Source organism: Acinetobacter sp. CIP-A165, assembly GCF_000367985.1.
Classification (GTDB): Bacteria; Pseudomonadota; Gammaproteobacteria; order Pseudomonadales; family Moraxellaceae; genus Acinetobacter.
Window position 1 is genome coordinate 157,583 of record NZ_KB849202.1, and the last position, 57,671, is coordinate 215,253.

General features: G+C 39.0%; 51 protein-coding genes and 2 pseudogenes (1 of these 53 cut by a window edge). 31 read left to right on the forward strand and 22 right to left on the reverse strand.

What is annotated here, in order from left to right; all coding sequences use genetic code 11:
- The 5 genes from F991_RS06295 to F991_RS06315 form a co-directional block, all read left to right on the forward strand.
- Window positions 1–936: helix-hairpin-helix domain-containing protein (locus F991_RS06295; RefSeq protein ID WP_004669922.1), on the forward strand; the 936-nt coding region annotated here is incomplete at its 5' end.
- 85 nt (window positions 937–1,021) lie between these two features.
- A complete protein-coding gene (locus F991_RS06300; RefSeq protein WP_004669923.1) occupies window positions 1,022–2,581 on the forward strand; it encodes a type I restriction-modification system subunit M in 1,560 nt (519 codons plus the stop codon).
- Window positions 2,578–3,750, forward strand: a complete 1,173-nt coding sequence (locus tag F991_RS06305) for a restriction endonuclease subunit S (protein WP_004669924.1) — start codon at window positions 2,578–2,580, stop codon at window positions 3,748–3,750. Before F991_RS06300 ends, F991_RS06305 begins: the two co-directional genes overlap by 4 nt.
- On the forward strand, window positions 3,750–4,880 hold the full coding sequence (locus F991_RS06310) for an ATP-binding protein (protein ID WP_004669925.1): 1,131 nt from the start codon (window positions 3,750–3,752) through the stop codon (window positions 4,878–4,880). Before F991_RS06305 ends, F991_RS06310 begins: the two co-directional genes overlap by 1 nt.
- Window positions 4,873–7,989, forward strand: a complete 3,117-nt coding sequence (locus tag F991_RS06315; protein ID WP_004669926.1) for an HsdR family type I site-specific deoxyribonuclease — start codon at window positions 4,873–4,875, stop codon at window positions 7,987–7,989. Before F991_RS06310 ends, F991_RS06315 begins: the two co-directional genes overlap by 8 nt.
- Window positions 7,990–8,040: 51 nt before the next feature.
- Here the strand turns inward: F991_RS06315 and F991_RS17820 are convergent, their stop codons facing one another.
- The 3 genes from F991_RS17820 to F991_RS06325 all read right to left on the reverse strand — a co-directional run bounded on the left by F991_RS17820 (window position 8,041) and on the right by F991_RS06325 (window position 8,980).
- Window positions 8,041–8,184: an ATP-binding protein gene (locus F991_RS17820; protein WP_322740044.1), complete on the reverse strand. Its 144-nt coding sequence runs from the start codon at window positions 8,182–8,184 to the stop codon at window positions 8,041–8,043.
- 41 nt (window positions 8,185–8,225) lie between these two features.
- Window positions 8,226–8,420 carry a DNA-binding protein gene (locus F991_RS06320; RefSeq protein ID WP_004669927.1) on the reverse strand — a complete coding sequence of 65 codons (195 nt, stop codon included), beginning with the start codon at window positions 8,418–8,420 and terminating at the stop codon, window positions 8,226–8,228.
- Window positions 8,421–8,536: 116 nt separating this feature from the next.
- A complete protein-coding gene (locus F991_RS06325; protein ID WP_228127769.1) occupies window positions 8,537–8,980 on the reverse strand; it encodes a hypothetical protein in 444 nt (147 codons plus the stop codon).
- Window positions 8,981–9,114: 134 nt separating this feature from the next.
- Here F991_RS06325 and F991_RS06330 point away from each other — a divergent pair, with 134 nt between their 5' ends.
- Window positions 9,115–9,336 carry a helix-turn-helix domain-containing protein gene (locus F991_RS06330; protein WP_004669929.1) on the forward strand — a complete coding sequence of 74 codons (222 nt, stop codon included), beginning with the start codon at window positions 9,115–9,117 and terminating at the stop codon, window positions 9,334–9,336.
- Here the strand turns inward: F991_RS06330 and F991_RS06335 are convergent.
- Complete coding sequence (locus F991_RS06335) at window positions 9,310–9,921, reverse strand: HAD family hydrolase (RefSeq protein ID WP_004669930.1); 612 nt, start codon at window positions 9,919–9,921, stop codon at window positions 9,310–9,312. The two genes, F991_RS06330 and F991_RS06335, sit on opposite strands and share 27 nt — an antisense overlap.
- A 447-nt stretch (window positions 9,922–10,368) precedes the next feature.
- Between F991_RS06335 and F991_RS06340 the strand changes: the two genes are divergently transcribed.
- Window positions 10,369–11,547, forward strand: coding sequence for a hypothetical protein (locus tag F991_RS06340; protein WP_004669931.1), 1,179 nt, complete (start codon window positions 10,369–10,371; stop codon window positions 11,545–11,547).
- Entirely contained in the window at window positions 11,528–12,583 is a 1,056-nt protein-coding gene (locus F991_RS06345; protein WP_004669932.1) for a hypothetical protein, read from the forward strand. Before F991_RS06340 ends, F991_RS06345 begins: the two co-directional genes overlap by 20 nt.
- A gap of 57 nt (window positions 12,584–12,640) precedes the next feature.
- Here the strand turns inward: F991_RS06345 and istB are convergent, their stop codons facing one another.
- Window positions 12,641–13,414 carry an IS21-like element ISAba8 family helper ATPase IstB gene (gene istB / locus F991_RS06350; protein ID WP_001053379.1) on the reverse strand — a complete coding sequence of 258 codons (774 nt, stop codon included), beginning with the start codon at window positions 13,412–13,414 and terminating at the stop codon, window positions 12,641–12,643.
- Window positions 13,414–14,433 carry an IS21-like element ISAba8 family transposase gene (istA, locus tag F991_RS06355; protein ID WP_004669933.1) on the reverse strand — a complete coding sequence of 340 codons (1,020 nt, stop codon included), beginning with the start codon at window positions 14,431–14,433 and terminating at the stop codon, window positions 13,414–13,416. The genes istB and istA overlap by 1 nt, the downstream gene beginning before the upstream one ends.
- A gap of 184 nt (window positions 14,434–14,617) precedes the next feature.
- Here istA and F991_RS17950 point away from each other — a divergent pair.
- From F991_RS17950 to F991_RS17115, 4 genes and pseudogenes are all read left to right on the forward strand, one after another.
- A pseudogene (locus F991_RS17950) lies at window positions 14,618–14,890 on the forward strand (ThiF family adenylyltransferase); the annotation flags it as partial.
- 297 nt (window positions 14,891–15,187) lie between these two features.
- On the forward strand, window positions 15,188–15,739 hold the full coding sequence (locus F991_RS17830; RefSeq protein WP_004669934.1) for a Mov34/MPN/PAD-1 family protein: 552 nt from the start codon (window positions 15,188–15,190) through the stop codon (window positions 15,737–15,739).
- Window positions 15,739–16,671: a patatin-like phospholipase family protein gene (locus F991_RS06365; protein ID WP_004669935.1), complete on the forward strand. Its 933-nt coding sequence runs from the start codon at window positions 15,739–15,741 to the stop codon at window positions 16,669–16,671. The genes F991_RS17830 and F991_RS06365 overlap by 1 nt, the downstream gene beginning before the upstream one ends.
- A gap of 54 nt (window positions 16,672–16,725) precedes the next feature.
- Window positions 16,726–17,870, forward strand: a protein-coding gene (locus F991_RS17115) for an IS3 family transposase (protein ID WP_155757138.1) whose coding sequence is annotated in 2 segments (ribosomal slippage) — window positions 16,726–16,990 and window positions 16,990–17,870 — 1,146 coding nt in all. Because the reading frame shifts where the segments join, the coding sequence is not laid out codon by codon here.
- 307 nt (window positions 17,871–18,177) lie between these two features.
- On the opposite strand, the gene F991_RS06380 is transcribed toward F991_RS17115, so the two are convergent.
- The 4 genes from F991_RS06380 to F991_RS06395 are packed head-to-tail and all read right to left on the reverse strand — an operon-like array spanning window position 18,178 to window position 24,704.
- Window positions 18,178–19,533, reverse strand: a complete 1,356-nt coding sequence (locus F991_RS06380; RefSeq protein WP_004669936.1) for a site-specific integrase — start codon at window positions 19,531–19,533, stop codon at window positions 18,178–18,180.
- A complete protein-coding gene (locus F991_RS06385) occupies window positions 19,533–20,069 on the reverse strand; it encodes a hypothetical protein (RefSeq protein WP_004669939.1) in 537 nt (178 codons plus the stop codon). Before F991_RS06385 ends, F991_RS06380 begins: the two co-directional genes overlap by 1 nt.
- Before the next feature lie 16 nt (window positions 20,070–20,085).
- The gene (locus tag F991_RS06390) at window positions 20,086–22,074 is read right to left on the reverse strand and encodes a site-specific integrase (RefSeq protein ID WP_004669944.1); all 1,989 of its coding nucleotides are present in this window, start codon (window positions 22,072–22,074) and stop codon (window positions 20,086–20,088) included.
- Between the two features lie 11 nt (window positions 22,075–22,085).
- Complete coding sequence (locus F991_RS06395) at window positions 22,086–24,704, reverse strand: hypothetical protein (RefSeq protein ID WP_004669946.1); 2,619 nt, start codon at window positions 24,702–24,704, stop codon at window positions 22,086–22,088.
- A 108-nt stretch (window positions 24,705–24,812) separates the two neighbouring features.
- On the opposite strand from F991_RS06395, the pseudogene F991_RS06400 reads away from it, so the two are divergent.
- A pseudogene (locus tag F991_RS06400) lies at window positions 24,813–25,685 on the forward strand (helix-hairpin-helix domain-containing protein); the annotation flags it as partial.
- A gap of 42 nt (window positions 25,686–25,727) precedes the next feature.
- On the opposite strand, the gene F991_RS06405 reads toward F991_RS06400, so the two are convergent.
- Window positions 25,728–26,783, reverse strand: a complete 1,056-nt coding sequence (locus tag F991_RS06405) for an SDR family oxidoreductase (RefSeq protein WP_004669949.1) — start codon at window positions 26,781–26,783, stop codon at window positions 25,728–25,730.
- A gap of 352 nt (window positions 26,784–27,135) precedes the next feature.
- Here F991_RS06405 and ftn point away from each other — a divergent pair, with 352 nt between their 5' ends.
- Window positions 27,136–27,600, forward strand: a complete 465-nt coding sequence (ftn, locus tag F991_RS06410) for a heteropolymeric bacterioferritin subunit Ftn (protein ID WP_004669950.1) — start codon at window positions 27,136–27,138, stop codon at window positions 27,598–27,600.
- Between the two features lie 51 nt (window positions 27,601–27,651).
- Here ftn and F991_RS06415 read toward each other — a convergent pair whose 3' ends face one another.
- Window positions 27,652–28,227 carry a peroxiredoxin gene (locus F991_RS06415; protein WP_171063455.1) on the reverse strand — a complete coding sequence of 192 codons (576 nt, stop codon included), beginning with the start codon at window positions 28,225–28,227 and terminating at the stop codon, window positions 27,652–27,654.
- A gap of 254 nt (window positions 28,228–28,481) precedes the next feature.
- Between F991_RS06415 and F991_RS06420 the strand changes: the two genes are divergently transcribed.
- From F991_RS06420 to F991_RS06450, 7 genes are all read left to right on the forward strand, one after another.
- Complete coding sequence (locus F991_RS06420; protein WP_034595485.1) at window positions 28,482–29,207, forward strand: alpha/beta hydrolase family protein; 726 nt, start codon at window positions 28,482–28,484, stop codon at window positions 29,205–29,207.
- Between the two features lie 351 nt (window positions 29,208–29,558).
- Window positions 29,559–30,854 (forward strand): adenosylmethionine--8-amino-7-oxononanoate transaminase, encoded by a 1,296-nt coding sequence (bioA, locus tag F991_RS06425; RefSeq protein ID WP_004669960.1) that lies wholly within the window; start codon window positions 29,559–29,561, stop codon window positions 30,852–30,854.
- Window positions 30,841–31,995, forward strand: coding sequence for an 8-amino-7-oxononanoate synthase (locus F991_RS06430; RefSeq protein WP_004669961.1), 1,155 nt, complete (start codon window positions 30,841–30,843; stop codon window positions 31,993–31,995). The genes bioA and F991_RS06430 overlap by 14 nt, the downstream gene beginning before the upstream one ends.
- Window positions 31,992–32,795, forward strand: coding sequence for a malonyl-ACP O-methyltransferase BioC (gene bioC / locus F991_RS06435; protein WP_004669963.1), 804 nt, complete (start codon window positions 31,992–31,994; stop codon window positions 32,793–32,795). Before F991_RS06430 ends, bioC begins: the two co-directional genes overlap by 4 nt.
- Window positions 32,792–33,433, forward strand: a complete 642-nt coding sequence (gene bioD, locus F991_RS06440) for a dethiobiotin synthase (protein WP_004669965.1) — start codon at window positions 32,792–32,794, stop codon at window positions 33,431–33,433. Before bioC ends, bioD begins: the two co-directional genes overlap by 4 nt.
- Before the next feature lies 1 nt (window position 33,434).
- On the forward strand, window positions 33,435–33,932 hold the full coding sequence (locus tag F991_RS06445) for an SMI1/KNR4 family protein (protein WP_004669968.1): 498 nt from the start codon (window positions 33,435–33,437) through the stop codon (window positions 33,930–33,932).
- Between the two features lie 17 nt (window positions 33,933–33,949).
- Window positions 33,950–34,618 carry a hypothetical protein gene (locus tag F991_RS06450; protein ID WP_004669970.1) on the forward strand — a complete coding sequence of 223 codons (669 nt, stop codon included), beginning with the start codon at window positions 33,950–33,952 and terminating at the stop codon, window positions 34,616–34,618.
- 75 nt (window positions 34,619–34,693) lie between these two features.
- Here the strand turns inward: F991_RS06450 and F991_RS06455 are convergent, their stop codons facing one another.
- The 5 genes from F991_RS06455 to F991_RS06475 all read right to left on the reverse strand — a co-directional run bounded on the left by F991_RS06455 (window position 34,694) and on the right by F991_RS06475 (window position 40,035).
- The gene (locus tag F991_RS06455) at window positions 34,694–35,113 is read right to left on the reverse strand and encodes an ExbD/TolR family protein (protein WP_004669972.1); all 420 of its coding nucleotides are present in this window, start codon (window positions 35,111–35,113) and stop codon (window positions 34,694–34,696) included.
- Window positions 35,114–35,134: 21 nt separating this feature from the next.
- Window positions 35,135–35,560 (reverse strand): ExbD/TolR family protein, encoded by a 426-nt coding sequence (locus tag F991_RS06460; RefSeq protein ID WP_004669976.1) that lies wholly within the window; start codon window positions 35,558–35,560, stop codon window positions 35,135–35,137.
- An 11-nt stretch (window positions 35,561–35,571) separates the two neighbouring features.
- Entirely contained in the window at window positions 35,572–36,447 is an 876-nt protein-coding gene (locus tag F991_RS06465) for a MotA/TolQ/ExbB proton channel family protein (protein WP_004669979.1), read from the reverse strand.
- A 40-nt stretch (window positions 36,448–36,487) separates the two neighbouring features.
- The gene (locus F991_RS06470; RefSeq protein ID WP_004669980.1) at window positions 36,488–37,204 is read right to left on the reverse strand and encodes an energy transducer TonB; all 717 of its coding nucleotides are present in this window, start codon (window positions 37,202–37,204) and stop codon (window positions 36,488–36,490) included.
- Window positions 37,205–37,353: 149 nt separating this feature from the next.
- Complete coding sequence (locus F991_RS06475) at window positions 37,354–40,035, reverse strand: TonB-dependent receptor (RefSeq protein ID WP_171063420.1); 2,682 nt, start codon at window positions 40,033–40,035, stop codon at window positions 37,354–37,356.
- Between the two features lie 656 nt (window positions 40,036–40,691).
- Between F991_RS06475 and F991_RS06480 the strand changes: the two genes are divergently transcribed.
- The 7 genes from F991_RS06480 to F991_RS06515 all read left to right on the forward strand — a co-directional run bounded on the left by F991_RS06480 (window position 40,692) and on the right by F991_RS06515 (window position 51,469).
- Entirely contained in the window at window positions 40,692–42,455 is a 1,764-nt protein-coding gene (locus tag F991_RS06480) for an ABC transporter substrate-binding protein (RefSeq protein ID WP_004669984.1), read from the forward strand.
- Window positions 42,456–42,509: 54 nt separating this feature from the next.
- A protein-coding gene (locus F991_RS17120; protein ID WP_155757138.1) for an IS3 family transposase occupies window positions 42,510–43,654 on the forward strand; the annotation gives its coding sequence in 2 pieces (ribosomal slippage) (window positions 42,510–42,774 and window positions 42,774–43,654; 1,146 coding nt in all).
- A gap of 121 nt (window positions 43,655–43,775) precedes the next feature.
- Entirely contained in the window at window positions 43,776–45,587 is a 1,812-nt protein-coding gene (locus F991_RS06495) for an ABC transporter substrate-binding protein (protein WP_004669987.1), read from the forward strand.
- Window positions 45,588–45,608: 21 nt separating this feature from the next.
- Window positions 45,609–47,624, forward strand: coding sequence for a M3 family metallopeptidase (locus F991_RS06500; protein ID WP_004669989.1), 2,016 nt, complete (start codon window positions 45,609–45,611; stop codon window positions 47,622–47,624).
- An 11-nt stretch (window positions 47,625–47,635) separates the two neighbouring features.
- Window positions 47,636–48,574, forward strand: coding sequence for an ABC transporter permease (locus tag F991_RS06505; protein WP_004669991.1), 939 nt, complete (start codon window positions 47,636–47,638; stop codon window positions 48,572–48,574).
- Between the two features lie 7 nt (window positions 48,575–48,581).
- Window positions 48,582–49,724 carry an ABC transporter permease gene (locus F991_RS06510; RefSeq protein WP_004669993.1) on the forward strand — a complete coding sequence of 381 codons (1,143 nt, stop codon included), beginning with the start codon at window positions 48,582–48,584 and terminating at the stop codon, window positions 49,722–49,724.
- A 14-nt stretch (window positions 49,725–49,738) separates the two neighbouring features.
- Entirely contained in the window at window positions 49,739–51,469 is a 1,731-nt protein-coding gene (locus tag F991_RS06515) for an ABC transporter ATP-binding protein (protein WP_004669995.1), read from the forward strand.
- A 53-nt stretch (window positions 51,470–51,522) separates the two neighbouring features.
- Here the strand turns inward: F991_RS06515 and rluB are convergent, their stop codons facing one another.
- From rluB to F991_RS06530, 3 genes are read right to left on the reverse strand one after another with little or no spacing between them, the layout of a single operon-like run.
- Window positions 51,523–52,467, reverse strand: coding sequence for a 23S rRNA pseudouridine(2605) synthase RluB (gene rluB / locus F991_RS06520; protein WP_004669997.1), 945 nt, complete (start codon window positions 52,465–52,467; stop codon window positions 51,523–51,525).
- A gap of 41 nt (window positions 52,468–52,508) precedes the next feature.
- Window positions 52,509–53,108, reverse strand: a complete 600-nt coding sequence (gene scpB, locus F991_RS06525; protein ID WP_004669999.1) for an SMC-Scp complex subunit ScpB — start codon at window positions 53,106–53,108, stop codon at window positions 52,509–52,511.
- Window positions 53,105–53,899 carry a segregation and condensation protein A gene (locus F991_RS06530; protein ID WP_004670001.1) on the reverse strand — a complete coding sequence of 265 codons (795 nt, stop codon included), beginning with the start codon at window positions 53,897–53,899 and terminating at the stop codon, window positions 53,105–53,107. The genes scpB and F991_RS06530 overlap by 4 nt, the downstream gene beginning before the upstream one ends.
- A gap of 244 nt (window positions 53,900–54,143) precedes the next feature.
- Between F991_RS06530 and F991_RS06535 the strand changes: the two genes are divergently transcribed.
- Complete coding sequence (locus F991_RS06535) at window positions 54,144–54,863, forward strand: GNAT family N-acetyltransferase (protein WP_004670002.1); 720 nt, start codon at window positions 54,144–54,146, stop codon at window positions 54,861–54,863.
- A 201-nt stretch (window positions 54,864–55,064) separates the two neighbouring features.
- Window positions 55,065–55,571 carry a hypothetical protein gene (locus tag F991_RS06540; protein WP_004670004.1) on the forward strand — a complete coding sequence of 169 codons (507 nt, stop codon included), beginning with the start codon at window positions 55,065–55,067 and terminating at the stop codon, window positions 55,569–55,571.
- Between the two features lie 102 nt (window positions 55,572–55,673).
- Here F991_RS06540 and F991_RS06545 read toward each other — a convergent pair whose 3' ends face one another.
- Entirely contained in the window at window positions 55,674–56,291 is a 618-nt protein-coding gene (locus F991_RS06545) for an L-threonylcarbamoyladenylate synthase (RefSeq protein WP_004670005.1), read from the reverse strand.
- A gap of 88 nt (window positions 56,292–56,379) precedes the next feature.
- Window positions 56,380–57,042, reverse strand: coding sequence for an elongation factor P hydroxylase (locus F991_RS06550; protein ID WP_004670008.1), 663 nt, complete (start codon window positions 57,040–57,042; stop codon window positions 56,380–56,382).
- 96 nt (window positions 57,043–57,138) lie between these two features.
- Here F991_RS06550 and F991_RS06555 point away from each other — a divergent pair, with 96 nt between their 5' ends.
- Window positions 57,139–57,671 carry the 5' portion of a YceD family protein gene (locus tag F991_RS06555; protein ID WP_004670011.1) on the forward strand. 28 nt of this gene lie beyond the right edge of the window, so 533 of the gene's 561 nt are visible here — the first part of the coding sequence; it begins with the start codon at window positions 57,139–57,141; its stop codon lies off the right edge, out of view.

The following is a 57,671-nucleotide window of genomic DNA, read 5'->3' on the forward strand; positions in this document are numbered from 1 at the left end:
ACTTTAAGCAGGGCAACCGTTCATCACTACAATATGGTGAAGACAAATGGAGTTGGTCCTGGCGCAATCATTAAGCTAGTCAGAAGTGGCTTAGTTATTCCAAAAATTGAAGAAGTTATCAAACGAGCAGAGCCAGAATTACCTGAAAATTGTCCTAGTTGTGGTGCTCACCTTATTTGGGAAGGTGATCATTTAATATGCCCGAATAAGTCAGACTGTCCTGCCCAAACTGAGAATACACTGATTCATTTTTTTAAAACATTGGGTAATGTAGATGGCTTTGGGCCAAAGGTGATTGAAAAAATAACTAATCAAGGTATTAAGCACATCCATGAAATTTATCAGATTCCTAAGCATCAATTTGTCGAGTTTGGATTTGGAGATAAAACGTCACAGAATCTTATCGATCAACTCCAAGCAAGTAGACAGATTGAAATAGAGGATTGGAGGTTTCTTGCTGCATTTGGAGTTACCCGATTAGCTGGCGGAAACTGTGAAAGATTACTTCAGCATCATGCCATTGCTGAAGTTTTTGAAATATCGGTCGAGGACTTGGTTAAAATAGATGGGTTTGCACAATTAAGTGCAGAAGCTATTGTTGAAGGTCTAGCAAATGTGAAAGAAGAGTTTTTTAAAGTATATAACCTAGGTTTCAATTTAAGTATTACGTCCAAGGAGTCTGATAGGGAGCGTTCAGATTCTCCTATAGCTGGATCACTCATTGTATTTACTGGTTCGATGCAACAAGGTTCCCGTAGCGATATGGAAAAGCATGCGAAAGCACTTGGGGCTAACGTGGCTAAATCGGTTACTGGTAAAACTACCTATCTAGTAACTGGCGACAAGGTCGGTGAAACTAAGATTATTGCAGCTCGTGATAAAGGCGTTAAAGTATTGACTGAACAGGAATACCTTAAATTAATTGGGGAACTTTAGAAAGCGGCTCATTGCTAAAAGCCAGTCGCGAATAGGCATACGCTGGTGGACAACCAATAAACGAATTAAAAGCAGGAATTAACAAATGACAAGTTTACAACAACGTGCCGAACTTCAACGCCAAATATGGGCGATTGCCAACGATGTTCGAGGCTCAGTGGATGGCTGGGATTTTAAACAATATGTACTGGGTACGCTGTTCTACCGTTTTATCAGTGAAAACTTTGTCAACTACATCACTGGCGGTGATGAGAGCGTTAATTATGCGGCCATGTCTGACGATGATGAAAACATCAAGTTTGCTAAAGAAGATGCCATTAAAACCAAGGGCTATTTTCTTTACCCTAGCCAGTTGTTTAGCAATGTGGCGGCTAATGCACACAAAAACGAAAATTTAAATACGGATTTGGCCGCTATTTTTGCTGCAATCGAAAACTCAGCCAATGGCTACGATTCAGAAAAAGACATCAAAGGCTTGTTTGCGGATTTTGATACGACCAGTAATCGTCTGGGTAATACGGTTACTGCAAAAAACGATCGTTTAGCAAAGGTATTAAAACGAGTGTCGGAGCTTTCTTTTGGTAATTTTGAAGACAACCAAATTGATTTATTTGGTGATGCTTACGAGTTCCTGATTTCAAACTATGCCGCCAATGCGGGTAAATCCGGTGGCGAATTTTTCACGCCGCAGCACGTTTCAAAATTGATCGCGCAGCTGGCTATGCACGGCCAAACCAGTGTGAATAAAATTTATGACCCTGCGGCGGGTTCAGGCTCGTTGCTGTTACAAGCCAAGAAACACTTCGATGAGCATATTATTGAAGATGGCTTTTTTGGTCAAGAGCTAAATCATACCACCTACAACTTGGCGCGTATGAACATGTTTTTGCATAACATTAACTACGACAAGTTTAATATTCAGTTGGGTGATACCTTAACCGAACCGCACTTTTTGGATGACAAACCCTTTGATGCCATTGTGTCTAACCCGCCTTATTCGGTGAAATGGATTGGTAGCGACGACCCAACCCTAATTAACGATGACCGTTTTGCGCCCGCAGGTGTGCTCGCACCCAAATCAAAAGCCGACTTTGCCTTTGTGCTGCATGCGCTCAGTTACCTATCAAGTAAAGGTCGTGCAGCCATTGTTTGCTTCCCCGGTATTTTTTACCGTGGAGGTGCTGAGCAAAAAATTCGCCAGTACCTAGTAGATAACAACTACGTTGAAACGGTGATTTCACTGGCACCTAACCTGTTCTTTGGCACCACCATTGCGGTGAATATTTTGGTGCTGTCTAAACACAAAACCGACACTACCACCCAGTTTATTGATGCAAGCGGTTTGTTTAAAAAAGAAACCAACAACAACGTACTGACTGAGCAGCACATTGAAGACATCATGGAAGTGTTTGCTAGCAAGGAAAACGTTGAGCATTTTGCTAAATCGGTTGATTTGGATGTTATCGCAAGCAATAGCTACAACCTTTCGGTAAGCAGTTATGTAGAAGCTAAAGACAATCGCGAGCTAGTTGACATTACAGAGCTTAATGCCGAACTTAAAACCACCGTTGCTAAAATTGATGCGCTTCGCAGTGACATTGACGCCATTGTTGCAGAGATTGAAGGTGAGGAGCTTGAGGCATGAGACAGTTGAACTATTTAGAGAAACTATTAGAAGGCGTGGGTACTGAATGGCAAGCTTTAAGTGATTTAGTAACATTACGCCGGGGGAGAGTTATGTCAAAAGGGTTCCTGTCTGAAAATACAGGAATATTCCCTGTTTATAGCTCTCAAACAGCAAATGATGGAATGATTGGCTCAATCGATACTTACGATTTTGATGGTGAATATATTAGTTGGACCACCGATGGAGCTAATGCGGGCACGATATTTTATCGTAAAGGTAAATTTTCAATTACAAATGTTTGTGGTCTCATGAAGATCATAGATGAAAACCTTTTAAACTATAAGTATTTGTATTATTGGTTGACAACTGAAGCTCAAAAGCACGTTTATTCAGGTATGGGTAATCCCAAGCTAATGAGCCATCAGGTTGAAAAAATTGTAGTTCCAATCCCATGCTCAGATAACCCAAAAAAATCGCTGGCAATACAAGCTGAAATAGTGCGCATTCTGGACGCATTTACCGCCATGACCGCAGAGCTGACCGCAGAGCTGACCGCCGAACTTAACATGCGTAAAAAACAATACAACTACTACCGCGACCAGTTGTTGAGTTTTGAAGAGGGTGACGTTGAGTGGAAGACGTTAGGTGACCTTGCAGAAAATCTGGACTCAAAGCGTAAGCCTATAACCAGTGGTCTGAGAGAAGCTGGCGAAATTCCATACTACGGTGCATCTGGTATCGTCGATTATGTCAAGGATTACATATTTGACGGTGATTACTTATTAGTCTCTGAGGATGGCGCAAATCTATTAGCCCGTAATACGCCTATAGCATTTAGTATTAGTGGTAAAACATGGGTAAACAATCATGCTCACGTGCTTAAATTTGAAACTTACGCGGAGAGAAAGTACGTTGAATACTATCTGAATAGTATCGACCTGACTCCTTACATTTCTGGAGCAGCCCAACCAAAGTTGAATAAGAAGAACTTGGAAAGTATAAATATTCCAAATCCAGCCCCTAAAGAAAAAGAACGCATTGTGGCTATCTTAGATAAATTTGATTCTTTGACCTGTTCAATTAAAGAAGGTCTGCCCCGCGAAATAGAACTCCGCCAAAAGCAATACGAGTATTATCGTGATCTGTTGTTGAGCTTCCCGAAATCTCATTCACATGAGGCAGCTTAATGAGTAAAACGCTAACGGAAATAGCAGAGTTGTTGCAAGCGTCCGATAAAAAGGTGCAGTTAATCTATGCCTTTAATGGCACAGGTAAAACACGATTGTCGCGTGAATTTAAACAACTCATTGCACCAAAAGACGATGGGCAGGATAAGCTTATTGATGCGGAGCAAGCGCCACTGTCGCGCCACAAGATTTTGTATTACAACGCGTTCACGGAAGACTTGTTTTACTGGGATAACGATTTAGATGCTGATGCAGAGCCGAAGTTAAAAATCCAACCCAATACGTTTACCGATTGGATATTAAAAGTGCAAGGTCAAGAACCTAATATCACCAGGTTGTTTCAGCGTTATAGCAACGAGAAGCTGACGCCTCATTTTAATGAAGACTTTACTCAAGTAACGTTTTCATTTGAGCGAGGAAATGCGGAAAGAGCACAGCATGTAAAAATATCTAAGGGCGAAGAAAGTAATTTTGTCTGGAGTATTTTTCATGGGCTTCTAGAGCAAGTTGTTAGAGTCATGAATAATCCTGATGAAGAGGATGTTGAGAGCTTCAATCAGCTAGAATATGTGTTCATTGATGACCCCGTCAGCTCATTAGATGAAAACCATTTAATTGAACTTGCAGTTAATTTGGCGGAACTAATCAAGTTAAGCAAATCTGAGAGGCTTAAATTTATCATATCGTCACATAATCCGCTATTTTACAATGTGTTGCACAATGAGCTTAATGCGAAAATCTGTTACTTGTTGCAACGTTTTGAAGACGGAACCTTTGATTTAAAAGAAAAAAAAGGTGGCGCGAATACCAGTTTTTCTTATCACTTGTATATCAAGCAATTGATTGAACAAGCTATCACGAACAATGAAATACAGCGTTTTCACTTCAATTTACTGCGCAACCTTTATGAGAAAGTCGCAGCATTTTTGGGGTACGCAGACTGGACAGCGCTATTACCCGAAAGCCGTGAGCTATACGCCAAACGAGTGATGCACTTTTATAGTCATCGTTCATTATCAAACGAAGAAGTTGCAGAACCTACCGAACCTGAGAAGCAGATTGTTAAATTTCTACTTGAACATCTATTAAATAATTATGGTTTTAAACTGCAAGGAGCACAGAATGACTAGCACAACAAAGCCGATTGCAGAATCAAATAATTTTATTGTCTTAGACAAATACACAAAGCAAACGCAGATAAGTGAAAGTTACCAGAGCGAAGGTGATTTAGAACGTGAGCTGATTCAGGACCTAAGTAACCAGGGCTATGAATATTTACCTGCTCTGACGACACCCGATGCCATGATGGCTAATGTGCGCAAGCAGCTTCAAGCCCTCAATAAGGTCGAGTTTACTGATGGTGAGTGGGCTCGCTTTTGCGAGCAATACCTGAGCACACCCAGCGACAATATTCTCGACAAAACCCGCAAGGTGCACAGTGACTATATCTTCGATTTTGTCTTCGATGATGGCCATATAGAAAATATCTACCTATTCGACAAGAAGACCATTGCTCGTAACAAAGTACAGGTCATTAAGCAGTTTGAACAAACGGGAAGTCATGCTAACCGTTATGATGTGACGATTTTGGTCAATGGTTTGCCTTTGGTGCAAATTGAACTAAAAAAGCGTGGTATGGCTATCCGTGAGGCGTTTAACCAAATACATCGCTACAGCAAAGAAAGTTTTAATGCAGAGAACTCGTTGTACAAGTTCTTGCAGCTGTTTGTGATCTCTAATGGCACCGACACGCGCTATTTTGCCAATACCACGAAGCGAGACAAAAACAGCTTCGATTTCACGATGAACTGGGCGAAGTCAGACAATACGCTGATCAAAGATTTAAAAGACTTTACCGCCACTTTTTTTCAGAAAGAGACGCTACTTGAAGTGATCTTGCGTTACTCGGTGTTTGACGTCAGCAATACTTTGCTGGTAATGCGCCCCTACCAGATTGCCGCTACAGAGCGCATTTTATGGAAGATAAAGAGCGCATTTAACGCTAAGAATTGGAGCAACACCGAGAGCGGCGGTTATATTTGGCACACCACCGGTTCAGGAAAAACACTCACTAGCTTTAAAGCGGCACGTTTGGCCACCGATTTAGACTGTATCGATAAAGTCTTTTTTGTGGTGGACCGAAAAGACCTCGACTATCAGACGATGAAAGAGTATCAACGCTTCTCACCTGATAGTGTGAACGGTTCAGACAGTACTGCAGGGCTTAAGAGTAATCTGGATAAAGACGATAACAAGATTGTCGTCACCACAATCCAAAAGCTCAACAACTTAATTAAAAGCGAAAGCGATTTAGCTATCTACAACAAACAAGTGGTATTTATTTTTGATGAGTGTCATCGAAGCCAGTTCGGTGAAGCGCAGAAAAACCTGAAGAAGAAATTCAAAAAGTACTACCAGTTTGGCTTTACCGGTACGCCAATTTTCCCTGAAAACGCCTTGGGTGCTGAAACCACTGGCAGCGTGTTTGGCCAGCAGTTGCACACTTATGTGATCACTGATGCCATTCGTGATGAAAAAGTACTCAAGTTCAAAGTGGACTATAACGATGTTCGTCCGCAATTTAAGAGCATTGAGACTGAGCAGGATGAAAAGAAGCTTAGTGCCGCAGAGAACAAGAAAGCGTTCTTACATCCAATGCGCATTCGTGAAATCTCGCAGTATATTCTGAGCCATTTTAACCAGAAAACACATCGAGCCTATTCTGGCGCCAAAGGGTTTAACGCCATGTTTGCGGTCAGTAGTGTTGATGCGGCGAAAGCGTACTATGAAACATTTAAAATATTGCAGGCCGAGGCTGAGAATGGACCCACGAGTAAACCTCTACGCATTGCGACTATTTTCTCATTTGCTGCCAATGAAGAGCAGGACGCTATTGGTGATATTTTAGATGAGAGCTTTGAAGTTAGCGCGATGAACAGCAGCGCGAAAGAGTTTTTGAGCGCCGCGATTAGCGATTACAACGCCATGTTTAAATCTAACTATGGCGTGGACAGTAATGGCTTTCAGAACTACTACCGAGACCTTGCCCAGCGAGTGAAGAATCAAGAAGTTGATCTGCTTATCGTGGTCGGTATGTTTTTAACGGGCTTTGATGCGCCTACGCTTAATACCTTGTTTGTTGATAAAAATTTGCGTTATCACGGTTTGATGCAGGCGTTTTCTCGAACTAACCGCATTTATGATGCAACGAAGACCTTTGGCAATATTGTTACCTTCCGGGACTTAGAGCAGGCAACCATTGATGCCATCACCTTGTTTGGTGACAAAAACACCAAAAACGTGGTGTTGGAGAAGAGCTACAAAGAATACATGGAAGGTTTTAACGATATTGCTACCGGCCAGGCACGTCGAGGTTTTGTTGATATCGTAAAAGAGCTGCAAGAACGCTTTCCAAACCCAGAAAATATTGAAAAAGAACAAGATAAAAAAGAGTTTGCCAAACTGTTTGGTGAATACCTAAAGGCAGAAAATATTTTACAAAACTACGATGAGTTTGCTGGATTAAAAGCACTGCAAAGCTTAGATACCAGTGATGGACAAGCTGTTGAAGAGTTCAAGTCAAAGTACTATCTGGACGATGCTGACATCGAGGCAATGCAAACTATCGATATGCCGCGCGAACGTGCTATCCAAGATTATCGCTCTACTTACAATGATATCCGTGACTGGTTGCGACGCGATAAAGAAGGTCAGGACAAAGATAAGTCAACGGTAGACTGGGACGATGTGGTCTTTGAAATTGATTTGCTTAAATCTCAAGAAATAAACCTCGATTACATTCTTGAACTGATTTTTGATCACAATAAAAAGAACAAGAGCAAAGAAGGCTTGATTGAAGAAGTTCGTCGTATGATCCGCGGTAGCCTTGGTAATAGAGCGAAAGAGAGCTTAGTGGTTGATTTTATTAACCAGACAAACCTAGATGAGATCAATGACAAAGCCAGCATTATCGACGCTTTCTTCAAATTCGCCCAGGTGGAGCAGAAGCGCGAAGCCGATGCCATTATTGCCTCTGAAAAGCTCAATATCGATGCTGCCAAACGCTATATTGCGTCATCACTCAAGCGTGAGTACGCCTCTGAAAATGGCACTGCTCTTAATGAAGCGCTGCCCAAACTCAGCCCCTTGAATCCGCAGTACCGAACCCAGAAGCAAACGGTTTTTCAGAAAATCGCCGCTTTTGTTGAAAAATTCAAAGGTGTGGGTGGGCAGATATAGAATCTCTTGAGGGAATAGATCAATGGAGGATGCGGTTTGCTAAGAGTTATTTCACTTTAAAATCAGCCACTCTTTAAGAGTGGCTTCCACATCAGAAGAGCTGTTCTTTCTCATCCAATCACCAGTAATTTCAAATTTAAAAGCGTTATGAATTATTCTGTCTAGAATTGCATCGGCTAATGTAGGATCCAACATGAGTGTTTATACTTTCTGCAGCGAAAATATGTAATTTCAAATTAATTCATGGTTTTTTGCTCCTTAATACCTAATTTCACAGCAATTTTATGGCTTTCACCACGCTGTGGAACTTTATTATTTTTAAAAATTCGATAAACCAGATCTGGAGAGAAATTGTTATCTCTTGCCCATGCCGATATCGTTGTTCCGGAATTTATAAAATCATCCCGAACTTGCTGTATTGATTTGACCATTTTTGATAAATTTTGAATAAATTAGATGAAAAAATATGGTTTTTTTTAATGTATTTCAAGTATTTTTTTTGATAAGTGTTTGTTTTATTTTAATAATTATTTAAATAATGATTTTGTTATATATTTTTAAAATCCTCTAGAAACTGTAGTTTTATTTCGTATTCTTTTTTCTTTAAATGGATTTTATTTTCTATTTCTATAATTTTTGATCTAAACTCTGGATACTTCGAGTTTAGTTCTGATATGTATTTATTTTTTCTAGATAGACCGTCTAACTGTATGATTAAATTTTCTTTTTCTATATTGAAAATATTTTCATAATCTTTATCTAGGTGTTTATAGCGCAATTTTTTAAGCTTTTCAGTTTCACTATATAAATATAATCTAGAATTATTTTCTGAATATTTAAACTCCAAAAAACCATGTTTAGCTAAAATCTTTAAACTAGAGTACATATACTGCCGATGTCGGGCATGATTCTTGATTTTTGATTGATCAAATTGAAGCCAAAATTTTTTAGCTTCCCAATTTTGAATTTCATTTTTGAGCATAACTTGCATGAAGTGATCAGCAAGAGGGAGATAGAAGTCGAACATAAGATTCTTTCAAATTACTAATAGTGAAGAGGATTATAGTCCGTGGATATATAGTCCTCAATTGGTGATATTTCTGTTTTTTGAACGATTAGATTCAAATGTCAGAATTATCTATTAAGATTGGACAATTAATCCGCAATCGACGCTTACAGCTAAAAATGACACAGGAATCTTTAGCTCTTCAGTGCGGTATAGATAGAAGCTATATGGGTAGAATTGAACGTGGTGAGGTGAATCTCACAGTTGAAAAAATTTATGAAATTGCTTCTGTTTTAAAGATTAGCCCTAAAGAATTACTGCCTTGTGATCAAATCACCTAATACATCTAGTAGATTTTGTTCTTGATGACGATTAATTATTCTTGCATTCATACCAAGTGAAATTGGTTTCTCAACATCTAGAACAGGATGATCTCCGATAAATAGCATTTCTTTCATATCACATTTGAAATGAGTTTCTATCATTGCATAAATTTGCTGTTCTGGTTTGATATGACCAACTTCGTAACTAAGAACAATTAAATCAAATAGATCAGGAATTAGCTTCTTGAGCTGTTCACCATAATATCTAGCTAAGTTAGAGCATAGCGCAAGCTTATAACCACGATTTTTTAAGTTTTGTAGTGTTGAAATCGTATCTTCATATAACTCAATTGTCTGTAAATCATCTCGAAGATCATCCTCGATTTCACTCCAAAGTGGCAATGGTATGATATAGCCAAATAATTCTGTCAATTGTTTTATATTCACATTATTAGACATAATAAATTTGGCATCATCAGGTTGTGGTGCTCTTCCATTCTCTTTTAGCCATCTCATGAGTTTACGATAAGGTGAACGGCCCGTTTTAATTTTAACTAGCGTGCCAAAAGCATCAAAAACAATGACTTTAGGAAGGTGATTCATCATTCTTACTATTGATACTAAACTTATAGTAGGTTTAGTCTAACCAAGGACTAAGAAAATGCAATTCTATTCATTTCATATTTCTAAAAAGATAAACTGGATAGTTTAAATATGCCAAAAAATATTGATTTAAAAGAAGAACGATAAAATGAGTTAAGTTAGCAAATGGGAGAAGATCTTAAAATATTGAGAGTCGTACCTGTGATTACTGGCGAAATTAAAATCAAAATTGACTAGATTTCGAATGCATTTTGAAAGGTTTATATTTCCAAACGGCTTTGTTGTATAAAGAGCTGAAAGATAGAATTCTCCTAATTAACTCAAATTTAGGATTCAACTTGGGAATAAGGTCGGCCTAATTCTGTAATTTTTTCAGCCATCCTTGTATATAGAAAATTCAACCTTATATATCAGTAAAATAATTTTATCTAAAGGATTCACTTAAAAATGCAAATAGAACACAAGGTTATTTTTTACCCGGTTGGGAATGGGGATACTAGCCAAATTATTCTGAATAATGGTCGAAGAATTCTGATGGATTACCGCCATCAAAAAAAAGGGGAAAATACTTCGGAACCTGTAATTGACCTTAAAACTAGATTAAAAAAAGAGTTAGACGATGCTGATAGAGATTATTTTGATGTCGTCGCCTTCACCCACGCTGACGATGATCATATTTGTGGATCTACTGAGTTTTTTGAACTTGAATTTGCTACTAAATATCAAGGTAACGGGCGCATTAAAATCTCTGAGCTTTGGGTACCTGCAGCCATGTTATTAGAGAAAACTGATAATGATCACCGATCAGATGAATTTGTCATATTACGTCAGGAAGCAAGACATCGTTTACTTGAAGGTGAAGGTATACGCGTTTTTTCTAAACCATCTGAATTAACTGACTGGCTATCACCAAAATTAAAAGAGCGTGGAGAGAGTTCGAATGCACGCGATCATCTTTTCGTTGATGCAGGTACATTAGTTCCAACTTTTTCTTTATTCAAAGATGGAGTCGAATTTTTCTGCCATTCTCCATTTATAAAACACTGTGCTGGTGGAGATATAGTTCGAAATCAAGCGTCTTTGATCTTCAATATTCGCTTTAATGCAGATGATAATATTTATGACTATTTAGCAGTAGGTGATGCAGACTCATGTGATCTAGACGATATTGTAAGTATTACCAAGTATCATCAGAATGATGACCGTTTAGCATGGGATTTATTTAATATTCCTCATCATTGCAGCTATAAAGCGCTTAATGCCCAAGATAAAGGAGTTGATGAAACTGACCCAACTCCATTAGTCCAAGAATTATTAGAAATGGGAAAAGCTGATGCTTATTTAGTGAGTTCGAGTCACCCTATAAGAGATGATAAAGATAGTTATAGACAGGTACAACCTCCTCATATTCAAGCGTATAACACTTATAACAAGTACCTTAAAAAAATTAAAGGACGTAAATTTCTTGTAACAATGCAAGAACCTAATGAGCAGAAACCAGAACCTTTAACTTTTGAAGTTACTTCAGGTGGTATTTCGTTTATACGCACTACAAATATAGGAGCTCCATCTCTTATTACTTCAGTACCTCCTAGAGCAGGCAACGATGACACAAGAATATTTTGATCTAAACCGGGGAGTAGATATTCCTGATCGTACAGATTTGATGCTATCTAGGACTAAAGAATTATTAGAAGCTATTGATCGTAATAATGATTATAGCTGCATCAAATTAATGCGCTTTCCAATTGATGGGGAATTAACAGCAGAAGCTATTATTGTTGACGTAGAATGCGACGGTATTCCTCCTAGGAATACCGTCGGTTTGCAATATCGTGAACGTCTTGCTCTTCTTGTATCCAAAGATCCAGAAGAGTTAGTCCATGTTTTAGCAATGCGTAAAGATTTTCCTACCTTAATACACCAGAATCAGCGAGGAAAAGGCCAACCAGCAAGCTTGTGCTTATATTTTGAACCATCCATCTCGGTATTAAGGACTTGGACGCCTCAAAAATTTCTAAGAAGAATCCAATGGTGGTTTGAGAAAAGTTCAAAAAACGAACTACATCCAATAGATCAACCTGTTGAAAGTCTTTTTTTTCGGAGCAAATTTGAACTTATTCTTCCCTTTAATTTTAAAGAGTTAAAAGAAAAAAATTCAAATTTTACAATTACTCGTGGTTCTGTGCGTCAGGATGAAGGTTTTTCTTGTTTTTTACATACAGATAATCCAAAGGATCAAAATAATTCTAGATTTAGATATATACAATTAGAGCTGCCACCTGTTGTCCATGGTGTAATAGCAAATGATCCAAGCAATTTTGGGGAACTAGTCGACCTTTTATTAGATCGAGGTATTGATCTAATAAAAGAGTTAAAAATTGCCCTAGACAAACTAGTCACGGAGTCTGGCGCTACAGTACCTGACAATTACAAAGGGACACTCATCTTATTACAGATCCCTATATGTAGAGCTATCGATAGCCCCGTTGAAAAAGAACTCTATAGAGCTTTTCTGACGCCTATTGATATATTAGATTTAGGGGTGGAACTCGACCTATTAATCAAAATGGATCGTAAATATTATCGGAATACATTGCTTCTTACAGACAATCAAATACTTAATAATCGTTGGCGAACACATCTGTCAACGGCATTCTAAAATTGACCCCTTTTACCTTACAAATGGCAAAGTAAAATTGACCCCTTTGATCTCGTATTAAGTTTCAACCTGGGGCTGAATCCCTATTCTTTTTTTATCCTTCAAACGATAACTCTCACCCGATATTTGTACCACATGACAGTGATGCAATAACCGATCTAACATCGCAGCGGTCAACGTGACATCATCTGCAAAGGATTTGGACCACTGGCTAAAGGGTAAGTTACTCGTCAATATCGTACTGCCTTTTTCATAACGCTTGGCAATCACATTAAAGAACAGATTCGCTTCTTCACGTCCAAACGGTAAATAACCAATTTCATCGATAATCAGTAACTTTGGTCCCAGTACCGCACGTTGCATATAGGTTTTCAGTTTACCTTGCTGATAGGCTGTACTCAGTTGCAGCATTAAATCCGCTGCGGTAATGAACTTGATCTTAATGTTGTTCATGATGGCCTTATAGCCTAATGCCATAGATAAATGCGTTTTTCCTACTCCGCTAGCCCCCAGAAACACCACATTTTCTGCTCTAGCAATAAAGCTCAGATTGAACAGTTCAATCACCTGTGATTTAGGGGCCCCTAGGGCATAATTAAAATCATAGTCTTCCAGGGTTTTGACTTGAGGCAGGCCTGAGAGTTTCATCAGTACCTGCTGGCTGCGCTGTTGCCTGGCAGCATATTCATGCGTCAAGATCGCTTCAACAAAGTCGGCATAACTTCCATCCTGACCTAATGTTTGTTGTGCATGATGTGACCATTGTGATGCGATGGCAGGCAGATTGAGCTTTTGGCAAAGCTGCTCTATACGGTCGTATTGCAGATTCATCAGGAAACTCCCAGCAACTGGTCATATACCGATAAGGGATGCTGCAAACTCTCGTAGGGCATGACATGCTGTGCTGCTGCAACAGGTACAGTGCTGGAACCTGTATCTGATTGCGGTAATGGCGTAAATTTTTGCTGCTCCTGTTGCAGTCGAACAGCCGGTTTTTCTTGCGTGGTGGCATGAATCCGCTGATTGGCGGTTTCATGCAGCCACCGGCCAATGTGGGCATTGGCGACATCAACATCTAACAGTAAACCCGAAGTCTTCAGGCTTGCTTTCAATGGCACAATAAAGCTTGATTTGAGGTATCCATTAAAGCGTTCAACTTTGCCTTTGGTCTGTGCACGGTAGGGCTTACATACGCGAGGACGAAAGCTGTATTTCTTGGCGCAGTCGAGCAGTTTGGGATTCCATTTATGCTGCCCCTCCTGATAAGCATCCCGTTCAATCATGATCGTTTTAGCGTTATCAAACAGGATTTCCTGAGGTACTCCTGCAAAGAACTGAAATGCATTTTCTAGACCATCGATCCATGCATCGGTACGTTCATGATCATAAAATTTCACGAAAGTCGCTCTGGAATAGCCTAATGTTGCGACAAAGGCTTTTAAAGTCGTGTTGTTGCGTCGAATCGTGGTGAAATCCACCTGCATTTGTTGGCCAGGTTGGGTTTCAAAACGAATGATCGGTTCCGGTTTGGCAACTGGTTTTAATGTTGCAAGATATTCCCTCAAGATCCTGATCTTTCCTGGATATCCCAACCTTAAAATTTCCTGGTAGAGCACAACAGCAGGAATCCATTCAGGATGAGCTGCGTTTACACGTTGGAGTAAATAGGGTTTATATGGGTCAAGGATACTTATTCTAGGCTGTATACGCTGATACTGAGGTGTAGTGTTTTGCCGTAAATATTTACGTACGGTATTTCTGGACACCCCCAGTTCACGACTAATGGCTTTAATAGATTTACCTTGCTGATGAAGTATTTGGATTGTCACTGCTTGCTCCAAAGTTAACATGTTGAGCAGTCCAAAATGACCGCTATATTAACCAAGGGGGTCAGTTTTTAAATGCCATTAGGGGGTCATTTTTACACTGCCGCTAACACATCCATTAGATGCTATTGAAATTTTACAAGTAAATGACAATTCTGCAGCTCGAAAACAATCTGGTATCAGTTCAGAAGGAGCAACAGGAGTACTTATTGGAGCTGGCTCATTAGGTAGTGCACTTCTCAATTTATGGGGAAGAAGCGGTTGGGGTAAATGGACTGTCATTGATAAGGATCATATCAAGCCTCACAATCTCTCAAGACATACGGCTTATGTATCTCATATTGGAGAATCAAAAGCTAATGTCGTTACGGAACTTCATTCTCTAGCGGTTGATAATGCATCTATTTTTACAAGCGTAGTAGCTGATGCTACTGATCTTATAAAAAACTCTTCTTCAATCATACGCGATCCAGATATTGTAATCGATGCCTCAACTACTCTCGAATATCCCCGTGCAGCTAGTAATGATGATTCACTATCACGCCACATTTCAGTTTTTATAACTCCTAATGGTAATGGAGCTGTATTACTAGGCGAAGATATAGAAAGAAAAATTAAGCTCAGGACCCTAGAAGCCCAATACTATAGAGCTCTTATTCAAAATGACTTAGGTAGAGACCATCTAACTAATGCTATAGGAACTTTTTGGAGCGGTGCCGGATGCAGGGATATTTCTGTTGTATTACCTTACTCTAGAATTTTAAGACATGCTTGTACTGTGGCTGAACAAATTCAGCATCAAGCTACGCTTCCTACTGCTTTCATTAAAGTGTGGCAAACAGAGCCTGAAAGTGGTTCTACTTCTGCATATAATTTTCCAGTTTACGCAGAAAGAAATTTTATTTTAGATAATATAACCTTATTTATTGATGAAGGAGTTATAGAACTTCTTTCTGAGATGAGAAAACATTGCCTTCCAAATGAAACAGGTGGCGTTCTATTAGGTTATTATGATTTCAATATTAAAGCAGTTGTAATTGTCACAGCTCTACCAAGCCCTTCAGATAGTAAATCCACGCCAACATCTTTTGAACGTGGAACGGCCGGATTAGCTGAAAAAGTAAAGGAAATTTCAGCTAGGACAATGGGTATAGTGGGATATATTGGTGAATGGCATAGCCATCCTACTGGTCACTCAACCTCTATGAGTGGAGAGGATATTATTCAGTTAACACATCTTGCACAAGAAATGGCAGAAGAAGGACTACCTGCTATATCGCTTATTGTAGGTGATAATAATTTTCAAGTTTTTAAAGGAATAAGAAATTAATGACTAAGCCAAACAATATTGCTTTAGCTCTCTCAGGTGGTGGAATTAGAGCAATGGTATTCCATTTGGGGGTACTAAAATATTTATCTGAACAAAATAAGTTAGAGGAAATTAGTCATATCTCTACTGTATCGGGCGGGAGTTTAATAATCGGCTTATTATTAAAAGAAAATCAAATGCAATGGCCAACATCCTATCAATACACTGAACACCTGCTTCCTTCTTTGCGAAATAAATTATGTACTAGAAGTTTAATAGGAGGAATGGCAAGGCAACTTCTGAAGCCGCGAAATTGGTATTTTTTGTTATCAAGAGCCAATTTATTGGCATTTGCTTTAAAGGATGAATGGGAAATTGACAATAAACTCGTAGATATTCCTATTTTTCCTGAATGGTCAATAAATGGAACAACAGCCGAGACAGGTAAAAGATTTAGATTTAAGCAGAAAAACTTTGGAGATTATTTATTAGGATACGCATCCTCTAAAAATTTTCCATTAGCGAATGCCTTAGCCGTATCCGCAGGCTTTCCTGGTGGGATTGGTCCATTAGTTATTCAAGCTGAATCATATGAGTGGAAAAAAAGAAAAACATGGAACGAGCTAGAGGAAAACCAGTTAACCATTTCCCCTTTATATCCAAGGTTTCATGTTTACGATGGAGGTGTATATGATAATCTTGGGCTTGAACCTTTTTTTAATGCGGGTAGAGGTACTTTAAAAGAATCTCTCCCAAGTAAGACTCAGTTAATAGTATCGGATGCAAGTACCCCATTAGAAAAAGGTTTTTCTTTATCTAAAATTAATCCTTGGCGTCTAAAACGAATCACAGACATAATCTATGATCAGTCAAGAGCATTGCGTATCCGAGCTTTCGTAAATTATATTAAACAAGACGTAAATAGAGGTAAAGAGGTGGATCAGGAAATTTGAACAACACTTATAAGTGATATTTTGCTCCCCAAATGATGTTATAAACATCAATATATGGAGTATTTTATGACACGTAGACCAAGAAGAAATCATTCAAATGACTTTAAAGCTAAGGTAGCACTTGCTGCGATTAAAGCAGAAAAAACACTTGCTGAATTGAGTGCTGAATTTGATGTTCATCAAAACCAAATTATTGACTGGAAAAATCAACTGATTTCAGCTTCCTCGCAAGCTTTCGATCAATCAAAAGCTCCAACAGAACCACCCATCGATCTAAAAAAACTACATGCAAAAATCGGTGAGCAGGCATTAGAAATTGATTTTTTAGAAGGTGTGTTGAAGAAACTGGGTCGCTTCAACCACAAAAGTTAATCGATGACTCACTTCAGATTTCAGTATCTAAGCAAGCTAAGCTGCTGAAAGTCTCCCGTGGTTGTTATTACTATCGCCCAAAACCTGTGAGTGAATCAGATCTGAAGCTGATGCGCTGTATGGATGAGTTACATATGCAATACCCTTTTGCAGGTAGCCGTATGATGCGTGATTTATTGAATCGTCAAGGACATCATATAGGACGACGTCATACACGTACTTTAATGAAGAAAATGGGCATTAATGCGTTATATTGCAAACCAAATTTAAGCCAGGCTAATCAAGCTCACCGTAAATATCCATATCTGCTCAAAGGATTGGCTATTCAGCGCAGTAATCAAGTGTGGTCTACGGATATAACGTATATCCCTATGGCAAAAGGCTTTGTTTATTTATGTGCTGTGATTGATTGGCATAGCCGCAAGGTACTTGCGCATAGAGTATCGATTAGTATGGAGGTTACATTTTGCATAGAAACATTAAATGAAGCTATTGAAAAATATGGCCGACCTGAAGTCTTTAATACAGACCAAGGCAGTCAGTTTACCAGTGATGCATTTATTGATGTATTGAAATCAAATGGCATTCAAATCAGTATGGATGGTAAAGGTCGATGGGTTGATAATGTGATGGTTGAACGATTATGGCGGAGCGTTAAATATGAAGAGGTGTATCTCAAAGCCTACAGCAATGTTTTGGATGCGAAGAAGCAATTAAACGCATATTTTGAATTTTATAATTTGAAACGACCTCATTCGAGTCTGGACAAAATGACTCCAGATGAGTTTTACTATGACCAGCTACCACAACAAAATAAGGTAGCTTAACTAGAGCAGAGTATCACTTATAAATAAGCTTTTAGTTGTTCAAACAAGTGGGACCACCTCTGTAATTTGATCTCTATTATAGATAAGATAAATGATGGTGATATTTGTAGTTCCTCTGAGTTTGCATCAAAGTTTCCTACCACTCTTAGACGACTAACTTATGAAGAATTTGATAAGCTTCTTAATCATGGTTATGAATTAGCAAAAAAATAGACTAAATTTGTCTAGGAGAGTGGTGGCAGTCCATCAGAAACTTTGAGCGTTCTCCGCTCACATATCTGAATTGAAGAACAAAGGCTGATTGGTTTTAAGTAAACTTCTTAAATTCATTTATCGTTGAGAGAAGAGAATCTAAAGCTTCAGCTTCGTTTATTTCCTTTAAGCGGAACAAATTTACAATTGAGATTAATTTTTTTACACGAATTCTAATTTGAGGAGAAATATTGCTCATATCTATATCTCCTTGATCATTTTTTTCATTGTATTCAGTTGCTAGATGCACATAATGTGACATAGATTCATTGTTTGCGTGCATGGTAACTTTTCGGCATGCATTTGAAGCAACACTCAGAATACTTGAAAAGCTACCTTGTGCTGATATTTTCTTAATTGCTTTAGCTATATTAAGGGTAATAAATCTATGGCGAAAAGAATGATTGGTTAGGTGCTTCAGAGCCTCACAATATTTACTACCGTTAATAACCTTTTTTGCATAATTTTTTAAATAAGTAGATTTTAATGGTTTTCCTGTGACTGAATCGACAAAAAGAGCATCATGCTCCATATCAGGAAACATATCTTCAATTATATGGACGTATAAAAGAATAACTTGAATATCCTCATGGGTAGTCTTTACTGATCGAGTTTTACCTTTGTATTTTCCTTTCCTTATGGGGATATTTCGGATTATTGGCTGCTTGTCACTGATGAGTAATGAATCCGCTGCCTTTTTTATCATAGTTCGGGTTATCTCGTGAGCCTCACTTATTCTAGAACCTGTAATATCTAGTAATGTGGTTAAGGCCTCCCACCTGCTTATGAGGAATGTATTTATTCTTGGGTGGTTGGTTGTACAGTTGATGGCATCTAGCCACATAACTAACTCGTGATCATGAACGTATTCAGCTTCAGAGGCAATGTTAATTAGTCCGACAAGTGATTCATGATAAAAGTATTCACCTGTTATACTGCCTTTCTTGAATTTAAGTTTTTCATAGTGCACGCTGAATATTTTATCTGGATCTTTCTCTGTAGTACCTAGTTTCCATTCTGGATATATTTTACTCAGATAATCTATATACTCAATTGCAGTCCTTCCATGTTGAATAACAGTACTGTCTTTAATATTTCTATCTTTTGACTCCTTAATATATTGATAAAGAGTGCTGTCATTAATCTCACTCAGATTTATAGAATTATTTTCAAGGAAATCACAGAACAAATTTAAACTATATGCTTTTTTCTGAACGGTTTTTGCTAATGGGCGAATATTATATGTTTGTGAACCACCGCCATAATGCGTAATAAATGAATTAGCATCCCAATCAAACTTACCACCTTTTTTTAAAACCATGGGGAGTGGGCAAGCATTGTTTTGGTCTATTCGCCTACTAGTATTGAGAAATTTAAGGTTAGGATCTTTTGCAACGACTACAGAAGACATTATTTAACTACCCATAGTCGATTTCTGCCTAGGATTTGAGCTTGAGAGAGAATAAGTTTTCTATATGCAGCATCGATTTCCTTATCTTCTCGACATTGATCTAAAAGGCTCATATAAGCTCTATATACTTCCGCTAAAGCAACACGTAATTCCTCGTTTTCAACTTTTAGTTTGTTTACTTCATTTTGTGATATTCTGGCGGTGGCATTACCTTTATCCCTCGTTTCTGATTCTGAGAGTTTAGAAAGCCTATGATTGGCATTTTTAATTGAATCAATTAGATCATTTAAATATTTTAAGTTATGCTCAGCATGAGCTGTATTGTAAGAATAAGATATAATATTAAGATCACTATCATCCCACTTATGAACTGAAGTTTGTGAGATGGTGTTTTTTTTCATTTCCAAGCTGCTAGGTATATCTTCAAAGTATTCTATCTTATTTATGAGTTCAGTTTTTCGCTTTATAGATGAGGATATTTCAATCTTTTTATCGATAACTGGTTTCGAAGTTTCGCCCTTCTTAAACTTTGACATAACTAAATTCCTAGTTTTATGGTTTAATAAAGTAAAAGAAAACTTCGTTTCCATCAATTTTACAGAAACGGACTTGTTGACCTGTTCTTTCTTTATGTTCGTCAATCAATCTACGGACCAGTGTCTCTAGTACAGTTGAAATTTTTGTTGACTGTCTGGCGTTGTTAATGATGCTTCTCACTGCTTGATCACCATTAATATGCTTGTTTAATGATGCCCCTATCCGTGCAATAGTAGCCTCAGCTTCGTCGATCCATTCATCATCAGGTGACACTTCTGCATAGTAGAATGTTTGATCGAGGTTAGAATGACCCATGAACCAAGATAGCTCATCTAATCCAACTTGATCTGAGAAGTTAAAATACACTACAGCAAATAGTCTTCTAAATTGGTGTGTTGATGGATACCATCTTTTTCCATCGATTAGGGGGGATTCAATCCAGTCCATAAACATATTAATGGAAGCATTAATATAGTCATTGCCTAAAGGGTATTTCGAGTTTTCCCCACCATCTTCACGAGCCGCACTGATTGATCTATATGACAATGCACAACCAAACAAAAATAGTTCATTCTCATCTCCTATAAAACCTCGTCTTTCTTCAAGTTCACATACCATTAAAGCGAACTCTAGACCGTAATCGTATATTAAATCAGGGATAGGTCTATGTACTTTTTCTAACTCTAACCTTTCTGAGCTTTTAGGAATTTTCATGACTATGTCAAACAAACCATCAACTGGGGATTGTACAAAGCAATTACGGTTTAAAGTCCGCAATGATGTTGCTCTGCCAGCAGAGAAGCTGGCGATCAGAATCCATATTGCAGCTGTGTAAAGTCTGATAGCCATATTAACAGACATGCCATTTCTTAATTCGCTATAGTCAAATTTACTGAAATCTGCTTTTTCCCATGACGTAATGATTAAAGGTTTGAGCGCGCGTGGGATCTTAGTTGTTTTGTATACATAATTCTTTATCTTTAGGCTATGTTGCCTGCTGGTTGATAAAGCTATACCTAGTTCCTTTATCCTGTTAACTTCGCCTTTAGATAAATCCGAAAGGTACTGACGAAGTGGTTCCCCATAAACGCGTGCAAAATGTAATGCTGAGGAAATTGTATGAAGGGATAATGGAATTGGCATCAATGGAGTTTTCACTCTATCGATCATTTCATCAAAAATAGTCCTTCCCACAGAAAACAGTTTCATTGGCGAATACTGAAACTTATATTTTTGGGCAGTTCTTGCAGTAAAAAAGGCTTCCAGTTTAGATATTTCATTAGAGATTGTACTTTGACTTGGATACAAATCAAAGTCTATGTCAAACTCTCGTGTACATGCATTATTGTATTCTCGCTTATACGCCATTTGAGAAAAAAAGCCATCATCTTTTGATTCTAAGTATTTAATTATCTTGTATTTAAGACTTTTAAATTCCCTAGTTGTAAGAGCAAACTCAGTTTTTATTAAAGACCAGTTTATATCGCGCCTTGAGTTCCATTTTATTAATATAAAATTAACTGCTTTTTCAAACAAATCCCTCTCTACATTGAAAGATAACAAGTAATGTTTCAATTCTTTGAATTTGATTTGCTCTAGGCTTCTAACTAAAGGTTCATTCTTGGAAATACGAAATTCATTTGCATGGTAGATGAGGTGAATTACAGATAGAGCGATATCCGAAATCCTGGCTGGTCTTGTAATTTTACCTGTTGTATCAAGATACAGAAGACTGTTACGTATATCTATTAATAATGCTTCATTAATTTTGTCAGTTAAATACTCATTATCTGCAATCTTTTGTTTGAATTCAAACTTTTGTGCTTTATTAATGTTTCCCTTATAGAAGGTTAAATTAATACCCACTTTGGATAAGTACCAAGTTTTATCATTTATAGACTCGTTCAACATCCATCGAGGTTTAGGGTAAGAGGAATTAACAATGGTCTCTAGCAAGTCATTAGGGTCTATGCGTTCCTTTATAGGGCTTAAATTACTTTTCATTATTTACACACCTAAGAACTATTTTTCTCGACATTTAACTGTGCTGTCCTAAGCATATGCTTCATCATTACTGAGGACTCTTGTCCAATCTTATCAAGTACATCTTTACAGTTTTTCTTTAACTTCTCATCTTTACCATCTTTCGCATATTTTATAGCTAACTGAAGATTTAGATCAGATACACAAAAATATAGTGGGATATCTTCCTCATTATCTATACAAGGGTTAGTTAGTTTTTCGTATAAATTACCTCCCATATCTGGATTATTGAAAACTTGTTTTAGCTGTAATTTAAATTCGGCCTCACTCATATTTAGTGACTTGAAAGGTAATTTATCAGATGAGGTAGCCATAAACAGAAATATCTTCTGAAAGTTTCTTATTTTGAGTCTGTAAATTATCTCAGTTAAATATTTCGGGATGTAACGATTAAGAGTTGTCTTAACAGTATTGCCAAAATATGTCGAAGTCTTGATGGAGTCGCCATTTGAATTTAAATAAATTAAAACACCTTTTGATGCTCGTACTTTTTTTAATGTAGCTTCCTGCAAAGTCGTGTTCTGAGTTGAGAGCGTCAAGCAGAACTTATTAAATTTATTTTGGAATGTTTCAGGACATGGAACAGTGGTACCGTGACAAGATAGGCAAACCCATAGATCTCGTATTCCCAAGGTCTCTCTGATTCTTGCTGTCATTTCTAATGCCATTCTTAAGCAAGTTGCTGCATTTATTTCATATGCATCTATATCGGCTAATGATTTACAAGATCCTTCTGCTTTTCTTGAGCGAGCGCTTCTAGCTCGTGGCTTTAAAGCTTTAATTCTTACAGAACCCTCATCATCCACTATAACAAATTCATGGCCGTGACCGTCAGATGATATTTTTACTCTATAAAGCGAGTACGGATTAATCCCTAATTCTTCTGTGATGATGGTTTGCATCGCAGATGCAATACTGCTTGTTAAGCCTAGATATCCAAGGATATCTTCGCTTATAGCGAGATTGTTAATATTATGTTGAGTTTTGCTATTTAGTAGATCATTAAAGTAATGATTGTAATAAGCAGTTAAATTATTTAAGCGTAATGGATGTGCGCTATTAAAAGGGTTTACCTTTGACTTAGAATTGCTGCCTTTTGTTCTACTTACGAGTAATTGAGGGTGGTTCATGAATTCATCAAACTGGCTTTGCTCTATGATGATATTTTTATTACAAAACTTTTTGTACCCCTGAAAAACAATCTCTTGGGCGTTTTTCACAAGCATACACAAGTTATATGAAAGTTCGCTCTTTAAAGACTCGATAAATTGGGGGGTGTTTATGTATTCATCACGCTTTTTTTCATCATACATGTCCACTTCACAAATGAGCGGGTTGTCTTTTCGCACCTTTTCCGTATTTATACACCTACGCAAATTGTCCGGAAGTTCAACGTTTTCTGGCAATACGCCATGTTTAACTAATACATCAAGTGAGTTCTTAACGTTCTGGAATTTACCATATGCTGTATTTCTTTGATATTCATCAAGCAAGTTACCTCTATATTTTAAAAGCTCACCTTGAATAATTCTGGGATGTTTATACCACTCAATATTACTTGATGAAATTTGCTCTAAAAATTGAATTAATGGGCCTCTATGATGTTTCTTATGCTTAAAACTGTTAACGTGCTCTTTTAATCTATTAGCAATTTCTGGAGTGCAGGTGGAGTTTAGTATTCTCTTAAAGTTCTCATCGGCGCTAGATTCATGTGAGAAAAGATTAGATATTTCTTCTGGTATAATTTCAGATTTAATTAGTTGGAATTGAGATTCAGTTGGTAAAGTAAGAAAGTTATCTAGTTTATTTGATTCTTGTTTACTAAAAAATTCTATATTAATTAATTTCTTAATGAGCATTTGAAGATCACTTATTAAAATTCTACTGCTTTTAAAAGTGTATCTTTTGCAGAGGTCTATTCGAATATAGTGTAGGCTTTTAGCTAGTTCACCTGGATCGTTATTGTTAAGTGCTTCATACAGTACTGCTATGTATGTTTTTAATAAAAATGATAGTTTGGTTTGTCGCTGCTTACCCGACTGAGATATAAAATTGGAAATTAAATAATAAACATCAGCATTCAAAATTCCTGATAAGTATTCAAGCCTTAGTGCAACAGTAGGTGAGAGAGAATGATCTTTAGCGTTGTCTACTGTCTCTGATTTGGAAAGGTCATAGTTGATCTTGAGAGAAACCTCGAATGGAATTTTCTCAGACTTACAGGCTTCGTATTGAGGTTCAGTGAGAGTACACATGAGGAAAGATAGACCATCGACATTTCCGCCTTTGAAATAGCTCTCATAAATCATGTGCTTTATGAGCAAGCAAATCTGTTTATACCTTTCATTTGCATATTTAAATTTATTCTGCTGGCAAAGGTCCGCACGAATGTAAGTAAGGTTAAGAATTAGCTCGTTTTTATCATCATTTTTGAAAGGTGAATGGATCAGTTCGATGTACCGAATCAAGATAAGGGAAAGCAAGGGCTGTTGATCCGTGCTCTTAGAATCAATCCATTTTCTGACCAACTCACCGACACTAATAAACGTAGATAAAAAAATGAGCCTTTCGTCATGATCTATCACAGCCATTCTCTTTTTGATAGTTTCAACTAGTGAAGATGTTCTATTTTTATATCAAAATCTCATTTATTACAATAGTCTTTGCATGATGAAAGGTTAGATGTAAGGTGACACTTTGACGTGATTCCTAAAGTAGAGAAAGTCTGGGCTGAATTTCGACCTGCCGATGCTGAAATCGTACATCTCCCTACGAATTGTCCAGTATGTGATTCACCAGTGGTGATGCCAGAAGGAGAGGCATTAGCACGTTGTTCAGGCGGTTTGTATTGTGCTGCGCAACGTATTGAAGCGATCCGTCACTTTGTATCTCGTAAAGCCTTAGACATTGAAGGCTTGGGTGATCGATGGGTGGAGTCACTTTTACATCTTGATTTGTTGAAAGACGTTGCTGATATTTATCACCTGCATGAACATCGGACGACGCTACTGACCATTGAAAAAATGGGCGAGAAGTCTGTCCAGAATCTGATTGATGCGATTGAAGCCAGTAAGAAAACCACCTTAGCGCGTTTTATTTATGCATTAGGAATTCGTGGTGTCGGTGAAACGACAGCACGTATGCTTGCCAATACTTTTCAAACACTTGAAGCTTTAAAACAAGCCGATGTTGAAGCACTAAAGAAAACACCTGATGTTGGTGATATTACAGCAGAGTGGATTGCAGACTTTTTCCAAGCGACGCACAACCTAGAAGTTTTAGACCGTTTATTGGCTGCTGGAATTCACTGGGATGCACCAACAGCACCAACACGCCAACCGTTAAATGGGGAAAGTTGGGTGGTGACGGGTACGCTAGAAACGATGGGGCGTGATGAGGCAACTCAAAAGCTTCAAGCCTTGGGTGCTCGTGTGAGTGGCAGTGTGTCGAGTAAAACCAAATGTGTTGTTGCTGGTGAAAAAGCGGGTAGTAAGTTAGAGAAAGCGCAGAAACTAGAAATTAGAGTTTTGAATGAACAAGAATTTTTGGAATTCTTGGTGCAGTATTCGTAAAAATTGTAGGCAGCGATTACCATCGCTGCCTACAGTATTATCTTAAATATATTTTCGCACTACACCATCATCTAGTAGTTGTTGAAAGTGTTCAACAACACTTGATTCGATGTCTCGGTACTGAATCCCAAGTTCTTGTTGGCTCTTTTGTGCATTAAAATATATTGGATAACCCATATTCAGTTCAACAAATGATCTGGAAAACCCAGCCAATGGTCCAAATAATTTAAACGCTGTTTTAGGCAATTGATTTCGCGGGAATGGAAATTTATTGCCAAAATTCTGACGTAAGATTTTCCCCATTTCCAATAAACTTAAAGTACCGCCGCTAATAATATAACGTCCTTTTGCATTGGCATTGGTCGCAGCTTGAATGTGCGCATCTGCGACATCACGAACATCAACGATTCCATTCCACATCGGTGGCACACCGAGCAAGGTCATACCATTGGCAAATTGTTGTAAGACTTCGACACTGCCTGATTGAGTGTTTGCTGTTAATGATGGTCCCATGACCAGCGCAGGATTAATACAGACCAAATCCCAACGACTTTGCTGTTCAGCCATTTCCCAAGCTTTACGTTCTGCTGCGACTTTTGAATAAGGGTAAGGTTGGTGGGTTTCATTACTGGTATTGTTCCAGTGACTTTCATCAAACTCATTATTTGATGTATTTAGAATTTCGACAGCATCGCCATAGGTTGATGCAATGCTTGAGGTGAGAACCACACGTTTTACCGATTCAGTACGGTTTACGCTGTCCAATACGTTTTCTGTTCCAATCACGGCAGGTTTAATAATATCTTTGATCGCATCTTTGTAGTTGGTGACAACAAAAGGGGAGGCAGTATGAATGACCACTTCACAACCTTGCATGGATTCATCAAAAGAACGTGGTTCAAGTAAATCTGCCTTGAAGAAGTGAATTTGCCCTGATGACTGTTCTGCAAGATCGTAGAGGTGTTGGATCTTATTTTGCTTTGACGGGTCTCGAACGGTTGCATGAACGGTATATCCTTGATTTAGGAGACGCTCAATAATCCAACCCGCAATATAACCTGTCGCCCCAGTGACTAAGATTGGTTTACTTTTATCCATTTTGTATATCCACATCGTGTTTTTGTAAATGATTCTATTTAACCAGTTTTATGTGAACATACAACTATTGAATGATTTTTTTTAGCTATTTTGATCAAATCATGAATTGAATAAGAAGCATTGCCAATCGTTACAAAAAACAAAATATAGCGTTTTGAGTGAAATCATGGTGATACAAAAGGGTTCATCCACTGCAAAGGCTTATTTTATTTCAATAAATTGGGTTAATTAGAACTGTAAATGCGTATGTTTCTCATTTTAATTTTATAAAAATCATAAACTTACACACAATTTTTTTTGCAATTATAGGTTAAGTTGCTCATAATAAATGTATTCGAAAGGAGTAAGTATTATGCGTGGCAATCCAGAAGTCATCGACTATTTAAATATGCTCATTGGCGGTGAATTGGCTGCTCGTGATCAATATTTAATTCATTCAAGAATGTATGAAGATTGGGGTTTGAGTAAGATTTATGAACGCATTGATCATGAAATGCAGGAAGAAGCTTCTCATGCTGATGCAATCATTCGTCGAGTTTTGTTTTTGGAAGCAAAACCGAATATGAACCGCGAAGACATCAATGTGGGTACAGATGTTGTGAGCTGTTTAAAAGCAGATTTAGCGCTTGAATATCATGTTCGTGAGAAACTTGCGGTTGGTATTAAGCTATGTGAAGAAAAAGGCGATTATATTAGCCGTGATATGTTGCGCCAGCAGCTTTCTGATACTGAAGAAGATCATACCTATTGGTTAGAAAAGCAATTACGTTTAATTGAATTGATTGGTTTGCAGAACTATATTCAATCGCAAATGTAAGATTTATAGATCAAAAAACTCAGCTTAATCGCTGAGTTTTTTTTTGGTAATTTATTTCTTTTGAGCAGTGTTTAAATCTTTCAATACTTGATCCGCATGGGTTTGTGTATTCACACTGGTATAGTGATACAGAATTGCGCCTTGTGGATCGATGAGAAAACTTTCTCGTTTCGCGATTTTGGTTATGCCTAAGTTTCTGACGATGCCAAATTTACTGGCGAGCGTGCCTTTTTCATCCGCCAAAATTGGGAAGGGTAAGCCTAACTTTTCAGAGAACTTTTGATGCGAAGCAACGTCATCTAAACTGACACCTAATACAACCGCATTCGATTTTAAAAATTGTGGATAGAGTGATTTAAATTGGTTGGCTTCTTCAGTACAGCCTGCGGTGTTATCTTTAGGGTAGAAATAGAGTACCACCCATTCGCCTTTATATTGGCTTAAGGTATGCCATTTTCCACTTTGATCTTGTAGTTTGAAATCAGGGGCAGATTGTCCGACCCATTCTTTTTGAGCGGTATTTTGCTTAGAAAATAAGGTGTTTTGTGCGCTACTTAAACTTGGTGCGCTAAGTAAAATAAGAGAACTACATAGAATAAGAACTTTGGATTTTATCGTAGCCATTATCTTGATCTCAAAGTGTGGTAGACGCTTACTTTAGCAAATTTAAAAATTTGATGTGCGAGTAAATTCTTTACAGGGCTTTTGATTGTTTTATATAGTTGAATTTAAATGAAGTATAACTAAAAGGAAAATAGAGTGGATGTCGGTGTAGTGTTAATTAAAACAAAATTGGGAACGTGTCATTCCTGCGACATTATTGGTTGATTTGGAAAATAATGATTAGAAAAAACAGGTTATAATTTTGAAAGTTTGCATAATTGGGTCATAAGGTGAAGCACAAGATTTTACTCATCACAGGATGGGGCGGTGGCGTTGAATTATTAAAACCTTTACATGATGCTTTAGCGCAACAAGGACATGAGGTTGAGCGAATCAATATTTTTAATGCTTTTGATGACGATGTTTTAGAACAGCATGTTGAACTTGCACGAAAATATGATGTGATTGTGGGATGGTCTTTAGGCGGTGAACTTGCAACATTGTTGGTCAATTTGATTCAGCAGCAATATACAGAGCAAAAGGTTTTAATTACGCTAGCTTCAAATCCGTGTTTTGTCGCCCAAGAAAATTGGATGACGGCGATGCCAGTCGAGACCTTTATTCAGTTTAAGCAGTCATTTGAGCAAGATGCGATTACCACCTTAAAACGGTTCGGACTACTGGTGTGTCAAGGTGCAAGTTCTGCGAAAAAAGATTTTTTGGCAATGCAAAAGTTGATTCAGCCACAACCGATTGCATTACTTAAGCATGGGTTACAATTGTTGGAGCAGTTAAATCTGGTCAATATCTATAAAAATTATCAAGGTGCTCAGTTGCACGTGTTTGCAGAGTCTGATGCCTTAGTTCCTTACCAAGTTGTAGAGAATGTGCGTAATTTGGCTGCAAAGAATCAATCTGTTGTTTCGGTTGGTAGTGCATCACATGGTTTCCCATGTTTTATGGTGAATGAAACTGTGCAAATAATTGAAGATTTTCTTAAATAGGCGGGTTAATCTTGTTGAGAAATGAAATTTCTCGCAATGTATTTTAGATTTTGACAGGTTTAATATGTTAATAAGTTTAGCTCTAAATATTTAACCAGAAACTTGATACGCGGAAACGTCATCCACAACCTGCGCGGTATCAATAAAATGTGATTTCTGCGATTAGATTAAAAATATGATGAAGGTGAACAGGTTTTGTGGATGACAAATGGTTTTGCCTACTTTTCCCGAAACACTTGCGAAGCTTTAAACGCTTCTCAGGTCGAGCCGAAGGCTTATACTGGAAATGAATGAGCACTCGGCAAGACCCCGATATAACTAAGATTTAATTTAACGAATGAGGAATAGGGGATGACCGATTTATTTGATTTAGAACATATATGGCATCCTTATACTTCGATGTTAAATCCACTACCAACGTTCAAAGTCAAACGTGCTTATGGGGCGACTATTGAGTTGGATGACGGTCGCACTTTGATTGATGGTATGTCTTCATGGTGGTGTGCGATTCATGGTTATAACCACCCTGAACTCAACCAAGCCGTTACTGAGCAATTACAGAACATGGCGCATATTATGTTTGGCGGTTTTACCCATGAACCAGCGATTGAGTTAGGCAAATTACTTTTAAACATTACCCCGCCGAGCTTAGATAAAATCTTCTATGCAGATTCAGGTTCAGTTGCCGTAGAAGTGGCCTTAAAAATGGCCGTGCAATACTGGGCTGCATTAAATAAACCAGAGAAAACCAATTTTATTACCACCCGTTCTGGCTATCATGGTGATACTTGGAATGCGATGTCTGTGTGTGATCCTGTCACGGGAATGCATCAGATTTTTGGCTCAAGTTTACCGAATCGAATCTTTGTACCTGCGCCACAAAGTCGCTTTGATGGTGAGTGGAATCCACAAGATATTCAAGAGCTCAAACAACAGATTGAACAGCATCATCAAAGTATTGCTGCACTCATTATTGAGCCAATTGTGCAAGGTGCGGGAGGGATGCGTTTTTATCATCCTGAGTATTTGCGTCAGGCTAAAGAATTATGTGAGCAATTCAATTTGTTGTTGATCTTTGATGAGATCGCAACAGGTTTTGGGCGTACAGGCAAAATGTTTGCTTGGGAGCATGCACAAGTTGAACCCGATATCATGTGTATCGGTAAAGGTTTGACTGGAGGCTATATGACATTATCTGCAACATTAACGACTAAACAAGTGGCTGAAACCATTAGCCGAGGTAAAGCGGGCGTGTTTATGCACGGTCCAACCTTTATGGCGAATCCTCTGGCTTGTGCTGTTGCTTTAAGAAGTACTCAATTATTGGTTGAGCAAGATTGGCAGAGCAATATTCAACGTATTGAAAAGATCCTTGTTGAGCAATTAAGTGATTTAGCAGAACTTGATCACGTTGCGGATGTACGCGTATTAGGTGCGATTGGTGTGGTTGAATTAACCACTAATGTAGACATGAAAAGCTTACAGCAGCAGTTTGTTGAACGTGGTATTTGGGTGCGACCATTTGGAAAATTGGTCTACGTGATGCCGCCGTATGTAATTACTGATGACGAGCTAAATTACTTATTAGCACATATGAGTGAAGTGGTGAAAAATATGCAAGGAGCCCATAGCAATGTCCTTGCTTGATCATTATGCTGAGCAGCTTGACCAGCTCAAACAGCAAGGTAATTTTCGCCAATTTACCTCGAATCAACAGCAGGGACGTTTTATCACGATTAAAGATAAAACCATGCTGAATTTAGCCTCGAATGACTATTTGGGTTTGGCGGCTGATTTAAGTTTGAGAGAGGAATTTCTCGATACTTTGAAAATAGAACGGGCATTGTTTAGTTCATCTTCTTCGCGTTTACTTACAGGTAATTTTGCAGAATATGAGCAATTTGAAAATAGCCTAAGCAAAGCTTTTGGTCGAGCTGCATTGTTATTTAATAGTGGCTACCACATGAATATCGGTATTTTACCTGCTTTATGTGATAGCAAAACTGTGATTTTGGCGGATAAATTGGTGCATGCCAGCATGATCGATGGCATTCGACTATCCACTGCGCAACATGTACGTTATCGGCATAATGATTTGCAGCATTTGGAACAGTTATTGCAAAAGTATCATCAAGATGAACGGATTGAACGCGTTATCGTGGTGACTGAAAGTATTTTTAGCATGGATGGTGATGAAACTGATTTAGCTGCATTGGCTCAGTTAAAACAACACTTCCAAAAAACCATGCTTTATGTGGATGAAGCTCATGCCATAGGTGTGAGAGGTGAGCAAGGACTAGGTTGTGCTGAGCAATATGGTGTACTGGATCAGATTGATTTTCTAGTCGGGACTTTTGGTAAAGCTATTGCTTCAATAGGCGGTTATATTATTTGTGATTCAATTATCCGTGATTATCTCATCAATAAAATGCGCCCGCTGATTTTTAGTACTGCATTACCCCCGATTTCGATGGCGTGGTCAGATTTTATATTTCACAAAGTTTTGAGCATGCAGCAACAACGTCAACACTTGGCTGAAATCAGTCAATATTTACAGCAGGCGGTGATTACGAAAGGTTTTTCAAGTCCATCAAGTAGTCATATCATTCCGATTATTGTCGGCGAAAGTCAGGCAGCGATTGAAAAAGCGAAATATGTACAGCAGCAAGGCTTTTATGCCATGCCCGTACGTCCGCCGACTGTGCCGCAGAATAGTTCACGCTTACGCATTTCATTGACTTCTCTGGTGCAAAAAAACGAATTGGAACAATTGGTGGAGTGTTTGTGAGTTTAAATAAAACACTGGTCGCGCAGCGCTTTGCCAAAGCTGGGCAAAGTTATGTTGAACATGCTGTGGTACAGAAGCAGATTAGTGAACAGCTATTTGAATATCTCAAAAAGCATTGTCCCGAATCTTTAGCCTCAGTACTTGAGATTGGTTGTGGTTCTGGTAATTTAACCGATTTATTCCAATCCTATTTTCAGGTTGAGCAACTGTTTTTAAATGATTTATATGAAGACGTGCAGCAGCATTTTGCTGATGTGGAATCCCCTCACTTGCGAAGTGATACTTCTCACCCGTTTTTAAAGGGGAGAGCTGAAGTTAATTGGTTGATTGGCGATATTGAACAACTTGCTTTACCAACATCATTAGATGCCGTTATTTCCAGTTCTGCTTTGCAATGGATGGTTGATCTTCCTGCATTATTGAAACGGATTCATACCGCATTAAAACCAAATGCATATTTCGGTTTTTCTACATTTGGGGCAAAGAACTTAATTGAGATCAAGCAACTGACTGGACAAGGTTTGAATTATTATTCTTTAGAGACCTTACAACAACAATTAGAAGAAAATGGTTTTGAGATTTTATTGATACAGCAAGAGCAAAAGCATCTGTATTTTGATCGGCCTAAAGCAGTTTTGCAGCATCTAAAAGCGACAGGCGTGACCGCGACCGCAAAATCGCATCGCTGGACCAAGCAATCCTTACAACAGTTTTATTTAGATTATCAACAGTTTCATGATGAGCAAGGTTATCGACTGACTTACCATCCTATTTATCTGATTGCGCGGAGAACAGCATGAGTGCAGCAATTTATTTCGTCAGCGGTATTGATACAGAAATTGGTAAAACCTATGCCACAGGTTATCTCGCCAAACTTTGGACAGAACAAGGGCAACGCGTTATTACCCAAAAGCTGGTACAAACGGGCAATGTCGATGTGTCTGAAGACATCGAAAAACACCGTGAAATCATGGGGAGTGGCTGGTTTCAAGAAGATCATGACAAACTGACCATGCCTGAGATTTTTACTTATCCAGCATCACCGCATTTAGCTACGCGTTTGGATGGGCGTGAGTTAGATTTCGCTAAAATTGAGGCTGCAACTCAAGAACTGGCACAACGTTTTGATGTGGTGTTATTGGAGGGTGCTGGTGGTTTAATGGTGCCTTTAACCACAGAGTTATTGACCATTGATTATATTGTGCAGCATCAATTTCCTGTGATTTTGGTGACTTCTGGGCGTTTAGGCAGTATTAATCATACTTTATTAAGCTTGGAAGCATTAAAACAGCGTGGTTTGAGTTTGTATGCTTTGGTATATAACTTAAAAGATGAATCTAAAGATCCATTGATTTCTAAAGATACGGCGGATTATTTAAAGGCTTATTTAGCAAAGCATTTTCCTGATGCAAAATGGCTGGAGTTGGATAAGTTTTAAAATGGAAAAATTATTTAAAGAACTGATTAATGAAATAAAAAAAGATTGGACAATTCCAAAACATATAGATGCCATCTCTTGCGACCTACTTTTTAGGTGCCAATTTTTTCATGGTTTTATCGGGATAGATGAGCTACTTATTGATTTACCAATGGATTTTGTTGAATTTTACAAATTAGCAAATGGAGCTTATCTATTTGAAGATATTGTGTATGGTCAATGGGGATTGCAATTGTTGGATGCTTTTTTAATTCAAGAGAAAACACGAGATTTCATAGAGGGGAATAGCGGTTATTTAAAAGGGGATTTAATTGTTGGCGAGTTTTTGGGTGACAGTGATCTTTTACTACTAAGAACTGATCCATCAAAAAATGATTATGGTTCTATGATGATTGTAACGCCATTAGAGAGCAGAAATAATTGGAATAAACTTGAATTAAATTTCTATAGTTTTATTAAAGGGTATGTGAGTGAATTAGGGCAAAAATTTTGGGAATAAGAGAGGGAGTTTTATTCATGCATAATAAATACTATCTAGTAGGTTCAGTATTTTTGTTAAGTTCATTACTTTCAGTAGCACATGCTACTGTCCCTAGCGATAAAACCATCATTAGTTGGATTATGAATTTGCAAGATTCAAATGCTAATCCTCAGCAAGCCATTCAGATTGATCACACGGAAAAAGTAAAATTAATTTCAGGCGAAGAAGCCTATTTATCAGGTATTAGTTTTGACAATGCAGGGCGTAACTTTTGGGCTGGTTATGTGTTAACTCGTCCTAAATTAAAACAAGCTAAAATTTTAAAAGAGTTTGGTGGTCAATCGAATATATTTAAAATCCATTCAACTGTTTATAAAGGCAAACCTGTTGATCTTGTTGAAATAGAAAGTGCTGGTTCAGGGCAAGGGGCTGTTAAATCGACCAAAAGTTTAGTTTATTTGAGCCAATGGAATACTAAGTTGATTACTGAGGTACAGCAGTCATCATATGCTGGGAACTATAATGCAAAACTAGATATGGAAGCTTGTCTTACGGGGGCAGATGATACAGGTTATTTAAATGTGATGCCGTATTCTCCTTATGTCGTCAAAACGACGGTAACAGGTAATGCTTGTAATGACAAACCCAAAGGATACAAAGTAAATAGTACGGTTCTTCCAATCGTCATTAGCGAAATAAAATAAAAAAAGCCAACAAGCGAACTTGTTAGCGGAGGAGGAACTTAGAATTTTAAAGCTTAATTTATAGTTGTTATTTTTCTAGTTATTACTCACGATCCCAATTTTAGTGACTTTGCTTTGCTGAGCTAATGCCATCACCATAGCAATATTTTTATATTCGGCTTGAGGATCAGGTTTAAATTTGATCTGATCTTGATCAGCTTTTTGCGCAACAGATTCAAACAAAACCTTCAATGCTTGGCGATCAGCAACAGCTTGATCATTCCAGAAAATATGACCTTGTGCATCGACTCTCAGGTTGATGGTTTCGGGTGGTTTCTCATTGGTTGGTGGCGGTGGTACGCCATTAGGTAAATTAATATTAATGGCGTTGTTTGGGATTGGAATCGTGATAATGAACATGATCAATAACACTAGCATGACATCAATTAAAGGTGTCATGTTAACGTCGAGCATCACATCATCTTCACTACTTTTTGGACCAACATTCATACCCATGACTAACTCCTTATCGTCTGATTAAGGTGAACTAGGCGGAGTCGTGACAAATGCAATTTTGCCAATACCCGCTTGTTGGGTGGTACTAATCACCTGATCAATCGCTTCATAATGCGTGAGTTGATCGCCACGGATATGAACCTCGGGTTGAGGGCGCTTTTGCGCCTCAACTTGTAAACGTGCAAGTAATGTTTCTTTATCTGCAACGTTTTGTTCATTCCAAAAAATATCGCCAGTTTTATTGACTGAAAGTTGGATATTTTGAGGTGTGGTGGCATAAGGCGTATTTTTTTCTTCAGGAAGTTTCACAGGCACTGTGTGTGTGACAACTGGAACAGTGATTAAAAAGATAATCAGCAGAACCAGCATGATATCAACCAACGGTGTTGTGTTAATCGTACCAATGACATCATCGTCATCTTGGCCAGAATTCATCATCATGCCCATTATCGTATTCCTTATTTAGAATCACGGTTTGGGTGATTACCATTGAGTTCACCGCTCAATAAAACAGCATGTAAGTCCGAACCAAATGAACGGACATTGTCCATCACTGCTTTATTACGACGAGTCAGCCAGTTGTAGCCGAGTACCGCAGGAACTGCGACAGCAAGACCAATTGCGGTCATGATCAAGGCTTCACCAACAGGACCTGCGACTTTATCAATAGAGGCTTGCCCTGAGATGCCGATGGCTGTCAGTGCGTGATAGATTCCCCAAACTGTTCCAAATAAACCAACAAAAGGCGCTGTAGAACCAACCGTTGCTAGAAATGCCAAACCATTACCTAAATGGCTTTGTACTTTTTCAATTGCACGTTGGATCGAAATCGTCACCCACGTGTTGAAATCAATTCTTTCTAATAAAGAGCCATCGTGGTGTTTGGTTGAGTGGATTCCTTTTTCAGCGATATATCGATAACTGCTGCTTGGATTTAAACTGTCTTTGGCACTATTGAGCGTATCTGCTTCCCAAAAATTACGTTCAGCTTCTATACCGTGGCGTTTTACTTTACTTTGTTGGAATACTTTAGAAAAAATGATGTACCACGTACCAATCGACATCAATACCAAAATAAACAGTGTTGTTTTGGCAATAACATCACCTTCACGCCAAAGTGCTTCTAAACCATAAGGGTTATAAGCTTCTTGTTCAGTTGCTGGAGGTGGAGGAGGTGTAGCTGTCGTTTGCGTGGTTTCATCCGCCACGACTGTGGTTACAGGTGTTGTTTGGGCGGTTTCTTCAGCCCACACTGTACTGATTGGGAGTAAAGTGCTGGTTGAAATTAAACCAATAGCTGCGAATCGAGCGATATGTTTTGCTGTTTTATTCATTTTAAATTCTCCAAAAAATTTGTTTAATTCATTCATTTGTTTAAGTAATTGTGAATGGGTATTCGATTTCGTACCATTCTTGTTGGGGAACACCGTCTTTCATGGCAGGTGTAAACGAACATAAGCTGTATGCTTTGATCGCGGCTTTATCTAAGCTTTTGCTACCGCTAGATTTTGCGACTTTTGAATCAATTACCTTGCCTGAACCATCGACCAATACACGCATCCGTACTGTACCTTCTTCTTCATTCATTAAAGCTTCACGTGGATAGTCTGGTTTTTTACAACCTACGCTACCTTCGGATACCCCACGTGAAATCCCAGCGGGTTTGGGTGCAGGAGCAGGTGCGGCGATTGGTGCTGCAACAGGACTCGGACTGGGTGCTGCTACAACAGGTGTAGCTGTAGGAGTCGCAACTGCATTTTGTACAGGTGGCGTAGGTGTTGGTTTGGCAACAGGTGTTACTTTTTCCACTTGTTTAGGCGGATCAGGCATTTTTGCCACTTTCTCTACCATTTTTGGTGGTTCAGGTGGTTTTTCCTCTGGTTTTGGTGGAGGTGGTGGAGGTGGTGGAGGGGGCGGTTCAATATCTTGAATAATCTGTAGTTCGACAGGTTTCTCGACAGGCTTGATCGTTGCAGTCGTTAAACTTGTTACTAAAATATAGGCGATCACGAGATGTAGAAATAAAACCACACCAAGACCGATGAAACGTTTGGCAGATTGATTTTCATTCTCAGCAAAGGGTATGCCCATAATTGCTCCTGAAATTGTAATCGTTGATCCATACATAAATTTGAAAATGAAATCTCTGATTTATGTGATGCAAATAAATGTTGTTTTGGATCGGCGGATCACGGTAGATCACTACAGCATCTGAAAATCATGCTGTAGTGATGCGCATATTAAAATTTGAAAGTGCTACGAACGAAGTAAGTTCGACCCAGTACATCTGCGTATCGAGGGTCATAACCCATTTGGAAGTTATCCAGTACATTTGATGCAGGGGGAGCTTCATCAAACATATTTTTGACACCTAGCGTAAGCTCTAAATTTTTAAAGCCTTTATACGTTCCTGATAGGTTATAGGTGGTGTAGTCACTGACTTTATGGTTTTGACCACTGGCATTTTGATCTTTGTAACCTTTAGAGAAACTTTGCTGTAAGTTCAGTGCCCAATTTTCATAGCGCCAATCTAGATTTGCGGTGTGCTTCCAACGCAAAACAATGGCTTGATAATCCAGACCTGCATAACTACCTGCAACACCTACCCATGGCATCCCTTTATCTTCTTGATATTGGTAATCTGTTATATAGGTACCATCAATATTAAAACCGAGCTGACCTGTGCTGGTCATTGGAGAGCGCCACGCCATACCGACATCAAATCCTGAAGTTTTGATACCGCCTAAGTTTTGTTTGGTTGTAATGATGTGGTGGAGTGAGCCATCTGCATTGCGGACAAATTTATCTGCATATTTTTCTGGGTCGCCGAAAATGGCCGTCTCGGAAATCGCTGTAATCTGATTTTTAACCTTGATATCAAAATAGTCTAATGTGAAGACTAGATTTTTGGTTGGCTGAAAGACCAGACCTGCCGTAATTGAATCTGATTTTTCTGGCTCTAAATCTTTGTTACCACCATCTTGACGATCAAACTGCATACCACAATCGCGGGCAGGGAGAGCACCAGCGCCGGGAACACCATTCGGGCATAGAACAGGATCGTTGTAAGTTGCTTGGGTATTGGTTAACGAGTTCGGTGCGTGCATTTCTGCGAGTGTTGGTGCTCTAAAGCCTTTGGTATAGCTTGTTCTGAACATCAATTGTTGAATTGGCTCCCAGCGAAGGGAAAACTTAGGATTAAAGGTACTTCCAAAATCACTGTAGTCGTCATAACGAGCAGCAAGTTGTGCTTCTAAAGTTTTGTGCAATGGAACATGTAGTTCTGTAAAAACCGCTTTAATATTTCGAGAACCTTCATTTACTGGTTCATTTGGATCTACACCCGTACTCGGTGCAACACTCGCAATCTCAGAAATGGTTTTTGATTGCCAATCATCTTTACGATAACTTGCCCCAATCGCAAGTCCTACATCACCTGCTGGCAAAGTGTAAATGGGGCGACTTGCAGTAAAATCGATCGTTGTTGAATCTAATTTTGCGTCTAAATATTTACCTTTTACCCCTAAGCTACTCCATACATCTCCATCTTCAGCGGCTTGTGGTCCAAATGGGTTCAACGTGCCATTGAGTAAAGCTTCCGCTGTTTTATCATAATTTAGATATCCATTTACAATATTATCTGCTGCGTTACTACGTGCATAGGTTACGCCGGTATTGATATCCCAGCCATAAGCATCACCTTCAATACCTGCAAAGATACGATGTGAATCATTGACGCTATTACTGACACGATTCCCTGCTTGAGAACGAAGATAAAGTTCTAATGGACCATTCACGCCATCCATTGCTGGGGTTATGCCTTTGCCTGGATAATATTTGCTTGAAGGATCTAGAGGTAAATCAAAAAACACATCTGGTGCAACAGACGTGGTGACTTCATTCCGTGCATATACATATTCGCCAATGGCATTAAAGTTATCATTTAACTTTGCGGTGACTCGTCCCATGACAGAGATATCTTCTGTTTTAGGAACGATGCCAATGACAGCTTGACTGTTATAACGACAGGTTTCACCTTTGGCTGTTACCAGTGGGTTATCGCCACAACCGATATTTGCATAGGGATTACCAAAAACTTCTGATTTAGGATCATATAAGTTTGCTGGGAATGAGCCACTACTGGTTCTGTCCACACCGAGTTCTGGTAAAACACCGCCACGACGACTGACCTTACGATCTTTTGCCATGACATCTTCACCACGGCGATAATCAATCACACCGAACGCGTTGAATCCATTTTCATCGAGATCACCAAAACCACCAAAAATTGAATAGCTTTGTTTTTCACCGCCTTTTTGTTCTGGCTTTTGGTAGTCAGTACTAAAATTTAAGCCATTGAACTGCTTTTTAGTAATGAAGTTAATCACACCACCGATCGCATCAGTTCCATAAACGGCTGAAGCGCCATCTTTTAAAACCTCAATCCGATCTAGCATCGCAAGGGGAATAATATTTAAATTTGTGATGCCACTATCATAGGCATTTGCTGCAAGACGACGTCCATTCAATAACACTAAAGTTTTATTCGCACCTAAGCCACGCATGTTCGCTGCGGACCCCTCTGTTCTACTCGCGCCAACATTAGACGCTGTAACAAAGTTGGATTGGTTGGCTGTGATTTTAGATAAAGCCTCCTCTGTGGTGGTGATCCCTTGCTTCAGAATTTCATCGACTTTTACGATCGTGATTGGAGAAGCACTCTGCGCTGCAACACCTTTGATCGATGAACCCGTGACTGCAACTTTTACGACTTTGGTCGGTTTTTCATCTGTGGGTGACTCTGGTTCGGCCGCATGGGTCATTGTTAAACACAACATACTTAGGCTCAGGGTACTGAGCTTTAGTATGCTTTTGCTCGCTTTTGGCAGAGCACTAGATTGAACGAAATTGGTATTTTTCATTGAATTTATAACCCCTAAATAGACGGTCACTCTAAAGAATGAACAAAATCGTTTTAGCAAGACATGTGCCAAATACCGTTTTTAGGTCTCAATTGGTCTAGATTAAATTGTGTAAAAGCGTTCTAGTTTTATCTAATAAGCGTTTCATATTTTTACTAATTATTAAAAAACAATGAATATACAAAAATTATTTTTATTGTCATTTTTCTACAACAATCATGATTTTTTATATCGCATTAAAATGAATCAGGATGTTTGGGTGTTGCTTTTATTTGGTGCGGAACAATATTTATTTATTTAAAATTATGCATTTGTATTTTTTTGTTTTCTGAAGCGTGAATTAATATCAAAAAATGATCTTTGCATAATATTACTTTTAATTAACATGCAGAAATCCATATTTTTAGACTACTTATTAAAAATTATTGATTATGGTTAAGTATTTTATTTGAAAAGTGGCATGAATTTGGCAGTGGTTTTTCCGTCATGGAAATGATTCTTCCATCTTTGTTATTTTTATGAATGGTAAAAAATAATCAATTTTTAAATTTTATTAGAAATATCATTTGATTAAACAAAGATGCTCGAATCGTTGAGTGATTGGGTGCTATTCGAAAGATTAGCGTTTACTGAAAAACGATGATGTGAGCACTGAGTTGAAGTCTAAATTTTCTAGCGTTGCTTTGTTTTCAACCATTATTGCATTTGCCTCAATTGGATATGCCAAAACACCAGCACAAGCGGACAAAGTGCTTCGAATTGCTTTTGAAGCCCCCGATGATGGTTTTGATATGGTTAAAACTTTCAATTTTTATAGTGGGAATGTTGCTGATGTTATTTTTGAAAGGTTACTCCAATATGATTATTTGGCTAATCCAGTAAAACTTGTGCCATCAACGGCAGAGAGCATGCCAATCATTCAAGAAAATGGCAAAGTTTATATTTTTAAAATAAAACCAGAGATTTATTTTACCAATGATCCTGCATTCAAAGGCAAGCGCAGAGAGTTGGTTGCAGAGGATTATGTTTATTCGATTAAACGTATTTTAGATCCTAAAAATCACTCCTCATCATTTGCTTTTATCGATCATAAAATTGTCGGTGCAAATGTGTTGGTTGATCAAGCGAGGAAGTCTGGTCGATTTGATTATGATGCACCGATTGAGGGAATCAAGGCATTAGATCGTTATACGATTCAATTCACACTGACACAACCTGATTATAACTTGCCTTATATTTTGGCATATAGCACTTTTGGTGCAGTTGCTCGTGAAGTGGTTGAATATTATAAAGACCGTTTGGGTATGCATCCTGTTGGTACAGGTCCATATATGCTCAGCAAGTATGTTCCTCGTAGCAAAATAGAGTTGGTTGCAAATCCTGATTATCGTGGTTTTGTCTGGAATTATAAGTCAACGGGAACGGCTTGGGATAATCAGCTTGTCAAAGAAATGACGGGCAAAAAGATGCCGCAAATCGGCAAGGTGAACATCAGTATTATCGAAGAAGAGCAGTCACGTTGGTTAGCCTTTAAATCCAAGCAACTTGATTTTGATAAGTTAACTTCAAGCTCAGTTCCCAAAGTATTGGATCAAAATAATCAATTAAAAGCTGAGGTGAAACAGCAAGGTATTCTCCTTTATCCAAATAAAGAAGCTGAAATCACTTATACCATGCTGAATATGCGTGATCCGATCATAGGTGGAAAGAGCTTAGATAAAGTCGCATTAAGACGTGCCATAGCGATGTCTTTTAATTTGGATGAATATATCCGCATTTTACGAAGAGGGCAGGCAGTCAAAGCCGAAATGTTGGTTCCCGCAGGTGTAAATGGGCATAACCCGAATTATCGTAGCAGCATTGGTTACAACCCTGTTCTCGCCAATAAACTGCTGGATCATTTTGGATATAAAAAAGCTGCGGATGGTTATCGTACTTTACCCAATGGCAACGCTTTAACTTTAAAAATTAATACAGAAAGCGGCTCTGCTTCAGTGATGTACTCTGAGTTGTGGAAGAAAAACTTAGATGCGATTGGCATCCGAGCAGAATTTAAAGTCAGTAATTTTGCCGATAACTTAAAGGCGGCAACTCAATGTCAATACATGATCTGGGGCGGTGCATGGCATGCAGATTATCCAGAAGGAGAGAATTTCACCCAATTGCTTTATGGTCCTAACGTTGGACGTGCGAATCAATCTTGTTATCAGTCAGCAGCTTATGATCGTTTATATAAACAAGCGATGCAGCACGCGCCAGAACAGCGTATGCCTTTTTATGAAAAAATGAGCCGACAAGTCGAAGCAGATCATCCTTTTATTCTTCAAGACACCCGCATAAGAAACTGGGTCATTCAGCCCCATGTGCAAGGCTTCAAAGCCCATCCAATCATGAATACAGAGGTGGATCAGGAAATTTGAACAACACTTATAAGTGATATTTTGCTCCCCAAATGATGTTATAAACATCAATATATGGAGTATTTTATGACACGTAGACCAAGAAGAAATCATTCAAATGACTTTAAAGCTAAGGTAGCACTTGCTGCGATTAAAGCAGAAAAAACACTTGCTGAATTGAGTGCTGAATTTGATGTTCATCAAAACCAAATTATTGACTGGAAAAATCAACTGATTTCAGCTTCCTCGCAAGCTTTCGATCAATCAAAAGCTCCAACAGAACCACCCATCGATCTAAAAAAACTACATGCAAAAATCGGTGAGCAGGCATTAGAAATTGATTTTTTAGAAGGTGTGTTGAAGAAACTGGGTCGCTTCAACCACAAAAGTTAATCGATGACTCACTTCAGATTTCAGTATCTAAGCAAGCTAAGCTGCTGAAAGTCTCCCGTGGTTGTTATTACTATCGCCCAAAACCTGTGAGTGAATCAGATCTGAAGCTGATGCGCTGTATGGATGAGTTACATATGCAATACCCTTTTGCAGGTAGCCGTATGATGCGTGATTTATTGAATCGTCAAGGACATCATATAGGACGACGTCATACACGTACTTTAATGAAGAAAATGGGCATTAATGCGTTATATTGCAAACCAAATTTAAGCCAGGCTAATCAAGCTCACCGTAAATATCCATATCTGCTCAAAGGATTGGCTATTCAGCGCAGTAATCAAGTGTGGTCTACGGATATAACGTATATCCCTATGGCAAAAGGCTTTGTTTATTTATGTGCTGTGATTGATTGGCATAGCCGCAAGGTACTTGCGCATAGAGTATCGATTAGTATGGAGGTTACATTTTGCATAGAAACATTAAATGAAGCTATTGAAAAATATGGCCGACCTGAAGTCTTTAATACAGACCAAGGCAGTCAGTTTACCAGTGATGCATTTATTGATGTATTGAAATCAAATGGCATTCAAATCAGTATGGATGGTAAAGGTCGATGGGTTGATAATGTGATGGTTGAACGATTATGGCGGAGCGTTAAATATGAAGAGGTGTATCTCAAAGCCTACAGCAATGTTTTGGATGCGAAGAAGCAATTAAACGCATATTTTGAATTTTATAATTTGAAACGACCTCATTCGAGTCTGGACAAAATGACTCCAGATGAGTTTTACTATGACCAGCTACCACAACAAAATAAGGTAGCTTAACTAGAGCAGAGTATCACTTATAAATAAGCTTTTAGTTGTTCAAACAAGTGGGACCACCTCTTACCAACTGGCAATATCTAGATATTGCTTCACCGCGTCAAAAATAAGTGATGAGTTCAAGATGAAGCAAAATTTTAAACTTTCGTTAACACGCTATGGTTTGGCAATTTGTGTTGGACTCACGGCAACACTTTCAACTTCACTGCTTGCTGCCAAAAGCCCAGCCGATCCCAATAAAGTATTGCGTTATGTCTTTCCCGTCGCAGAAACAGGTTTTGATCCTGCGGGTGTACACGACTTATATTCTGCGCATGTGAATGGTTCTATTTTTGAGACCTTATTTACCTATGATTATTTGGCCTCACCTGCAAAATTAGTGCCTCGAACAGCAATTGGTTTACCAGAGGTTAGTGCAGATGGTTTGACCTATACCATTCGAATCCAGAAAGGCATCTATTTTGTTGATGACCCAGCATTTAAGGGAAAAAAGCGTGAACTAACCTCGGCTGATTATGCTTATACCTTTAAGCGCTTGCTCGATCCAAACTTACGTTCACCCAACAGTTGGTTGCTGGACGGACGTATTGCGGGAATGGATGCCGTACTGAAACAAGCACAAAAAACAGGAAAATTTAATTACGATCAACCTGTTGTCGGCTTACAGACACCAGATCGCTATACCTTGGTGATTCAACTGACCAGTCCTGATCAAAACTTCCCGATGATCTTGGCGCATCAACCTGCTGGTGCAGTTGCTAGAGAGGTGATCGAAAAGTATCGAAACAAAGCTGGTTTTGCCATGGGACATCCTGTGGGCACAGGTCCTTATATGCTGGCTCGTTGGACACCGGGGTCACGTATCATTTTAAAAGCCAATCCCGACTTCCGAAGTTTTGTTTGGAACTTTAAAGCGAGTTCTGCCGAAGACCAGAAAATAGTTCAAGCCATGCAAGGCAAACAGATGCCGCAAATTGGTGTCATTGATATCCAAGTGATGGAAGAAGGACAGTCACGTTGGCTGTCCTTTAGTAAAGATGAGGTGGACTTATTTCAGCTTGATGGTGAGTTGACCGTTCAGGCTTTGCAGAATGGTGAGTTGAAACCTGAATTGGTGAAAAAAGGTGTGCAACTGTCTCGTATCGTTGATCCATCCATTGACTATCACTATTGGAATATGAAAAACCCAGTTGTGGGTGGGTTGAGTAAAGAAAAAATTGCACTCCGCCGTGCCATGGCGATGGCTTTTTCTGCCGACAGTTATATCAATATTTTGCAAAAAGGGGATGCCCAAAAATTACAAGCACTGATCCCCGATGGTGTAGTCGGCTACGACCCTGATTATAGAAGCAGTATTCCGTATTCAGTTAAAGCCGCCAATCTGTTGCTTGATCGTTATAACTACAAGGTGAGTGCAAATGGTTGGCGAACGCTGCCGAATGGAAAGCCGCTTGTAATTGATATGACGATCTCTGGAAATAGTCTAAGAAGTCAGCAACAAGCGGAGTTTTGGAAAAAAATTCTGGATAGTCTCAAGATCCAAATGACCACCAAATCTTTGCCATTTTCAGAAGCACTGAAGTTAGAAAAACAATGCAAAACCATGTTCAAAACATCTGCTTGGATTGCGGACTATCCTGATGCAGATAATTTTATGCAGCTTTTTTATGGCAAGAACGTTCATGTAAGTAACAACAGTTGTGCCGAAATTCCTGAATTTGACCGCCTATACGAACAAAGCCAGAAGCTGCCACCTAGTCCAGAACGTGATGCTTTGTACCGAAAAATGTCACGTGTTTTAGAAGTCTATATGCCTGTACAAGTGATCGGTGCTCGTTATCGAAACATCTTGGCTCAACCTCGTGTGATTGGTTTTAAAAAGCATCCTATTCTTCCTGCGGAATGGATGTACATCGACATTGATATGAAGAAATAGAAATAAAGAACTGGAGTCATCATGAAATTCAATACCTTTAAATCAACCACCTTATGTTTATTGACGATGGGCGTTAGCCAGATGGCAATCGCTGAAACCACAAAGCGTCAGACATTGCCAACATTTCAGGCCCAAGACATTGCAACAATGTGCGATGCCAAAATGAATGAGGTGAAAAAACAGCTAAAGTCTGTAGAAATGTTGCGGTTAAAACAAGATGCACCTGCAGCCCCCGTTTTAGCGAAATGGGATCGCATCTTTGCAGAATTTGAAGATTTTTATGGGCCGATTGGTTTATATGGCAACGTTTATCCCGATGAGGCTGTACGCAACGCGGCTGAGGATTGTGAAGTTAAAATTACTCAGTTCCAAACCGATATTTTCCAAAACCCCAAGCTCTATCAGCAGTTTAAAAAACTAAAGCCATCTGATGCAATAGACAGCAAATTTCAGCAAGACATTTTGGATAATTTTGAGGAAAAAGGCATTCTGCTGACCACCAACAAACAAAAACGTCTGAAAGAGATTTTGGATGAACTCGCAACGGTTGAGCAGATCTATGCCAGAAATGTGCGTGAGAATCCACAGAAATTAGAGTTTAGTACCGCTGAGTTAAAAGGTTTACCGCAAAGCTATATTGATGCTTTAAGCAAAAATGATAAAGGTCATTATTTATTGGGTTTTGAATACCCTGAATACCGACCTTTTATGCAGCTTGCGGAAAATGATGATGCACGTAAGCGCTACCAAATTGCTTTTAGTCGTCGTGGTGGAGAAAAGAATTTAGCATTGCTGAAGCAAGCGATCGATTTACGCTATGCCTTAGCGCAGCTCTTTGGAAAATCGAGTTATGCTGAATGGGCTTTACAAAAGCGAATGGCAAAAACACCAGAGGCAGTCAATCAATTTTTAGCAGAAGTTCATACAACAGTCGCCCCGTTAGAACAAAAAGAAGCTCAGACCTTAGGCGAGTTCAAAGCAAAAAGCTTAAATATTCCATTACAACAAGCCAAGATCGAGCGCTGGAGCGAGGAATATTGGAGTGAAAAACTCCGTCAAGCCAAATATCAAATTGATCAGGAAAACTTGCGGGAATTTTTCCCTACACAAGCGACGCAAGATTGGTTATTTGCTATTTCATCTGATTTATATGGGATTGAATTTAAGCCAGTAAATGTAGAAGTTTGGCAAGACGAAGTCGAGTATTACGATGTGGTTGACGCGAAAACAAAGCAATTAATTGGCGGCTTATACATGGATAAATTTCCACGGGAAGGCAAGTATGGCCATGCTGCGGTTTGGAGTGTTTTTGGACGAAGTCGTTTAACTGAGCGTAAACCAATCTCAGCATTGGTCACCAATTTTAATCGCAAGGGGCTGAATAGTGATGAGTTGGAAACCTTCGTACATGAGTTTGGACATGCTTTGCATGGCATTTTGTCAGACACGCGTTATGCATCACAAGCTGGAACGAGTGTAGAGCGTGACTTTGTTGAAGCGCCGTCACAAATGTATGAAGAGTGGGCGAGACGTAAAGAAACCCTGTCAAAAGTCGCAGATTATTGCAAACCAGCTTGTCCACGAGTCGATGATGCCTTGATCGAGAAACTAAATGCAGTACATGGCTATGGGCGTGGTCTGCATTATGCGCGTCAAACATTATATGCCCAGTACGATATGGCACTACATGGTGTTGATGCTTTGAAGGTACAACCCCTTGACCTATGGGGGAAAATGGAGGGTGCAACGGCATTGGGTTATGTACCCACGACACAATTTCCAGGTCAGTTTGGGCACATTATGGGCGGTTATCAAAGTAGCTATTATGGCTATATGTGGTCTGAGGTCATTGCCTTAGATATGTTGTCAGCCTTTGGCAATAACTTGAACAATGCCGAGGTTGGACAGCGTTATCGCGAAACCATTTTATCTCAAGGTAGTCAAAAACCTGCACAAACATTGGTTGAAACGTTTCTTGGACGTAAACCCAATAACACTGCATTTTTCAATGAAATTTCAGGTCAACGAATTAAATAAGGGGCATCTTTATGCTGGCATATATTGTACGTCGCATATGGCAGATGATCCCAACCATGCTGGGTGTCGTGCTGCTGATCTTTTTCTTGTTCAATTGGGTGGGGGGGGATCCTGCTTATATCTTGGCAGGGAAAATGTCGAATCCAGAGCAAATTGAAAATATTCGTCAGCAGCTCGGGGTTGATCAGCCTTACTATGTGCAACTCTGGATTTTTATTCAGCAAATTTTAACCTTTGATTATGGCGTGAGTTGGAGTACCGGTGAGTCAGTCTCCCAGATTATTACGACACGTTTAGGGCCATCGCTGACCATCTTGATTCCACTGACGATTTTACAAACGATTATTTCGATCATTTTGGCTTTAGCAGTTGCCTCAGTACGAGGCAGTTTGACTGATCGGATGGTGATGATGTTATGCACCATCGGTATGTCGATCAGTATTTTAGTTTATATCATTGTTTTCCAATATTTCTTTGCTTATCAATTGGGTTGGTTTCCAGTGCAGGGCTGGAGCGATAGTTTTAGTGAAAACTTATTTAAATATGCGTTACTGCCGATTTTGATCATGCTGGTGGTGAGTATTGCACCAACACTCAGACTCTATCGCAGCTTTATTTTGGATGAAGTCAATCAGGATTATGTCCGTACCGCACGCGCCAAAGGCGTGGGTGAACATCGCATCTTTGGTGTGCATGTATTACGAAATGCATCCATCCCGATCGTGACCGATGTGATGGCAACCTTGCCTGCATTACTGATCGGTGCGTTTTTAATTGAACGCTTTTTTGGTATTCCAGGTATTGGTCGCGAAGTCATTATTGCGGTGGAGCGGAGTGATTTTCCCGTCATTAAAGCGATTACTGTGTACATCGCTGCTGCGACCATGTGTTTTAACTTAATAGCTGATCTGATTTATAAATTAATCGATCCGCGCGTACAGTTGAAGTAGGTGCAATATGCTGAATATATTATTCAAAAGAAAGGCATCTGCTCAGTCTGACGCAACTTCGTCTGGACTCTGGCAGTTGGCTGTGCAGCGCTTAAAAGCGGATCGTATTGCAATGGTTTCACTACTCGTCGTGCTGAGTTATTTCATCGTATTGGTTTTGTCGGTAACAGGTGTGGTTGCATCGAATTGGAATAAAGAGGTTGCGGTGAGTTATGCAGCACCTACTTTTATCGGTGCTGATGTTGAGGAACGGATTACTGAGAAAAAATCAGAACCGTTGCAAGCTTTACCTGAAAACCCTGTAGATCCTTTAAAAGAGATTATTCGTGAATTGAATATTCAAATTGCGAATGAGCAGATCACCGAAACTCCAATTGATTACTATGGGGTGACAGACCCTTTAGCAGCAGATATGCAAGCCATTGATCAGCAATTGGGTGAGCATTTACTCGATCATAGCCAAGAATTAAAAACTACACTCGCTTTTGGTGCTGATAAGTGGGGGCAAGACATTTTACTCAAAACCATCAAAGGTGCGGAAACATCGATCCTCGTTGGATTGCTATCTGCTTTATTGGCAGTAGTGATTGGTACGGGTTTAGGGGCGATTGCAGGCTATTTTGGTGGTTGGGTCGATGATGTACTGAACTGGTTCTACAATATTTTTACCTCAATTCCTTATCTGTTATTGGTGTTAGCCGTTGCGGCGGTTCTTCAACAAAAAGGGGTACTTTCGATTGTACTCATTTTAGGTTTAACGGGCTGGACAGGCGTGTTTCGCTTGATTCGTGCTGAATATATGAAGCACAAATCTCGTGAATATGTACTGGCTGCTAAGGCGATTGGTGTGAGCCATTCGCGCCGTATGTTTGTGCATATTTTTCCCAATGTCAGTCATATTGCTTTAGTGCAAATATCTATTCTTGTGGTGGCATTTATCAAATCCGAAGTGATTCTGAGCTTCCTTGGTTTTGGCGTTCCAGTGGGTGTGGTGTCTTGGGGAAGCATGTTGAATGAAGCACAAACTGAGTTAATTCTAGGCAAATGGTGGCAATTGGCAGCGGCATCGATCGCCATGGCAGTGTTAGTCACGGCATTTTCAATGTTCACCGATGCATTGCGTGATGCATTAGACCCGAAACTGAAATAGCGGAGTGAAATGAGATGATAGGTAATAATGAAACACTGCTATTAAATGTAGAAAATCTTCGCGTTAGTTTTAAAGGTGAGAATAAACAGTGGATTGAAACAGTCAAAGGGATTTCATTTTCGATTCCTAAAAACAAGACTGTTGCCTTAGTGGGTGAGTCTGGCAGTGGTAAGTCTGTCACTTCGCTTGCAGTCATGGGCTTGCTACCCAAAGGACAAAGCCAAGTCGTTGAGCAAAGTAAAATTATCTTTGAAGGTAAAGATTTACTCAATCTCTCCGCGAAAGAGATTCGGGGTATTTGTGGCAAAGACATTGCCATGATTTTCCAAGAGCCAATGTCATCATTGAATCCTGTGTTTACAGTAGGGGATCAAATTGCTGAAGTGCTTCGTATTCACCTTGGCATGGGGAGAAAGCAGGCAAGAATCCGTGTTTTGGAATTATTGAATGAAGTGGGGATTCCTTCACCCGAGAGCAAGATTGATGCCTATCCAAGTCAGCTGTCGGGAGGTCAACAACAACGTATTATGATCGCGATGGCGATTGCTTGTGAACCAAAGCTCTTGATTGCCGATGAACCGACGACTGCTTTGGATGTAACGATTCAAAAGCAAATTATTGATTTGCTCGAATCTTTACGTCAGCGTCATGAAATGTCGATGTTATTTATCACACATGACTTAGCTTTGGTCGGTGAAATTGCTGACGAAGTGATTGTGATGCGACATGGTGAAATTCGAGAAAGTGGTGATGTGAAACAAGTGCTTGAACAACCTAACGATGTTTATACACGCGCACTTTTGCATTGTCGTCCTCAACTTTCATCGCGTCCATATCGCTTGCCTGTCACCAGCGATTTTATGAAACAGGAAAATGGGCAACTGGTTGAAGCGATTAATCTGTCCACCCTTCATCTTCAAGAACGAACGCGAGGGATTACAGGTCTAGAGAAAATCGTACTGGATGTTAAAGACTTGAAGAAGTCTTTTTATAGCCGTAAAGGTTTATGGGGGCATGAGGAGTTTCAGGCGGTAAAAGGTGTCTCTTTCCAACTAGCAAAAGGTAAAACTTTGGGGTTGGTGGGAGAGTCGGGTTCAGGAAAAACCACAATTGGCTTATTGCTGATGCGTTTACATGAAGCCACGGGCGGGCAAGTATTGATTGATGGGAAAGATATTCTTTCTATGACGGAGAAAGAATTTGCGCTCTACCAGCGGAAGATACAAATCATCTTTCAAAATCCATACGCCTCGCTTAATCCACGCTTTACCATTGGGCAGATTTTACTTGAGCCAATGCGCATTCATGGGATCGGTGAAAATGATGCTGAACGTAAAAAAATCGCATTAGCACTTTTAGAGAAAGTCAGTTTGCCTGATCAAGCTTATGATCGTTATCCACATGAGTTTTCAGGTGGTCAGCGTCAACGCATTGCGATTGCACGTTGCTTAACATTAAAACCTGAGATTTTGATTTGTGATGAGTCGGTATCTGCGCTTGATGTGTCAGTGCAGGCTCAGGTGTTGAACTTGTTGCAAGATTTACAGGATGAGTTTGGTTTGAGTTATATTTTTATTTCACACGATTTATCAGTTGTGAAATATATTTCGGATCAAGTGATGGTGATGAATCATGGCGAGATCGTTGAAATTGCGGATTCAGATGAGCTGTATTTACATCCTCAACATGAATACACGCAAAAATTGTTGAATGCGATTCCACAAGGCATCATATCTAATCGCTAGCAGAGATATAAAAAAACGCTCAAATTTGAGCGTTTTTTTATCAAGGTAAAGTCTTAAAACTTCTTAAAGCCTTTACTGATACCAAGAGGTTTACGGTCACTGGTATTTTGATTTTTAGTATTGCTGTTCGGGCGTTGTTCTGGTTGTTCATCATCACGACGTTGTTGACGTAAATAACCACCACGACGTGCAGCCATTGGTTTTTCAATCATTCTGTCACTACGACGTTTGGCCATACCAAATAAACCGGTGCCTTGACGTGGTTTCAATTCAACAGATTTTGCAAGATTATCGATATCGCCTTTATCCAATTCCATCCAGCGACCTGTACGCAATTCACGCGGTAAAATCACTGTACCGTAACGGGTACGCAGTAGACGACTGACTTTTAAACTTTGTGTTTCAAAAATACGGCGCACTTCACGGTTACGACCTTCTTTGACCACAACTTGATACCAACGGTTGATCCCATCACCACCAATATCAGTGAATGATTCAAATTTGGCAGGACCATCTTCAAGCTCTACACCTTTGAGCATATTGTTGCGAATCTGCGGTGTCACTTCACCCATGACACGTACCGCATATTCACGTTCAATTTCATTGGATGGATGCATCAAACGATTGGCAAGCTCACCATCATTGGTAAATAACAATAAACCAGTACTGTTTATATCCAGACGACCGACCATGACCCAACGATCATTGGCAATTTGTGGTAACTGTTCAAAAACAGTTGGGCGATTCTCAGGATCATTACGTGAACAAATTTCGCCTTCAGGTTTGTAGTAAACCAAAACACGACGACGGATTTCATCTTCAATTTGGAATTGGACTTTACGACCATCAATACGCAGTTCATCCGTCGGTTCGATACGCTCACCAACCTGTGCAATACGACCATTGATGCTGACACGACCAGCAGCAATAACTTCTTCCATATAGCGACGTGAGCCTAGCCCAACCCTCGCTAATACCTTTTGTAATTTTTCACTCATGACAGCACAACCTTAGACATAATGATCAACAGTTCACCTTATCAAGACTTCGGCGCATGTGCGTCGAGTGTCATGAATGCTTCCTTGGCGTTCTGTAGGGGAGGCAGTTGACCTAGCGAGGCTAGACCAAATGCATTTAAAAATTGGGGCGTTGTAACTAACAACGCAGGTCTTCCAGGTAAATCTCTGAAACCAGCTTCTTTGATCCAGTTCCAGTCAAAAAGCGTTCTTAAAATCTGACTATTATTTGATACACCACGAATTTGTTCAATATCGGCACGTGTGACGGGTTGATGATACGCAATCACTGCGACTGTTTCGAGTAATGACGGTGACAATTTAGTTGGGCGTTCTGGCCAAACTTGCGTAATGATATTTCTATACTTTGCACGTACCTGAAAACGAAACCCTTGTACCGTTTCAATCAATTCTATGGAGCGACCATGTTGTAACATAGCCAATTGTTGCAGAAACTGACGTAACTGTTGCTTATTATATTGGTTTTGAAATGCTTCTTTTAGTCGTGCAAGTGAGACTGGTGAGTCACTGGCGAATAAAATTGCTTCAATTTGCAATAAAACATCATGATGAATGTCTTCAAGCGACATACCTTCATTTGAGTCCAATTGATCTAAACTCATGCTGCAACGCCTTGAACAGTTAACGGTGCTTCAATTCCTGTATGAATAATTTGAATTTTTTGCTGACGTGTGAGTTCTAGCACCGCCATAAAGGTCACAACCATACCCATGCGGCCTTGTTGTGGGTTAAGTAATTCAATAAAACTCAATGCCTCACCAGATGCAAGTTGGTTTTGGATAAAGGCAATACGTTCTTCGAGTAAAACAGGTTCTTGTGCCACAACATGTGTTATTGGCTCAGGACGGTTAAATACACAGAATATTGCATCGCGTAAAGCTTCGACATCATAACCTTCGTAAATGGGTGCAATATGACCAATACTGACATTTGCGCTAAAGGTATCGCGTTCAAAGATCGGCATTTGACCTAATCTTTCAGCAGCTTGTTTTATGCGTAAATAGGTTTCTAAACGATCGATCAGCTCTTGTTTAGGATCTTTTTCAAATTGATCAACAACCGTGGCTTTGGGCAATAATAAACGTGATTTTAAATCAGCAAGCAGAGCCGCCATCACCATATAATCAGCCGTCAGTTCAATATTCAATGACTTCATGCTATCCATATAGCTAAGATACTGAGTCGCAATCGGTGCAATATCTATGTGTAACAGATCAAAGCCATTTTTTTGAATCAGATAAATGAGAAAGTCCAAAGGCCCTTCAAATTGTTCCAATAAGATTTCGAATGCAGCAGGCGGTATATACAAATCTTCAGGTATGGTGTCATGCCACTCGTCAAGCACACGAATGGAAGGAGTTAACTCCAGAGAGGAAGATAGGATTTGATTCATTACCGTTATAAGCCACGCGAATTTTCAAAAGCATGAAGGGATCGTTTTTGTGATCAAGGGATGACACATACTACTAAGAGCACGGCTATTCTAATCGAAATAGCAAATTTAATAAATTACTCACTTACAAAAACCTTAAAGTTCTCAGGGTATTTTCTAGATTTATGCAAAATTATATTGGTAAGGGAAAAATTATGCTTAAATTAGCGACGAAAACCTCATTTTCTTTAAATGATAAAATATTATGAAACATTATTTAAGCACGCAACAAAATCAACTTGGACAAAAAATTGGCCTTTCAATTGAAAATCATGTATCTGCTCGGTCAATTGCTGGCGATTTAAACGGACAATACGTTAACTTGATCGATATTGCTGGTGGCGTGTCCGACCAAGCCCTCAGTCAAATGTGGGCGTGTGTTTCAACAGAACCGAATGATGGATGTTGGACTTATCTGCCTTATTCGGCACCACAGAGCCAAGATGTTATAAAAGATGCTTTGCATAATTTATTTAATTTTAAAGATTCCATCCATTTTTTGATCGAAGTCGATGGTGAGGTACAGGGCTGGATTGCGTTATTAAATCCAAGACTTGAACATGGTGCGATTGAAATCGGTAATGTTTACTTTTCACATAAGATGAAAAAATCAAAAGCATCGACTGAAGCGATATTTTTATTATTACAACAATGTTTTAAACAGGGTTTTAGACGTGTGGAATGGAAATGTGATGATTTCAATGCACCATCAAAAGCAGCTGCATTGCGTTTTGGGTTTCAGTATGAAGGTCTATTTCGTCAGGATCGGATTGTAAAAGGTCGAAATCGCAACACAGCATGGTTTTCGATTCTTGATGAAGAATGGTCAGCTTTGGAACAAGTTTATCAACAATGGTTAAGCCCAGAAAATTTTGATGAACAGGGTTTTCAGAAACAGCGATTGTCTGATTTTTTTAACTTTTAATACGTTAAATCATTAAAAATAGTTAAATATATATTTTAATTTTTTTACAGCTATATGGGTGAGCTTACTATCTATCAGAAAATGGCTAATTTAATGTTAATTTTTAATTTTTTTGTTGATTTTTAATGGTTTTTATAAATAATGTGCTGGCAGATAAACCAAAAAAAATATTAATTATTGAATGAAATATTATGGGGTAATATGAACATTAAATTTGTTGCAACGGGCCTAATAATTATTGGTGCTCTATTTTGGGGGACTGAGATATATTGGGCTAAGCAGTTTGAACAACAGGCCAGAGACCATTTCAAAAGTATGGCTTTTGTACAGCAAATGAATGAGGCTATGAGTCGAGCGGGCTACCCGATTAAACTGGATGCACTCAATCAATACCCTCATGTTTTAGTTTATGTCACTTTAACTGAATCAATGACAGAAAACGTAAATAGAGATAATCTAAGAGGGGAAATGGAAAAAGCACATCATCAAATGACATGCGGTTATTTTGATTATATTCAGGAAAAAGAAGCCAGCGACAAATATAAAGATATTGGCAAAGGAGTTGTGAAAGTTATAGAAGAGGATCAGCCAGCCACAACTTATTTTTTTAAAACTTATGATGGCAACGTGTTGTATGAAAAAAAACAGATACTTTCAGAGTGTTCAGAGTTTTTTAAACTAAAGCAAAGTATCGGATATATCTCTTGATTTAAATACGTTGATCATAATTAAAAGACCATACCTAGCCTTTTTGTTGAAGGCATTTAGCAGCTTACGATTCTTTCTGAATAAGCTGCATTTTATACAACACTATTCAAACGCGCTGACGTCACCAATCCCACGACGGATAACTTCTGGATTTTCACCTGATAAATCCACAATGCTTGTGGTTGCTAACATTCCAAAACCGCCATCGATAAACACATCAATACGTTTGCCGAGCTGATTTTCAATATCAAATGGGTCATCTAAAGGATCTGTTTGATTCGGCAAAATCAAGGTGCTGGTGAGTAAAGGTTCATCTAATTCTTTTAATAATGCTTGAGCAATTGGATTACTTGGAATACGCAGACCGATGGTTTTTTTCTTCGGGTGCATTAAGCGTTTAGGTACTTCACTTGTTGCTGGCAAAATAAAAGTGGTTACAGCAGGTGTATTATTTTTAAGCAAACGATACATTGCATTATCAACTTTGGCATAAGTTGCAATGTCCGATAAATCGCAGCACATGATGGCATATTGATGTTTTGGGCCTAAACCACGAATTTGAGCAATACGTTCCATCGCACTTTTATTACCAATCTGGCAACCAATGGCATAGGCCGCATCAGTTGGATAGACCACAACGTCACCAGCACGAATACGGTCAACGGCTTGAGTGATTAAGCGAGCCTGTGGATTTTCAGGATGAATATGTAAATGCAACATTATTATAACTCCCTGATCTATGTGGCTGAATTTAGTATGAAACTTGTTGTGGGCATGTTGCAAGAGTTTGATGTGATAATTTTGTCATTTAATCAAGGTATTCACGTTTAAATTCATTGAGTTGTAATGGTGATCCATTGCGTGTGCAAAGACAAATGCAATAAATAAAATGTGCAGCATCACGAGGTAGCTTTGCTTCACCAGAAAAATACCGTTGTACTTGAGCAAACACATGATCTTTAAACTGTCGCCCATTTCCGCTGTCGCCCGTTAAGTTATCTAAAGACACACGAAATTTTCGACCAAAGGCGGTTGCAAATAACCATTCAATCGCTTGTGGTTTGATTTCAACTTGTTCAAATAAGCGTTGTTGTTCAGCACTTCGGCCATCAGGTGCATACCAATATCCAAGGTCTGGAAGTAAACGGCGTTTTTCACCTGCGATCGTCCAATGGCTGATCTCATGCAGGGCACTATTAAAGAAACCATGCGCAAATTGGATTCTTGCAGCTTGTTGCAAAGTTGCTGGGAAATACTCTGGTTCAAAATCACCTTTGACTAAAGTGACATTATGGTGGGAAAACCAAGAATTAAAGTGTAAAATAAGCCAATCGACCTGCTCTGATTCTGTCGTTAACTTTTGCCAAGATAAATGTTGCACTTGATCTGGCATTAACACAGCAGTAGTGGTTGAATGGGTGCGAATGAGTAATGAAGTTGTTACTTCAAGTTGCGGCTGCAACAGGTGCATTGCTTGATTTACCCTAAGTTCTGTCAAAAGAAGTGCAAAATTGTATCTTAATCTTTGACAGAGTACCGATGAATTTGTAAAATCGCGCTCTTAATTATGTCAGCAAATACTTTTCCAAGCCAAATCGAGCCATTTAAATGGGCTGAACAGGGCTTTACATGGTCAGGAACACTGCCATTGTCTCGCTTTGCTCGTATTGCTCGAGAAGCTGTTGGTTCAATTGATGATCAATTGATCAACATAGACTGTAAGCTATCAATGGATATCTATCATCGTATTATATGGTTAGATGGACATATTGAAACCAAAGTTCCAATGGAATGCCAACGTTGTTTGGGAACTGTTGAAATTGAATTGGTTTCAGACTTTCATTTAGCTTTGATTGATGATGAGTCACTGATAGAGCGATTGGATGAGGATGCTGATTTCATCGTTTTAGGTGAAAGTGAATCTTCGAAAAAAGGTGATTTTGATACACCTGCATCGATCAATTTACTCGCATTACTAGAAGATGAACTGTTACTGTTGATGCCTTTATCTCCTAAACATGATGTTTGTGAGCATAAGCATCGACCTGCCACTCAGGATGATGTCGAAGAAAAGCGGGATAACCCGTTTGATGTTTTGGC

Coding starts and splice junctions, on each gene's coding strand:
- F991_RS06300 (WP_004669923.1), top strand. CDS start 1,022: ATGACAAGTTTACAACAACGTGCCGAACTTCAACGCCAAATATGGGCG.
- F991_RS06305 (WP_004669924.1), top strand. CDS start 2,578: ATGAGACAGTTGAACTATTTAGAGAAACTATTAGAAGGCGTGGGTACT.
- F991_RS06310 (WP_004669925.1), top strand. CDS start 3,750: ATGAGTAAAACGCTAACGGAAATAGCAGAGTTGTTGCAAGCGTCCGAT.
- F991_RS06315 (WP_004669926.1), top strand. CDS start 4,873: ATGACTAGCACAACAAAGCCGATTGCAGAATCAAATAATTTTATTGTC.
- F991_RS17820 (WP_322740044.1), bottom strand. CDS start 8,184: ATGTTGGATCCTACATTAGCCGATGCAATTCTAGACAGAATAATTCAT.
- F991_RS06320 (WP_004669927.1), bottom strand. CDS start 8,420: ATGGTCAAATCAATACAGCAAGTTCGGGATGATTTTATAAATTCCGGA.
- F991_RS06325 (WP_228127769.1), bottom strand. CDS start 8,980: ATGCAAGTTATGCTCAAAAATGAAATTCAAAATTGGGAAGCTAAAAAA.
- F991_RS06330 (WP_004669929.1), top strand. CDS start 9,115: ATGTCAGAATTATCTATTAAGATTGGACAATTAATCCGCAATCGACGC.
- F991_RS06335 (WP_004669930.1), bottom strand. CDS start 9,921: ATGAATCACCTTCCTAAAGTCATTGTTTTTGATGCTTTTGGCACGCTA.
- F991_RS06340 (WP_004669931.1), top strand. CDS start 10,369: ATGCAAATAGAACACAAGGTTATTTTTTACCCGGTTGGGAATGGGGAT.
- F991_RS06345 (WP_004669932.1), top strand. CDS start 11,528: ATGACACAAGAATATTTTGATCTAAACCGGGGAGTAGATATTCCTGAT.
- istB (WP_001053379.1), bottom strand. CDS start 13,414: ATGAATCTGCAATACGACCGTATAGAGCAGCTTTGCCAAAAGCTCAAT.
- istA (WP_004669933.1), bottom strand. CDS start 14,433: ATGTTAACTTTGGAGCAAGCAGTGACAATCCAAATACTTCATCAGCAA.
- F991_RS06365 (WP_004669935.1), top strand. CDS start 15,739: ATGACTAAGCCAAACAATATTGCTTTAGCTCTCTCAGGTGGTGGAATT.
- F991_RS06380 (WP_004669936.1), bottom strand. CDS start 19,533: ATGTCTTCTGTAGTCGTTGCAAAAGATCCTAACCTTAAATTTCTCAAT.
- F991_RS06385 (WP_004669939.1), bottom strand. CDS start 20,069: ATGTCAAAGTTTAAGAAGGGCGAAACTTCGAAACCAGTTATCGATAAA.
- F991_RS06390 (WP_004669944.1), bottom strand. CDS start 22,074: ATGAAAAGTAATTTAAGCCCTATAAAGGAACGCATAGACCCTAATGAC.
- F991_RS06395 (WP_004669946.1), bottom strand. CDS start 24,704: ATGGCTGTGATAGATCATGACGAAAGGCTCATTTTTTTATCTACGTTT.
- F991_RS06405 (WP_004669949.1), bottom strand. CDS start 26,783: ATGGATAAAAGTAAACCAATCTTAGTCACTGGGGCGACAGGTTATATT.
- ftn (WP_004669950.1), top strand. CDS start 27,136: ATGCGTGGCAATCCAGAAGTCATCGACTATTTAAATATGCTCATTGGC.
- bioA (WP_004669960.1), top strand. CDS start 29,559: ATGACCGATTTATTTGATTTAGAACATATATGGCATCCTTATACTTCG.
- F991_RS06430 (WP_004669961.1), top strand. CDS start 30,841: ATGTCCTTGCTTGATCATTATGCTGAGCAGCTTGACCAGCTCAAACAG.
- bioD (WP_004669965.1), top strand. CDS start 32,792: ATGAGTGCAGCAATTTATTTCGTCAGCGGTATTGATACAGAAATTGGT.
- F991_RS06445 (WP_004669968.1), top strand. CDS start 33,435: ATGGAAAAATTATTTAAAGAACTGATTAATGAAATAAAAAAAGATTGG.
- F991_RS06450 (WP_004669970.1), top strand. CDS start 33,950: ATGCATAATAAATACTATCTAGTAGGTTCAGTATTTTTGTTAAGTTCA.
- F991_RS06455 (WP_004669972.1), bottom strand. CDS start 35,113: ATGGGTATGAATGTTGGTCCAAAAAGTAGTGAAGATGATGTGATGCTC.
- F991_RS06460 (WP_004669976.1), bottom strand. CDS start 35,560: ATGGGCATGATGATGAATTCTGGCCAAGATGACGATGATGTCATTGGT.
- F991_RS06465 (WP_004669979.1), bottom strand. CDS start 36,447: ATGAATAAAACAGCAAAACATATCGCTCGATTCGCAGCTATTGGTTTA.
- F991_RS06470 (WP_004669980.1), bottom strand. CDS start 37,204: ATGGGCATACCCTTTGCTGAGAATGAAAATCAATCTGCCAAACGTTTC.
- F991_RS06475 (WP_171063420.1), bottom strand. CDS start 40,035: ATGAAAAATACCAATTTCGTTCAATCTAGTGCTCTGCCAAAAGCGAGC.
- F991_RS06495 (WP_004669987.1), top strand. CDS start 43,776: ATGAAGCAAAATTTTAAACTTTCGTTAACACGCTATGGTTTGGCAATT.
- F991_RS06500 (WP_004669989.1), top strand. CDS start 45,609: ATGAAATTCAATACCTTTAAATCAACCACCTTATGTTTATTGACGATG.
- F991_RS06505 (WP_004669991.1), top strand. CDS start 47,636: ATGCTGGCATATATTGTACGTCGCATATGGCAGATGATCCCAACCATG.
- F991_RS06510 (WP_004669993.1), top strand. CDS start 48,582: ATGCTGAATATATTATTCAAAAGAAAGGCATCTGCTCAGTCTGACGCA.
- F991_RS06515 (WP_004669995.1), top strand. CDS start 49,739: ATGATAGGTAATAATGAAACACTGCTATTAAATGTAGAAAATCTTCGC.
- rluB (WP_004669997.1), bottom strand. CDS start 52,467: ATGAGTGAAAAATTACAAAAGGTATTAGCGAGGGTTGGGCTAGGCTCA.
- scpB (WP_004669999.1), bottom strand. CDS start 53,108: ATGAGTTTAGATCAATTGGACTCAAATGAAGGTATGTCGCTTGAAGAC.
- F991_RS06530 (WP_004670001.1), bottom strand. CDS start 53,899: ATGAATCAAATCCTATCTTCCTCTCTGGAGTTAACTCCTTCCATTCGT.
- F991_RS06535 (WP_004670002.1), top strand. CDS start 54,144: ATGAAACATTATTTAAGCACGCAACAAAATCAACTTGGACAAAAAATT.
- F991_RS06540 (WP_004670004.1), top strand. CDS start 55,065: ATGAACATTAAATTTGTTGCAACGGGCCTAATAATTATTGGTGCTCTA.
- F991_RS06545 (WP_004670005.1), bottom strand. CDS start 56,291: ATGTTGCATTTACATATTCATCCTGAAAATCCACAGGCTCGCTTAATC.
- F991_RS06550 (WP_004670008.1), bottom strand. CDS start 57,042: ATGCACCTGTTGCAGCCGCAACTTGAAGTAACAACTTCATTACTCATT.